The organism is Streptomyces sp. NPDC006512 (assembly GCF_040611935.1).
Taxonomy (GTDB): domain Bacteria; phylum Actinomycetota; class Actinomycetes; order Streptomycetales; family Streptomycetaceae; genus Streptomyces.
Map to the genome: position 1 here is coordinate 55,408 of NZ_JBEXPG010000018.1, position 55,167 is coordinate 110,574.

Consider the following 55,167-nt stretch of genomic DNA (forward strand, 5'->3'; position numbering starts at 1 on the left):
GCGAACCAGACCCTGAAGCTGTTCGACGAACTCAGCGGCCCCAAACGCATCGTCCTGTCCGCCGGCGACCACGCCGGCCCCGGCACCGGCGGCCTCCTCGGCCTCCCGGACCGGGTCTGGACGGACGCCCACCGCTGGTTCGACCACCACCTCCTGGGCCTCGAAAACGCCGAGGACGCGGGCCAGGTCGCCGCCGAGGTGATGTGGAGCGGAACCGTCGAGCACCGGCCGACCTGGGACGCCCTCACCCGGGAGGTGCTCCGGCTGCACCTCACCGGCGGCCGGGAACTGGCCGAACTCCCCGAAGCCGGCTGGAGCGCCCGCGTGCTGTGCGGGGTCGACACCCCGGCGGCCGTCGCCCACGAGGTCGTGCGCTCCGGGTACGCGGAGATGGCGGGCCGCCCCCGGCTCTACCCGGCCGGCGACATCGACCGCGAGGTGGCCGCCGTCTGGGCCTGCGCCCCCGCCGGGGAGACGCTCCGGCTGCGCGGCGTCCCGCGCCTGCGCGTCACCTACCGGGCCGCGAACCCGGGCTCCAGCTTCGTCGCCCACCTCCTGGACCTGGCGCCCGACGGCTCGGCGCGCCTGATCACGCACGCCCCGTACAGCGACCTGGGCTCCGCCCCGGACAGCCTGATCAGCGCGGACATCGACCTCCAGGCCACCGCGTACGACGTCCCGCGCGGCCACCGCGTCCTGCTGGTCGTGGCCGGCCGCGACGCCTTCTACGCCGACGCCAACCTCCCCCGCGCCACGCTCGCCCTCACCTCCCCGGAGGCCACCCCGTCCTACCTGGAGCTCCCCCTGGGCTGACCGGCGGCGGCGCCCGGGCGGTTCAGCAGACGTTCAGCAGACCTGGCCCGGGCCCGTCGCGGCCGTGGCCCGCAGCAGGTCGCGGAGCAGGTCGAAGTCGATGCGGTCCGGGCGGCGGAAGCGCAGGCAGGCCTTGCCCATGTCGTGGCCGGCCAGGCGCTCGGCGAAGGCGTCCCGCACGTCGGTGCGCAGCAGGTAGAAGGAGACGTACTGCTTCTGGTTCGCCCAGGCGATCTCCCCGACGGGCTCGCCGGCGCGCACGTACGCGGGCATCCCGTACGCGATGACCTCCTCGAAGCCGGTCAGTTCCGTGCGGCACAGCTCCCGCAGCCGGGTCAGGGCGGCGCGGCGCGCGTCGGGGACGGCGGCGAGGTAGGCGTCGACGGGGTCCATCAGGCGGCCTCCGCCCGGCCCGCCTTCGCGGCCCGCTCGGCCGTGCCCGCCGTCCCTGCGGCCCCTGCCGTGCCTGCCTTCTTGCCGATCTGGGAGCGGACGGCGCCCATGCTGGCCGCGATGACGAGGGCGATGGCGAGGGCGTCCAGCGCCGACATGGCCTGGTTCAGGACGAGGAAGCCGGCGGTCGCCGCGATGGCGGGCTCCAGGCTCATCAGGATCGCGAAGGTCGGGGCTGGCAGCCTGCGCAGGGCCAGCAGTTCCAGGGTGTACGGGAGGACGGAGGACAGTACGGCCACGCCGAGGCCCAGGGCGAGCGTGCCGGGCACCAGGAGGGCGGAGCCGGACTCGATCACGCCCAGGGGCAGGGAGAGGACCGCGGCCACCGCCATGGCCAGCGCCAGCCCGTCGGCCTGCGGGAAGCGGCGGCCGGTCCGCGCGCTGAAGACGATGTACGCGGCCCACATCGCGCCCGCCCCGATCGCGAACGCGGCGCCCGCCGGGTCGAGGGAGCCGAACCCGAGGCCGCCCCCGCCGTGCCCGGAGAGCAGGACGACGCCGCCGAGGGCGAGGCCCGCCCACAGCAGGTTCACCAGCCGCCGCGAGACGATCACCGACAGGGCCAGCGGGCCGAGGACCTCCAGGGTCACGGCGGGGCCGAGCGGGATGCGGTCGATGGCCTGGTAGAAGAGGCCGTTCATGCCGGCCATGGCCACGCCGAAGGCGACGACCGTGCCCCAGTCGGAGCGGGTGTAGCCGCGCACCTTGGGCCGGCACAGGAGCAGCAGCACCAGCGCGGCGGCGGCCAGCCGCAGCGTGACCACGCCCGCCGCACCCGCCCTGGGCATGATCATGACCGCGAGGGCGGCCCCGAACTGCACCAAGATCCCGGCCGAGACCACCAGTGCCACCGGCCCGAACCGGGCACGGGCCGACCCCGGGGCGACGCCACCGGCGGGCACGGGTGTGGCGGGGGCGGCCGGGGTGGCGGGGGTGGTCGTCGGGGACGAGGATGGTGCGGGCATGAATCCAGACTAAGGGGTACGTAAGGGCCGTGACGCGGTGTCCTTCCTTACACGCCTCGCACACGCCCGCACACGGCCCGGCTCCCCCGCACGCGCCCGCCCCGTGGCCCGGCTCCCCCGCACGGCCCGCGCCCTACAACGCCTCGGCGAGGAGTTCCGCCAGGTGGCGGGCCCGGCGGCCGGCCAGCTGGGCGATCTGGGTCCGGCAGGAGAACCCGTCGGCCAGGACGGCCGCGTCGGGCCCGGCCGCGCGCAGCGACGGCAGCAGCTGTTCCTCCGCGCACGCCACCGAGACGTCGTGGTGGCCGGGCTCGAAGCCGAAGTTGCCCGCCAGGCCGCAGCAGCCGCCGCTGAGCTCCCCGCCGAGCCCGGCCCGCTCCCGCAGCCGCCGGTCGGCGGCGTCGCCGAGGACGGCGTGCTGGTGGCAGTGGGTCTGCCCGGCAACCTTCCGGTCCAGGCGCGGCGGGGTCCAGTGCGGGGCGTACTCCTCCAGGGTCTCCGCGAAGGTGCGCACCGCCGCCGCGAGGCGCTCCGCGCGCGGGTCGCCGGGGAGCAGGGCGGGCAGGTCGGCGCGCAGGGCCGCCGCGCAGCTGGGTTCGAGGACCAGGACGGGGCCCCGTACCTCGCCGACGGCGTCGAGGGTGCGGCGCAGCACGGCGCGGGCCCGGTCCAGGCGGCCGGTGGAGGCGTGGGTGAGCCCGCAGCACACCCGGCCGCGCGGCACGGTGACGGTGAGCCCGGCCGCCTCCAGCACCCGCACGGCGGCCCGCCCGGCCTCGGGGGCGAGGTGCTCGGTGAAGGTGTCGGGCCACAGGGTCACGGTCACCGGCGGCCCCACCGCACTCCCCGCCTGAGCCGCGCCACCACGCGCCCCGCCACTGCCCCCGCCCCCGCCCCCGCGCCCCCGCCACCAGCGGGTGAACGGGACCCGCCCGATCGGGGGCAGGGGCCGCTCCCGGGTGAGTCCGGGCACGGGCAGGAGGCGGGCGGCCGCGTTGGCCAGGGGCGCCGCGCGCAGGGCCGCGATCAGCCGGAGCCAGCCCGGGAGCCCGCCCAGGAGGTAGTGGGAGAGGGGCCGGATCCGGCCCGCCCAGTGGCGGTGCAGGAACTCCGCCTTGTACGCGGCCATGTCCACGCCCACCGGGCAGTCGCTGCGGCAGCCCTTGCAGCCGAGGCACAGGTCCAGCGCCTCGGCGACCTCCGCCGAGCGCCAGCCGTCGGTGACGACCTCCCCGGCGAGCATCTCGTGCAGCAGCCGGGCCCGGCCGCGCGTGGAGTGCCGCTCCTCCCCGGTGACCCGGTAGGTCGGGCACATCACGCCCGGCCCGCCCGGCTCCGGCGTACGGCACTTCGCGACGCCGACGCACCGGGCGACCTCCCCCGCGAACGGGGTGTCCGGCAGTACGGCGAAGCGGAGGTTCTCGTCGAGGCGGGCGGGCCGCACCAGCGTCCCCGGGTTCATCCCGCCCGCCGGGTCCCACAGGTCCTTGTACGCGCCGAAGAGCCGGATCACCTCCGGGCCGTACATCCTCGGCAGCAGTTCGGCCCGGGCCTGCCCGTCCCCGTGCTCCCCCGACAGGGACCCGCCGTGGGCGGCGACCAGGTCGGCCAGTTCCTCCGAGAAGGCGCGGAAGCGGGCCACGCCGCCGGCGCTGACCAGGTCGAAGTCGATCCGGACGTGGACGCAGCCCTCCCCGAAGTGCCCGTACGGGGTGCCGCGCAGGCCGTGCTCCGCCAGCAGGGCGCGGAACGCCCGCAGGTACGCCCCGAGCCGGGCGGGCGGTACCGCGCAGTCCTCCCAGCCGGGCCAGGCCATCGTCCCGTCGGGCATCCGGGTGGCCGTGCCCGCCGCGTCCTCCCGGATCCGCCAGAGCGCCCGCTGCCCCGCCGGGTCGGTGACCAGCAGCGCGTCGAGGGCGTCGGCGCCGCGCAGCAGGGTGCGCGCGGCGCCCTCGTCGGGCATCTCCACGAACAGCCAGGCCCCGCCGCGGGGCAGCCCGGCGGCTCCGCGCACCAGGTCCTGGGCCATCCCCTCGACGGTGAGCGGCCGGTACGGGAGCAGTCCGGCGGCGGCGTCGGCGGCCGCGCCCTCGTCGGCGTACCCGAGGACGGCCAGGACGGGCGCGGGCGGGAGTTCCACGAGGCGCACCCGCGCCTGCGTCACCACGCCGAGGGTGCCCTCGCTCCCGCAGAAGGCTCGGGCGGCGCCGACGCCCCGCTCGGGCAGCAGTGCGTCGAGCGCGTAGCCGGAGATCCGCCGCGAGAAGGCCGTCTCGCCGAGGCCCGTACGGAGCACCGCGAGGTTCCCCGCGACCAGTTCGCGGAGCCCGTCGGGGGTGCCGGCCCAGCCGGTGCCGAGCCGGTGGGTGCCGCCGCCGTACGCGGCCACGGTCAGCGCGGTGACGTTGTCGGCGGTGGTGCCCCAGGCCACGGAGTGGGCGCCGCAGGCGTTGTTGCCGATCATCCCGCCGAGGGTGCAGCGGGAGTGCGTGGAGGGGTCGGGCCCGAAGGTCAGCCCGTACGGGCGGGCCGCGTCGCGGAGCCGGTCGAGGACGAGGCCCGGCTGGACGACGGCGGTCCTGGCCTCGGGGTCGAGGGAGACGAGGGCGTTCATGTGCCGGGTGAGGTCGAGGACGATCCCGGTGCCGGTCGCCTGCCCGGCGATGGAGGTGCCGCCGCCGCGCGGTACGACGGGTACCCCGGCGTCCGCGCAGATCCGCAGGGCGGCCGTCACGTCGTCGGCGTCGCGCGGGGTGACCACGCCCACCGGGACGCGCCGGTAGTTCGAGGCGTCCATGGTCACGAGCGCGCGGGCGGCGGCACCGAAGTCGACCTCCCCGCGCAGGTTCTCCCGCAATGTCCGTTCGAGTTCCCCGGATGTCGTCACGGCGCCCACCCTGCCACCGCGCCGGGGTGTCTCATCCGCTGGACGCGCTTCCGATCCCCGGTCCGGGACCCGATACGCTCCGCTCGTGGCTGAGATCCAGATTCCCGCTGACATCAAGCCCGCCGACGGACGCTTCGGCGCGGGCCCCTCCAAGGTGCGGACCGAGGCGCTGGACGCCCTCGCCGCCACCGGTACCTCCCTGCTCGGAACCTCCCACCGCCAGGCCCCGGTCAAGAACCTGGTCGGCTCGGTGCGCGAGGGCCTGCGGGACCTCTTCTCCCTTCCCGAGGGCTACGAGGTGATCCTGGGCAACGGCGGCTCCACCGCCTTCTGGGACATCGCGACCCACGGGCTGATCGAGCGGAAGTCCCAGCACCTGACCTTCGGCGAGTTCTCCTCCAAGTTCGCCAAGGCCGCGAAGCTCGCGCCGTGGCTGGACGAGCCGTCCGTGATCTCGTCCGAGCCGGGCACGCACCCCGAGCCGGTCGCCGAGGCGGGCGTGGACGTGTACGCGTACACGCACAACGAGACCTCGACGGGTGTCGCGGCGCCGGTCGCGCGGGTCGCGGGCGCCGACGCCGGTTCGCTCGTTCTGGTGGACGCGACCTCGGGCGCCGGCGGCCTGCCGGTGGACATCACCGAGACCGACGTCTACTACTTCGCCCCGCAGAAGTCCTTCGCCTCGGACGGCGGCCTGTGGCTGGCCGCGTTCTCCCCGGCGGCCCTGGAGCGCGCGGCCCGCGTGCACGCCTCCGGCCGACACGTCCCGGAGTTCTTCTCGCTGCCGACGGCGATCGACAACTCGCTGAAGAACCAGACGTACAACACCCCCGCGCTGTCGACGCTGTTCCTGCTGGACCAGCAGCTGCGGTGGATGAACTCCCAGGGCGGCCTGGAGTTCACGACCGGCCGTACGGCGGCCAGCGCGCGCAACCTGTACGGCTGGGCCGAGGCCTCGAAGTACGCGAGCCCGTTCGTCCAGGACGCCGGCAAGCGCTCCGCCGTCATCGGCACGATCGACTTCTCGGACGACATCGACGCGGCGGCCGTCGCCAAGGTGCTGCGCGCGAACGGCATCGTGGACACCGAGCCCTACCGCAAGCTCGGCCGCAACCAGCTGCGCGTCGCGATGTTCCCGGCGATCGACCCGGCGGACGTGCAGGCGCTGACCGCGTGCATCGACTACGTGATCGAGCAGCTCTGACCGGTCGGGCCGACGCCCCTCACCCGCAGCATCCGGAACCCCCGTCGCCGTCGCAGGCGCCGGGGGTTCCGGCGTTCCCGCACGCCGCAACACCCGCACGCACGCACGCCGGGACGCCGGGACCTTGGTCCCAAAAATCGGGGCAAAGAGCCCGTCAACGGATGATCCACACCCGCCTTCCGGCCTGCGCCTTTGCCTCCCGGGACCTTCGGCAGGGCCCGGTCCGGCCCGCGACGCCCCCTGCAACCAGGCGCACGGGATGTCCCTCATGTCTGGTGTGCCGGGAAAAAGCCCGGCCCGTTCAGGAGGAATCACATGCGCAAGGCACTCACCATCTCGGCGATCGCCCTCGCCTCGTCGATGGCCCTCGGCGGCGCCGCCACCGCTTTCGCCGCCGGCTCCCCGGCGTCCCCCGCTCCCTCGGCGAGCGCGAGCTCCACGCCCGAGCCCTCCCGCGCTTCCCTGTCGGTGCCCGCCTCCCCGGTCAAGCCGGGCGACTCCGTCACCCTGTCCATGGAGGTCCCGGACGGCTCGACGCACCTCTCCGTGTCCTCCGCGGCCCTCGTCGACGTCAAGATGACCGACGGCAGGGGTGTCAGCGCCAAGGTCGCCGACGTCAAGGACGGCAGCTACGGCGTCTCCCTCGTCGGCACCGGCCCCGACGGGAAGAAGATCCAGGCGAGCGCGCAGCTGCACGTAGAGGCGGGCTCCAAGCCCACCCCGGCGCCGTCCACCCTCCAGCTGTCCAAGGACTCCGGACACCCCGGCGACAAGATCACCGTCACGGTGAAGACCTCCGAAAAGGACGCCTCCGTCAAGTCCCTCGCCTTCGCGGGCGGCCAGGTGAACCTGAAGGGCGACGGCAAGGGCACCTTCACCGGCACCGCCACCGTCGCCCAGGACGTCAAGTCCGGCTACTACGCCGTCGACGCCTACGCGGGCGGCAAGAAGTTCGACACCGTGAAGTTCTCCACCGAGGCCAAGGGCACCCCGGACGTGAAGCCGGACGTCAAGCCCCTCCAGCCGCTGCGCCCGAGCGAGCACAAGATCCCCAAGGGCTCCGTGAACACCGGCCAGGCCCCCGCCGGCCCCGTCACCGGCTCCGTCACCGGCTCCGAGACCGACCGTGGCTGACCGGACCCCCCGCCGCCCCTCCCGCCAGGACGGCCGCCGCGCACGCCGCACGGCCGCCCTGGCGGGGGCCTCGGCCCTCGCCGCCGTCCTCGCCACCGGCTGCTCCGCCGGCGCCGCGACGGCGAAGGACGCACCCGCCCGCGCGACGGCGGCCTCCTCACTGGCCCCGTCCGTACCGGACCGGATCAAGATCCCCGGCATCAAGGTCGACGCCCCCCTCGACACGGTCGGCCTGGACCCCCAGGGCGTCATGCGGGAGCCGGACTTCGCCAAGCCCGACGACGCGGCCTGGTACCGGCAGGGCCCCACCCCCGGGGAGCCCGGCGCCGCCGCGATCGTCGGCCACATGGACACCCCGCAGGCCCCGAAGGCCGTCTTCTTCAACCTCAGGGAACTGAAGAAGGACCAGCAGATCGAGGTCCACCGGACCGACGGCACCACCGCCGTCTTCGCCGTCGACGAGGTCGACACCTTCAAGAAGGACGCCTTCCCCACCGACCGGGTCTACGGCGACACCCACGGCAAGGCCGAACTGCGCCTCGTCACCTGCGGCGGCGACCTCACCCCGGACCGCCACTGGGACGCCAACGTCGTCGTGTTCGCCCACCTCACGGGCAAGGCGTAGCCCCGCACGCGATACCTTCAGCAGTTCGGGGCAGGCGCGGAAGGTTCCGGGCCGGGCGAGTTCTTGGAGGCAGCGGCGTGAACGTGCGAGTGACAGCGGCACAGAGTGGCGTGGACCCCTTCGGGACCGCACGGCTGCGACGCGGGGTGCTCGACGCCTGGGGCGCGGGCCCGGCCCGCTTCCGGGAGGACGCCAACGCCGAGGAGGACCTCGCGCTCGGCGGCTACCGGGACCGGCTCGTCGTCGAGTTGGCGCAGAACGCCGCCGACGCGGCCGCCCGCGCCAAGGTCCCCGGCCGGCTGCGGCTCACCCTGCACCCCGGCGAGGGCGGTCACGCCGTCCTCGCCGCGGCCAACACCGGGGCCCCGCTCGACGCGACGGGCGTGGAGTCGCTGAGCACCCTGCGGGCCTCCGCCAAGCGCGAGACCGACGGCTCCGGCGAGACCGTCGGCCGCTTCGGCGTCGGCTTCGCCGCCGTCCTGGCCGTCTCCGACGAACCGGCGGTCCTCGGCCGCCACGGCGGAGTCCGCTGGTCCCTCGCCGAGTCCCGCGAGATGGCCCGGGACGCCGCCGTCGGCAGCCCCGGCCTCGGCGACGAACTCCGCCGCCGCGACGGCCACGTCCCGCTGCTGCGCCTGCCGTTGCCCGCCGAGGGCACCGCCCCCGAGGGCTACGACACCGTCGTGGTCCTCCCGCTGCGCGACGCCGCCGCCGAGGAACTCGTGGAGCGGCTGCTGGCCGGCATCGACGACGCCCTGCTGCTCACCCTGCCCGGGCTGCGCGAGGTCGTCGTCGAAACCCCGGCCGCCGGGCACCGCGTCCTCTACCGGCGCACCGACGGCCCCTACACCGTCATCGAGGACTCCGCCTCCGGCACCCACCGCTGGCGCACCGTCCGCCACAGCGGCCCCATCGAGCGGGAACTCCTCGCGGACCGGCCCGTCGAGGAGCGGCTGCGGCCGACGTGGACCGTCACCTGGGCCGCCCCCGTCGACGCCGACGGCGCGCCCGAACGCCCCCGCACCGCGCCCGTCGTCCACGCGCCGACCCCCACCGACGAGCCGCTCGGCATCCCCGCCCTGCTCATCGCCTCGCTGCCGCTCGACACCTCGCGCCGCCACCCCGCCCCCGGCCCGCTCACCGACTTCCTGGTGGAACGCGCCGCCGACGCGTACGCCGAACTCCTCGGCGCCTGGGACCCGGTGACCACCGCCCTCGTCGACCTCGTACCCGGCCCGCTCGGCAAGGGCGAACTCGACGGGGCCCTGCGCGGCGCCGTCCTCCGGCGCCTGCCCCGCACCGCGTTCCTCGCCCCGGCGGCCCCGGCGGCGCAGCCCGACGAGGAAGCGCCGGAGGAGGCCGGGGAGCGGCGGAGCGCCCTGCGCCCGTTCGAGGCCGAGGTCGTCGAAGGGGCGGGCGCCGACACCGTCCGCGTCCTCGCCGAGGTCCTGCCGACCCTGCTGCCCGCCGGTCTGGAACGCCGCCCCGAGCTGCGCACCCTCGGTGTGGGCCGGCTCCCCCTCGGCGACGCCATCGAGCGGATCGCCGGCATCGAGCGGACCCCGCAGTGGTGGCACCGGCTGTACGACAGCCTCGCCGGAGTGGACCCCGACCGGCTCTCCGGACTGCCCGTCCCCCTCGCCGACGGCCGTACCGCGATCGGCCCGCGCCACCTCCTGCTGCCCGGCACCGACACCCCCGCCGACCTGGCCCGCCTCGGCCTGAAGGTGGCCCATCCGGACGCCGCGCACCCGCTGCTGGAGAAGCTCGGTGCCCTCCCCGCCACCCCGCGGGCCGTCCTGACGACCCCGCAGATCCGTGCCGCCGTGGCCGCCTCCCTCGACGCCGGGGAGATCTGGGACGAGGACGCGCTGGACGCCGACGAACTCGCCGAGGTCGTCCTGACCCTGGTCCGCGACGCGGGCCTCGCCCCCGGCGACGAACCCTGGCTGGGCGCGCTGGCCCTGCCCGACGAGGACGGCGAACCCACCCCGGCCGGCGAACTCCTGCTCGCCGGCAGCCCGCTGGCCTCGGTGCTGCGCGAGGACGAGATCCCGTACCTGGACTCCGAACTCGCCGAGCGGTGGGACGCCGACACCCTCGCCGCCTGCGGCGTCCTGACCGCCTTCCAGCTGGTCCGCGCCACCGACGTGGTCCTCGACCCCGACGAGCTGGAACCCCGCGACGGGGACTACGCCGAGCCCGACGACGTCGGGCTGCTGGACGCCGTCGACGTGTGGTGCGAGGACCTCCTCGACCAGTTCCCCGACACCCCCGTACCGCCGGTGGCGACCGAGCTCGTCGCCGTCCGGGACCTCGACCTCGTCGACGACGACCGCTGGCCCCAGGCCCTGGCGATGCTCGCGCAGCCCCCGCTGCGCGACGCCCTGGTCCAGCCCGTACGGATCCTCCTCCCCGACGGCACCACCCAGTCGGTGCGCCCGTACACCGCCTGGTGGCTGCGCGACCACCCCGTCCTCGACGGCCGCCGCCCCGCCGGGCTGCGCGCCGCGGGCGGCGATCCGCTGCTGGAGGGCCTGTACACGCCGGCGGACGCCACCGGCTTCGAGGACGAGCAGGTCCTGCGCGCCCTCGGCGTACGCACCACCGTGGCCGCGCTCCTCGACGAGCCCGGCGGCGCGGCCGAGCTCCTGTCCCGGCTCGCCGACCCGGACCGCGAGGTGACGGGCGGCCGCCTGCACGGCCTGTACGGGGCCCTGGCCGACCTGGACCCCGAGCAGGTCACCCTCCCGGACGAACTCCGGGCCGTGGTGGACGGCGAGGTCGTCGTGGTCGACGCGGCCGACGCCCTCGTCGCCGACGCCCCCGACCTGCTGCCCCTCACCGCGGGCCTGCCCCTGCTGCCGGTGGCCCCGTCCCGCGCGGCCGACCTGGCCGACCTCCTCCAGGTGCGCCGCCTCTCGGACACCGTCCCGGCGGAGGTGACCACCCCGGGCGAGGAGCACGAGGTACCGGAGTCCGTACGGGTCCTGCTGGGGCCGGCGACCCCGCCGACGTACCTGGAGCACGAGGAACTGGTCGCGGGCGGCACCGAGCTCGACTGGCGCCGCACCCCGGACGGCACGCTCCACGCGGCCACCCTGGAGGGCGTCGCCGCCGGCCTGGCCTGGGCCGCGGGCCAGTGGCCCCGCCGCTTCGAGGTGGCCGCCCTCCTGGAAGACCCCTCCCGGACGGCGGAACTGGCCCGCGACCGCTGGTTCGACTGAGCTCCGGCCGATGCCCGCGCAGGGACCCGGGAACCCGGTCCCTACGCGGGGAACTTCCGGTCGACCCAGCGGAACGTGAACTCGATCAGGGTCGCGGCGGCGGCGGCGATCGCCACCGCGGTCCACGGCATCGTCGTGCCCACCAGCTTGAGTTCGAAGAAGTCCTGGAGCCAGGGCACGACGAGGACGATCAGGAAGGCCCCGCCCATCGCGCCGACCAGGCCGACGCGCCACCACGTGTACGGGCGGGCGATGATCGCCAGGACCCACATCGAGGTCAGGAACAGGGTCAGGGTCGCCGCGCTGGTCTCGGCCTCCAGCGCCTCGGGGCCGGTGTAGTGGGCGCGCGCCACGATGTACGTCACGAAGGTGGCCGTGGCCGCGATGACGCCGCCGGGGATGGCGTAGTGCATGACGCGTTTCACGAAGTGCGGTTTGGCGCGTTCCTTGTTCGGGGCGAGGGCGAGGAAGAACGCCGGGATGCCGATGGTCAGCGTCGACAGCAGGGTCAGGTGGCGCGGCAGGAAGGGGTACTCGACCTGCGAGCAGACCACGAGGACGGCCAGCAGCACCGAGTAGACCGTCTTCGTGAGGAAGAGGGTGGCGACCCGGGTGATGTTGCCGATGACGCGGCGGCCTTCGGCGACCACCGACGGCAGGGTGGAGAAGCTGTTGTTGAGGAGGACGATCTGGGCCACGGCCCGGGTCGCCTCGGAGCCGGAGCCCATGGAGACGCCGATGTCGGCGTCCTTGAGGGCGAGGACGTCGTTGACGCCGTCCCCGGTCATGGCGACGGTGTGGCCGTTGGACTGGAGGGCGCCGACCATGTCCCGCTTCTGCTGCGGGGTGACCCGGCCGAAGACGGAGTTCCGGTCGAGGACGGCGGCCATCTCGGCCCGCTCTGTGGGCAGCCCTCGGGCGTCTACGGTGTCCTGCGCCCCGGGCAGGCCGAGCTTGCCGGCCACGGCGCCCACGGAGACGGCGTTGTCACCGGAGATGACCTTGGCCTTGACGTCCTGGTCCTCGAAGTACCGCAGGGTGTCGGCGGCGTCGGGGCGCAGCCGCTGTTCGAGGACGACGAGGGCGGTCGGCCGGACGCCGCCGGCCACGGCGGCGTCGTCGAGCTCGCGGGCGGAGCGGGCCAGCAGGAGGACCCGCAGGCCCTGTTCGTTGAGGGTGTTGATCTCCTCCAGGGCCGGGTCGCCGACGGGCAGGAGGACGTCCGGGGCGCCGAGCAGCCAGGTGTTGTTCTCGCCGTCGCCCTCGCTGAAGCTGGCGCCGCTGTACTTGCGGGCGGAGGAGAAGGGCAGTGACTCGGTGCAGCGCCATTCGGCGCTGTCGGGGTAGGCGTCGATGATGGCCTGGAGGCTGGCGTTGGGGCGCGGGTCGGACTCGCCGAGGGCGCCGAGGACCTTCTTGACGTAGGCGGGGTCCGCGCCGCCGAGGGGGCGCAGTTCGGTGACGTCCATGCCGCCCTCGGTGAGGGTGCCGGTCTTGTCGAGGCAGACGACGTCGACGCGGGCGAGGCCCTCGATGGCGGGCAGTTCCTGCACGAGGCACTGCTTGCGGCCGAGCCGGATGACGCCGATGGCGAAGGCGACGGAGGTGAGGAGGACGAGCCCTTCGGGGATCATCGGGACGATGCCGCCGACGGTCCGGGCGATGGCGTCCTTGAGGTTGTTCTCCTTGACGACGAGCTGGCTGATGATCAGGCCGATCGAGGTCGGGATCATCATCCAGGTGACGTACTTGAGGATGGTGGAGATGCCGGAGCGCAGTTCGGAGTGGACGAGGGTGAAGCGGGAGGCTTCTTCGGCGAGCTGGGCGGCGTAGGCCTCGCGGCCGACCTTGGTGGCGGTGAAGGCGCCGCCGCCGGCGACGACGAAGGAGCCGGACATGACCTCGTCCCCGGGCTTCTTCAGGACGGGGTCGGCCTCGCCGGTGAGGAGGGACTCGTCGATCTCCAGGCCGTCGGCCTCGCCGACGACGCCGTCGACGACGACCTTGTCGCCGGGCCCGAGTTCGATGACGTCGTCGAGGACGATCGCGGAGGTGGAGATCTCCGCGGTGGTCCCGTCGCGGCGGACGCTGGGTTTGGCCTCGCCGATGACGGCGAGCCCGTCGAGGGTCTTCTTGGCGCGCAGTTCCTGGATGATGCCGATGCCGGTGTTCGCGACGATCACGAAGCCGAAGAGGCTGTCCTGGATGGGCGCGACGATCAGCATGATCACCCACAGGACGCCGATGATCGCGTTGAAGCGGGTGAAGACGTTGGCGCGGACGATCTCACTGGTGGAGCGCGAGGAGCGGACGGGGACGTCGTTGACGTCGCCGCGGGCGACGCGTTCGGCGACCTGCGCGGTGCTGAGGCCGCCCGGTTTGAAGAGGGGGGCGGGCGGCTTCACGGGGTGCACCGGATCGAGCTCGGCTCCCGCGTCGATGGCGGCGCCGGACCGCTCCGGCCCGTCCTGGTCGATCTTCGCCCGCTGCGTCATGCTTCCGACGGTAAAGGGGGTTCGAACGGTTCACCCGCCGAGCGGTCCGAAGATCCGACCTGAGGATGAGCGGAATCCTCCGCTGGTCGCCCCCGTCCCCCGGCCCGTCCCTGAGGCCTGCTACCGGTCGGCGTCGGCGTCGGCGTCGGGCTCCGCGCTGCCGGGCGGGGCGGCTTCGGCCGCGGCCAGTGCCTCCTGCTCGGCGGCGTGGCGCTTGAGGGCGGCGTCGCGGCCGCGGACGTACCAGATGCCGATCAGGCCGAGCCCGCCGCCGGCCGCGCAGGTCCAGACCCACCACAGCAGGTCGCGGTCGGCGAACCATCCGTAGAAGGGGAGCTGGACGACGAACAGGGCGAACCAGAGGATGGTGCCGCCCGTGATGGTGGCGACAACCGGGCCCTCCAGGGGCTCGGGCGCCTCGTGTGTCGCAGTCCACTTCGCCATGCGGCCCAGTCTAGGTGGCCTGATTTCAGGTCTACGCGCGGAGATGGACCACGCTCCGCTCATGTGTTCATACTGAAACGGTTTGCCTACGGCCTGATTCATTCGTATGAATCGCTAAATCAACCAGTTTGAGGACCGCATGAGCACCTCGGCACCCGCCGCGGCCCCCACCAACGGCCTGGACCGCTACTTCAAGATCTCGGAGCGCGGTTCGACCGTGGCCCGCGAGGTCCGGGGCGGTCTGGCCACCTTCTTCGCGATGGCCTACATCATCGTGCTCAACCCGATCATCCTGGGCAGCGCGAAGGACATGTACGGGCACCAGCTCGACGGCGGCCAGCTCGTCACCGCCACCGTCCTGACGGCCGCCTTCACCACGCTCCTCATGGGTGTCATCGGCAACGTCCCCATCGCGCTGGCGGCCGGTCTCGGCGTCAACACCGTCGTCGCCCTCCAGCTGGCCCCGCGCATGAGCTGGCCCGACGCGATGGGCATGGTGGTCCTCGCCGGTTTCGTGGTGATGCTGCTGGTCGCCACCGGCCTGCGCGAGCGGGTCATGAACGCGGTCCCGCTCGGCCTGCGCAAGGGCATCGCGATCGGCATCGGCCTGTTCATCATGCTGATCGGCCTCGTCGACTCCGGCTTCGTCTCCCGCATCCCGGACGCCGCGCACACCACCGTCCCGCTCCAGCTCGGCAGCGACGGCCACCTGCACGGCTGGCCGGTCCTGATCTTCGTGGTCGGCGTCCTGCTCACGCTCGCCCTGCTGATCCGCAAGACGCCCGGCGCGATCCTGATCTCCATCGTGGTCATGACCGCGATCGCGGTGGCCGTCCAGCTGATCACCGACCTGCCGGGCCTCGCCTGGGGCCTGACCGTGCCCGAGTGGCCGGGCAACCCGGTGGCCGCGCCCGACTTCGGGCTCGTCGGTCAGGTCAGCCTGTTCGGCGGGTTCGGGAAGGTCGGCCTGCTCACCGGCATCCTCTTCGTCTTCACCGTGCTGCTGTCCTGCTTCTTCGACGCGATGGGCACCATCCTCGGCGTCGGCGACGAGGCGAAGCTGATCGACGAGGACGGCCACTTCCCCGGCATCAACCGGGTGCTCCTGATCGACGGCCTGGCCGTCGCCTCGGGCGGCGCGACCTCTTCCTCGGCCACCACCTGCTTCGTCGAGTCCACGGCGGGCGTCGGCGAGGGCGCCCGTACGGGCCTGGCCAACGTCGTCACCGGCGGCCTCTTCGCCGTGTCGCTCTTCCTGACCCCGCTCGCCACGATGGTGCCGTCCCAGGCCGCGACCCCCGCGCTCGTGGCGGTCGGCTTCCTGATCCTGGCGGGCTCGGTCAGGGACATCGACTGGAGCGACTTCACCATCGCCGTCCCGGCCTTCCTGGCCATGGTGATGATGCCCTTCACCTACTCGATCACCAACGGCATCGGCATCGGCTTCATCAGCTTCTCCGTGCTGCGCCTGGCGACGGGCCGGGGCCGCGAGGTCCCAGCCGCGATGTACGCCGTGTCCGCCGTCTTCGTCTTCTACTACGCGATGCCGGCCCTCGGCCTCACGTGAGCCCGTAGAACTTCTCCGTCTCGTCGACGGCGGTCTTGAACCGTTCGTCGAAGTCATCGCGAATGAGCGTCCGGACGACATAGTCCTGGACGCTCATTCCGCGTTTGGCGGCATGGTGCCGGAGCCGCTCCAGCAGCTCCCCGTCTATGCGCATGCTCAGCACATGTGTCCCCATGCCGAAAGGGTCGGGCCACAGGGTGCGGACGCGTGTCACTTTCCGCGGCCGACTCACCCGTACGAGTGACTCGATCTATACGGTGTTCCTTAGGTAGGGTAATGAGTTACTCTAAAGACATGCATGACCTTTCCCATGGCGACGACGCTGCCGCCGTGAACGACCTCCGCTCCGCCGTCATGCGGCTGGGCCGGCGCCTCAAGCACCAGCGCGTCGACGAGTCGCTCAGCCCGACCGAGATGTCGGTGCTCGGCACCCTCGCGCGCTGCGGCCACGCCACCCCCGGTGAGCTGGCACGCCGCGAGCACGTCCAGCCGCCGTCGATGACACGCATCGTCGCGCTGCTGGAGGCCAAGGGACTGGTCACGCTGGAACCGCATCCCGACGACCGCCGCCAGAAGGTGGTCCGCCAGACCGAGGAAGCCGAAGCGATGCTCGAAGAGAGCCGTCGCAAGCGCAACGCCTTCCTGGCCGGGCTCGCGGCCGAGCTCACCGAGGACGAATGGGCCAAGCTCCGCGAGGCCGCTCCCGTCCTGGAGAAGCTCGCGCACCTGTAGGAACGACGCCAGGAGGCGAACGCTTTTGAGTACGGGAACCGGAGCAGACTCCGCACCCGGCCACACATCCACCCCCACTACAGCCGCACCCGCGGGCAAGAACTCCATGTTCAGCTCGCTGAAGATCCGGAACTACCGGCTCTTCGCGACGGGCCAGGTCGTCTCCAACACCGGCACCTGGATGCAGCGCATCGCCCAGGACTGGCTCGTCCTCTCCCTGACCGGCTCCGCCTCCGCCGTCGGCATCACCATCGCCCTGCAGTTCCTGCCGATGCTGATGTTCGGCCTCTACGGAGGCGTACTCGCCGACCGGCTGCCCAAGCGGCCGCTGCTGCTGGCCACCCAGAGCGCGATGGGCCTCACCGGCGTCGCGCTCGCCGTCCTCACCCTGGCCGGACACGTCCAGGTCTGGCACGTCTACCTGGCGGCCTTCCTGCTCGGCCTGGTCACCGTCCTCGACAACCCGGCCCGCCAGACGTTCGTCCCCGAGATGGTCGGCAAGGACCAGGTCGCCAACGCGGTCAGCCTGAACTCCGCCAACTTCCAGTCCGCGCGGCTGGTCGGCCCGGCGATCGCCGGCGTGCTCATCACCGCCGTCGGCTCCGGCTGGGCGTTCCTGCTGAACGGACTGTCCTTCGCCGCGCCCATCGCGGGCCTGCTCATGATGCGGACCGGGGAACTGCACCCGGTGGAACCGCAGCCCCGCGCGAAGGGGCAGCTGCGGGAGGGACTGCGGTACGTCGCGGGCCGCCCCGAGCTGATCTGGCCGATCGCCCTGGTCGGGTTCATCGGCACCTTCGGGTTCAACTTCCCGATCTGGCTGTCGGCGTTCGTCAGCGACGTCTTCCACGGGGACGCCGGGACGTACGGACTGTTCAACACCCTCATCGCGGCCGGTTCCCTCGCCGGGGCACTGCTGGCCGCCCGGCGCGGCCACTCCCGGCTGCGCCTGCTGGTGGCGGCCGCCGTCCTGTTCGGCGGACTCCTCACCGTGACGGCCTTCGCACCCGGCTTCTGGCTGTTCGCGGCCCTGCTGGTGCCCATCGGGGTCTTCGGCCTGACCGTCAACGTCACCGCCAACTCCAGCGTCCAGATGGCCACCGACCCGGAGATGCGGGGCCGGGTCATGGCGCTGTTCATGATGGTCTTCACCGGCGGCACCCCTCTCGGGGCCCCGCTGCTGGGCTGGGTCACCGACACCTACGGAGCCCGGATCGGCATGGCCGCCGGCGGCCTGATATCCCTCACCGCCGCCCTCGCCATCGCACTGGTCCTCTCCCGCGTCGGCAACCTCCGCCTCCACGTGGGCCGCCGCGGCCTCACCTTCGTCCCGGCACGCCCGACCCGCGAACTCACCACCGCGGCGTAGGCCGTCCGCGGCCCCGCCGCCCCGGGCCGGTGGCCGGGGGCGGGGCCAGGGGGTCCGGGGCGCGGCTATGGTCGGGGCATGAGGCTGTTCGCCGCCGTACTGCCGCCGCCCGACGCCACCGCCGAGCTGCGCGCCGCCGTCGCCGCGGCCCCCCGCCTCGAAGGGCTGCGGTGGACCGCCGAGCCCGGATGGCACTTCACCCTCGCCTTCATGGGGGAGGTCCGGGACGAGGTCCTGCCCGACCTGTACGAGCGGCTCCGCCGGGCCGCCTCCCGCACCGCACCCTTCCCGCTGCGCCTCCGCGGCGCCGGGCACTTCGGCGACCGCGCCCTGTGGGCCGGAGCCGCCGGCGGGCTCGACTCGCTGCGCCTGCTGGCCGAGCGCTGCGACGCCGCCGCCCGCCGGGCCGGGGTCCCGATGGACCAGCACCGCCGCTACACCCCGCACCTGACCCTCGCCCGCAGCCGTACCGGCGGCGACCTGGGGCCCTGCCTCGACGCCCTCGCCGGCTTCGAGGGCACTCCCTGGCAGGCCGACACCCTCAGCCTCGTCCGCAGCAACCTCCCCACGAGCGGGGTGCCGGGCGAACAGCCCCGCTACGAGGTCGTACGGGACTGGCCGCTGTCCCCCTGAGCCGCGCCGCCGCCGTGGCTGAGGGTCACGTACAGGTACTCGTCGAGCACCTTCGCCAGCGGCAGCCCGGGCCGGCCCAGGTCCGCCGTCAGCGCGGCCTCGTCCAGCCCGCTGCCCGCCAGCAGCTCCCGCGCCCAGGCCCGGCCCGTGCGCAGGTGGCGCTCGAACGCCGCGCTGTCGCGGCCCCCGTGCAGCCGGGTGGCGATCGCCGCGTCCCACGGCATCACCGTGCGCGGCCGCAGCGCGAACAGGGCCTTCGCGGCGGCGGTCGGGCCGAGGGTGCGGCGGCCGGCCGGCAGCGCGGCCAGCTCCCCGTACGCGGCCGCCAGCCGGGCCACGTCCGCGTCGGTCAGTTCCGCGAGCGGCGCCCCGGGAAGCGGGTGCCGGGTCCACCACGCGGCGAGACCGGCGCCGAGGAGGTCGGGCTCGCCGTCGCGCGGGTAGCGGATGCGGCAGCCCCAGGTGTTCAGCCAGCGGTGCAGCGCGCTGCGGTGCGCGGCGTCGGAGAGGTCGAGACCGGGCGCGGTGTCCGCGACCAGTGCCAGCCAGCTGCGGTCCACCCCGGGGAAGGCCCCGAAGACCCCGGCGGCCTCCCGCAGCCGTGCGAGACCCGGCGCGGGCGGCAGCTCCCCCGCCGGCCCGCCGGGCCCCTCGCCGGCGGAGCCCCGGGTGCGGTGTGGCGCGCCCGGGCCGTCCAGGTGTTCCCGGGCCACCCGGCCCGGTACGCACATGCGCCAGGCCTCGGTGACCAGTTCCGCCAGCTCGTCGGGGCCCAGGGCGGCCATCCGGGCGTGGACCCAGTTGTAGCGCATGTCCCCGGTGCCGGGCAGGGAGAACTTGTCCGGCTCGGACGCGACCAGCGCGGGCCGCTCCTCCTTCGGGAAGGCGAACCCGAGCTCGGTCTCGTCGCGGGAGAGGGCGAGGTAGACGATCCGGCCGATGCGGAACTTCACCCGGTCCCGGACGAGGTGTTCCTCGGTGCGCGGCAGCGCGAGCGCCAGCCGCCGTACGTCCTCCACGGTCACCATGACGGCAGTCTCCCGCACGGCCCCCGCCCGTGGGGGCCGGGGGCCGTACGAAGGACCGGCGGCGGTCGCGTTAGTCTCGACGGGTGGATCCGAAGACCAGAAACCGTGTCATGGCCGGTGTGCTCGTGCTGATGTTCGTCGTCGTCGCCGTGGCGTCCGCCCTGGGCCAGTAGCCGCCCGGTACGGCGCCCCCGGGCGGCGCTCCGGCGACGGCGGGCCCGGGATCCCCGGCCCGCCGGGCCCGGCCCCTACCAGGCGAACGCCTCCGGCGACGGGCCCGGACCCGGGAAGATCTCGTCGAGGCCCGTCAGGACCTCCTCGGGGAGCTCCAGCTCCACCGCCCGCAGCGCCGACGCGAGCTGTTCCTCCGTGCGCGGACCCACGATCGGGCCCGTGACCCCGGGCCGGGTCAGCAGCCAGGCCAGCGCCACCTCGCCGGGTTCCAGACCGTGCTTGGCCAGCAGGTCCTCGTACGCCTGGACCTGCGCGCGGACCGTGCTGTTGGCCAGCGCGTCCGCGGACCGGCCCGACGCCGTGCGCCCCGACTCCGCCGCCTTGCGGATCGCCCCGCCCAGCAGGCCGCCGTGCAGCGGGGACCAGGGGATGACCCCGAGCCCGTACTCCTCGGCGGCCGGGATGACCTCCATCTCCGCGCGCCGCTCGGCGAGGTTGTAGAGGCACTGCTCGCTGACCAGGCCGAGGCGTCCGCTGCGCGCCGCCGTCTCGTTGGCCTGGGCGATCTTCCAGCCGGGGAAGTTCGACGAGCCCGCGTAGAGGATCTTGCCCTGCTGGATCAGGACCTCGACGGCCTGCCAGATCTCCTCGAAGGGGGTGTTCCGGTCCACGTGGTGGAACTGGTAGACGTCGATGTGGTCGGTGCGGAGCCGCGTGAGGCTGGCCTCAACGGCCCGGCGGATGTTCAGCGCCGAGAGCCGGTCGTGGTTGGGCCAGGTGTCGGCCTCACGGGACATGGAGCCGTAGACCTTGGTGGCGAGGACCGTCTTCTCGCGGCGGTCGCCGCCCTGGGCGAACCAGGTGCCGATGATCTCCTCGGTGCGGCCCTTGTTCTCACCCCACCCGTACACGTTGGCGGTGTCAACGAAGTTGATGCCGGCGTCGAGGGCGGAGTCCAGGAGGGCGTGGCTCTCGGGCTCCCCGGTCTGGGGGCCGAAGTTCATGGTGCCGAGTACGAGGCGGCTGACCTTGAGGCCCGTGCGTCCGAGCTGCGTGTACTTCATGGGTCACTAGCCAACTGCTTGGAGTGCGCTCCAGGCAAGACCCTCCCGTGAAGGGCGTGTTACGGCCCGTCCGCCGGCCGGTAGGGGCCGCCGACGCCCCACGCCTGGTGCAGGACGGCCGCGAACTCGCCGGCCAGCCGGTGTTCCCCGGAGGCGTTGGGGTGCGTGCCGTCGTAGGTGTCGTGGCGGATGTCGTACGCCTGCGGCCGCGCGGCCAGCAGGAGCGGCGAGGCGTCCGTCGACAGGTCGGCGACCGCCTTCGCGAGGAGTTCGTTGAAGCGGGCCACCTCCTGCGCGAAGGGCGCCTCGTCCCGGGCCCGGACGTTCGGGATGACCGGCAGCAGCACCATGCGGACGCGAGGCCGGGCGGCGCGGGCCGCGTCGACGAACCGGCGTACGTTGTCGGCGGTTTGGTCGGCGCGGGTGTAGAAGCCGAGGTCGATCAGGCCGAGGGAGACGAGCAGCACGTCGGCCTCGCCGGCCGCGGCGGCGGGTCCGACGAGGGGGGCCATGTGCTGCCAGCCCTCGCCCCAGCCGGCCAGGTGACGGCGGGCGGGCCCGGGGAAGTCCGCGGCGGCGTAGGCGTGGCTGGTGGCCGCGTCGGCGGCGGCGTCGTAGAGCGCGGTGCGCGGGCCGACGATCTCGAAGGGGGTGTCCAGGGTGGCGCGCAGGTGCTGCCACATCCGGTAGCGCCAGGTGTAGTCGCCGGCGCGTCCGATGGTCATGGAGTCGCCGACGAACATGAAACGCATCCGGTCATCATCGCGGATCGCGCGACGGAAGCCCCTGTGACGCCGGACACGCGCAGCGGGCTGGCAGGCTGGGGGAATGCGCCTGTTGCCCCGGTCGTCCGCCGTCGTCGCCGTCCTCACCGCCCTCGCCGTTCCCGCCGCGCTGCCGGGGGCCGCCGCGGCCGCGGAATCCCCCGCGGCCGGGTTCACGATCACCGACCCGCGGATCCGGGAGTCGAGCGGGCTCACGGCCAGCCGCCTGCACCCGGGCGTGTACTGGACGCACAACGACAGCGACGACGGCCCGTACGTGTACGCGGTCGACGCGGCGACGGGCAAGACGGTCGCGCGGGTGACGCTGACGGGGATCGGCACGCCCCGCGACGTGGAGGCGATCTCCCTGGGCCCGGACGGTCAGCTGTACGTCGGGGACATCGGCGACAACCGGGACGGTACCTGGGACCACGTGTGGATCTACCGCTTCCCGGAGCCGAAGCAGCTGGCCGACGCCACCGTGAAGGCCGAGCAGTTCACCGTCACGTACGCGGACGGGCCCCGCAACGCCGAGGCGCTGATGGTGCATCCGGTGACGGGCCGCGTGTACGTCGCGAGCAAGCACGAGCGGACGGGCGGCCTGTACGAGGGACCCGAACGGCTGTCGGCGGGCGGGCCCAACGTGTTCCGGCGGGTCTCCGACGTGCCGTGGGTGACGGACGGGGCGTTCTCCCCGGACGGCGGCCGGCTGACGCTGCGCGGCTACTTCACGGCCCGTACCTACCCGTGGAAGGACGGCCGCCCCCAGGGTGAGGGCACGCGGGTGAGCGCCCCGTTCCAGGGCCAGGCCGAATCCGTGGCGTACTCGGCGGACGGGACCACGCTGATGTTCGGCTCGGAGGGCGCGAACAGCCGGGTCGTCGCGGTTCCGGCGGACCCGGACGGCGGGACCTCCCCCGCCTCCCCCGGCGCCCCGTCGCCGTCGGGCGCGGCACCGGCCCGGCCCGGGTCCCCGCCGCAGGCGGGCGGCCCCGCCGGGGAGGACGGGAGTTTCACCAAGGGCGCGCTGGTCCTCGTGGTGGGCACCGCCCTGGTCCTGGCCGGCAAGCGGCTGCTGCGCCGCCGCACCCGGCCCTGACCGCAACCGGAACCCGCCGGACGGCGTCCCCACCGGTGTGACGGAGCACGGCGGAAGGGGTTGCGGAGGATGAGGGCGGAACTGTCCTCGGCCGCGGTGCCGGCGCGGGACCGGTTCGACTGGTTCACCGAGCTGATCGCCCGCTCGCTGGCACCGACGTCGATCCGCTGCGAGGAGCCGGAGTCCTTCCGGGCCGAGGCCACCCTGCTGGACCTGGGCGCGGTCCAGGTGTCCGCCTTCAGCTACTCCGCGCTGCGTTCGCGGCGCACGCCGACGCTCATCCGGCAGAACGACCCGGAGCAGTACCAGCTGGCCCTGGTGACCGGCAGCCCGATGTGGATCGCCCAGCGCCGGGGCGAATCCGGCCCCGTGACCGGCGACCTCGTGCTGTGGGACACCTCCCACCCCTACGAGGCGGGCGCCCCCGAGGAGGGGGGCACCGTCCGCGCCGTGGTCATGCAACTGCCCCGGGCGGCGCTGCCGTTCCGGGCCGACCGGCTGGACCGGCTGCTCGCCCAGCGGATCCCCGCGGGCCGGGGCACGGGCGCGGTCCTGGCCCAGTTCCTCGGCACGGTCGGGGCGCATGCGGACGGCTGCGGGGAGCGGGAGCTGGGCCGTCTCGGCACGGCCGCGGTCGACCTGGCGACGGCCTGCCTCGCCGAGCGCCTGGACGTGTACGACGACCTGCCCGCCGAGGCCCGCGAACAGGTGCTGCTGCGGCAGATCGACGCGTTCATCGACCACAACCTCGGGGATCCACGGCTCACGCCCGGCATGGTGGCAGCCCGTCACCACATCTCGGTGCGCCGGCTCCACCTGCTGTTCCAGGGCCGGCCCGAGGGCGTCGCCGCCTCGATCCGGCGCCGCAGGCTGGAGGGGAGCCGCGCCGACCTGCTCCGGCCCGAGCTGCTCGGCCGGCCCGTCCACGCGATCGCCGCGCGGTGGGGGTTCGCCGGCCCGGCCGTCTTCAGCCGGGCGTTCCGCCGGGCGTACGGGACGACCCCGTCGGAGCTGCGCCACGGCGGGCCCTGGCCGCAGGACACCGGGCCGCCGCCCGCCGTCGCGGAGGGCCTGCGCGCAGGATCAACGTTCCTTGCGCGCGGTGCGCAGGCCGGGCCCCCGGGCCGGGCCTAGGCTCGGATTCCGGCCACCCGTTCGGGGACGGCCGGCCACGAACCGCTGCGGGCCGGTTCCTTGCCGTTCACGGGGGTGACGGCGAGGAACCGGACCGGAGTGCGGGGACGGCGCCGGGAAACGGCCCGTCCGTCGAGCGTTCCGCCCCGGGGCGGGGGTACGCGTTCACCCGTCCGCGGGGTCGCGCGCGCTCCGCCCCGCCGGGGCGGGCGTTACGAGTGACCCAGGTCCGACGCCGCCACGTCCGTCACCGGGACCGAGCCGGAGTCGGTGGGCGGGCGCAGGGGGAATTCGTCCGTGGCCATCGAGTCGAGCACCGGCGGCGCCGGCCGCAGCGGCTTCGGCATGACCGCGGCCTCGGAGTGCCCGCCGCAGCCGTACGAGAGGGACACGAGGCGGCCGTCGGCCGGACCGAACTCGTTCGCGCAGACCCCGAAGGCCTGCCCCAGCGAGCCGCCGATCTTGACGAGGAACCCGCAGGACACGCACGACGCGGGCGCCGCCTGCGCCATCGGGGTCTTCGCGCCGAAGGACTCGTCCCAGCGGTCGGCCGCGCTGTGCAGGCCGTACCGCGAGAGCACCCGCGCCCGCCGCATGCCCAGTTCCTCGGCGACCGCGGTGATGGAGCCGCGCGCCGGCACGACCACCCGATCGGTGACGTCGGCGTCCTCCGCCTCGACGAGTTCGGCCATCTGCTCCGAGACGACGGAGTTCGGCGGCGGGGCGTCCTCGTCGGACCAGCCCTGCTCCAGCCGCAGGTCGTCGGCGTCGGTGGGCAGCAGGTCACCCGGACCCATGTCGCCCGGACGCAGCCGCTCGCTCCACGGCACCCATTCGGGGGCCAGCAGCGCGTCGTCACCCGGCAGCAGCACCGTTTCGTCGAGCGTGACGTTCTTCGCGCGGGAGGCGCGGGTCACGGTGACGGCCCAGCGCCAGCCCCGGTAGCCGGGCTCCTTGCACTCGAAGAAGTGCGTGACGACCCGGTCGCCTTCCGCGACGGCGGAGACGTGCTCCCCCACCACTCCGGGGAAGGCGGCTTCCTCGGCCGCCGCACGGGCGAGTTCTACCGCCTCGGCGCACAGGCGGTCGGGGGTACGCGGGGTACGGCTTCGCGTCGTCGCAGCACTCACAGGTCTCGTTCTCTCCTACGCCGTCTCACGAGTGCGCCGTCCGTACTGTCGTCCACAACGACCCGTCGGTCTCGTCCGTACGTAGCGCGGGCGGAGCGGACCAGAGGGCCGCGTCGACGTCCGCGCCCGATCGGCCTCGGGCGCACCCCACTGCGATCCATTCTGCGGGATCGCGAAGAGGCGCGCGGCCAAGAGCAACCGCCGGTGGCGCGCTACGCACGCTACCTCCTCCGAAGCCTTCGTCCCACATGCGAGGTCCGATTCGCGGACAAGGACCGTACCCGGGACGTGCCGGGAGGGGTCCGGGAGGGCCGAGTGGGGCACTATGGCCACGTGGCACCCGCACGGTCGTCCGACGACGGCTCGGGACCGGCCAAGCGGGCCGGCCGGGCCGTCGGGCGTGCCCTGCACCTTCCCATCACCGGTACGGCGCGCGGGATCCGGCGGGCCACGCACGCGCACGGGGCGGGTGAATCGGGACTCGGCCGACTGATCGAACTGCACGCCATCAACGGCGCCGGCGACGTGATGATCACGGTGGCGCTGGCCTCGACGGTGTTCTTCTCGGTCCCCACGGACGAGGCACGCGGCCGGGTGGCCCTGTACCTGGCCATCACCATGGCCCCCTTCACCCTGCTGGCCCCGGTGATCGGCCCGCTGCTGGACCGGCTGCCGCACGGCAGGCGGGCGGCGATGGCGGCGGCGATGCTGGCACGGGCGCTGCTCGCCCTGATGATGTCGGGCGCGGTGGCGACGGGCGGGCTGGAGCTGTATCCGGCGGCCCTCGGGGTCCTGGTGGCGTCCAAGGCCTACGGCGTCGTGCGCAGCGCCGTCGTGCCGCGGCTCCTCCCGCCGAAGTTCTCACTCGTCAAGGCGAACTCCCGGGTCACCCTGGCGGGCCTGCTGGCCACGGGCGCGGCGGCGCCGGTGGGGGCCGCCCTGCACACGATCGGCCCGCCGTGGCCGCTGTACGGGGCCTGCGCGATCTTCGTCTGGGGGACGTTCGCGGCGTTCCAGCTGCCGCACAAGGTGGACGAGGCGAAGGGGGAGCGCCGGGCGCGGCTGTCCACGCACGAGGCGCACTCGCGGCGGCCGGGCCTGCGCACGGTCAGCCGGCCGGTGCTGTGCGGGCTGCTGGCGAACGCGGCCATGCGGGCCCTGTCGGGGTTCCTGATCTTCTTCCTGGCGTTCCTGCTGCGCGAGCACCCGCTCGCCGGGCAGAGCGCGGCGGTGTCGCTGGCGATCGTGGGCGTCGCGGCGGGGCTCGGCAACGCGTGCGGCACCGCGGTCGGGGCGTGGCTGCGGGCGCGGGCACCGGAGGCGATCATCGCCACGGTGCTGTGCCTGACGCTCGCGGTGGCGGTCGCCGCGGCGGCCCTGTTCAGCGGGGCGATGATGGCCGTGCTGGGCGCGACCGCCGGCTTCTGCCAGGCCCTCGCGAAGCTGTCGCTGGACGCGATGATCCAGCGGGACGTCCCGGAGGCCGTCCGGACCTCCGCCTTCGCCCGTTCGGAGACACTGCTCCAGGTGGCGTGGGTGCTGGGCGGGGCGATCGGCATCGTGCTGCCGCTGAACGGGGTACTGGGCATGGCCGTCGCCGCGACCATCGTCGCCTGCGGCACCACGATGGCCCTCCGCGGCCTGCTCTCCACCCCTCGCCACCACCCCGGCCGCTCCCGCCCCCGCGTCGCCTGACACCCCGCCGGACGGACCGCGGGCGGGGGTGAGCCACACCGCACCACCCCCGTGCGGCGGTCGGGGCGGGTGGCCCGATAGCCTTCGGCTCATGACCGCACCGCTTTTCCCGGGTAGGGCCCGCCGCAGCGTCGCGGCCCTCGGAGCCGTGTCCGCCGGCCTCCTCCTCCTCTCCGCCTGCGACAAGCCGACTCCGCTCGCGACCGTGACCGTCGGCTCCTCCACGGTGTCCGCCGAGTCCGACTGCCGCGCCGACGGCAAGGACCTCTCCATGGACCGCGTCCAGGAGTGCCTGACCAACCTGAAGGACGCCAAGACCATCGACTACGGCCGCGGCGACACGCTGCGCCTCGGTGTCGAGCCGGAGGTCGTCGAGGACGGCAAGCAGTGGCAGGCGGTCCTCGACGGACAGCCGATCACCGAGCCCTCCTCCAACACCTACCGCAGCTTCCAGGGCGCCGACGTCTTCGCGACCGGCGGCCAGGGCGAGGCGCCCGCCTCGAAGATGCTCGGCTTCGTCCAGGTGGGCGAGGACGGCAAGCCGCTCGCCGTCTGGTCGTTCAAGCTCAAGCTGAAGTAAGCGGGGGCTTCCCGTGCGCGCGCTCGTCGTGACCGCGGTGGCCGCGGAGGCCGAATCCGCGGCCTCCGGTCTCACCCCTCATCCGGACCCGGTCACCCCGGAGCCGCGCACCCTGCCCGGCGGGTACCTCATCACCCGCCGGGACCTGCCCGGTCTCGCCGTCGACGTGCTCGTCGGCGGTGTCGGCCCGGCCGCCGCGGCGGCCGCCACGGCCACCGCGCTCGCGCTGGCCGACTACTCCCTCGTCATCTCCGCCGGCATCGGCGGCGGGTTCGCGCCCGCCGCCCCGCCCGGTTCCCTGGTGGTCGCGGACGCGCTCGTCGCCGCCGATCTGGGCGCCGAGACGCCCGAGGGTTTCCTGCCCGTCGCCGAACTCGGCTTCGGCCGCAGCGTGCACCTGCCGCCCGCCGAACTGGCCGCCTCCGCCGCGGAGGCCACGGGGGCGCTGCTGGCGCCCGTACTGACCGTCTCGACCGTCACCGGCAGCGCCGCCCGCGCCGCCGAACTCGCCGCCCGGCACCCCCTCGCGGGCGCGGAGGCCATGGAGGGCTTCGGGGTGGCGGAGGCCGCCGCCGCGCACGGGCTGCCGGTCCTGGAGATCCGCGCCGTGTCCAATGCCGTCGGGCCGCGCGACCGGGCCGCCTGGCGGATCGGGGAGGCGCTGGCCGCCCTCGCAGACGGCTTCCGCGCCCTGGGACCCGTACTCGTCAACTGGGGAGAACGACATGAGCACCGGTGACCGCGCCCGCCTGGACATCGCCTACTCGCCCTGCCCGAACGACACGTTCGTGTTCGACGCGTGGGCGCACGGCCGGATCCCGGGGGCGCCCGCCCTCGACGTGACCTTCGCCGACATCGACGTCACCAACGGCATGGCCGAGCGCGGTGAGCTGGACGTGCTGAAGGTGTCGTACGCCGTCCTGCCGTGGGTGCTGGAGGAGTACGCGCTGCTGCCCTGCGGCGGGGCCCTGGGGCGCGGCTGCGGGCCGCTGGTCCTGACCCGGGAGCCGGGCACGGACCTGGCCGGGAAGACCGTGGCCGTGCCGAGCGAACGGTCCACCGCCTACCTGTTGTTCCGGCTGTGGGCGGCCGACGTGCTGCCCGAGGGCGTCGGGAAGGTGGTCGTCCTGCCCTTCCACGAGATCATGCCGGCGGTGCGCGACGGCCGGGTGGACGCCGGACTGGTCATCCACGAGGCCCGGTTCACCTACCGGGACTACGGGCTGCACTGCCTGGCCGACATGGGCGAGCACTGGGAGTCCACGACGGGCCTGCCGATCCCGCTCGGCGCGATCATCGCCAAGCGGTCGCTGGGCGAGGAGACGCTGCGCGCGCTGGCCGGGGCGGCCCGTGCCTCGGTGCGGATGGCGTGGGACGACCCCGAGGCGTCCCGGCCGTACGTGCGGGCGCACGCGCAGGAGCTGGATCCGGCGGTCGCCGACCAGCACATCGGGCTGTACGTCAACGAGTTCACCGCCGACCTCGGCGACGCCGGGTACGCGGCCGTCCGCGGGCTGCTGACCAGGGCCGCCGCAGAGGGTCTTGTTCCGGCCATCCCGCCGGACGCGCTCGCCTTCCCGTAGCGTCCGCGGCCGCACGCGGCGGTGCCCCGCGGCTCGTTCGAGCGGCGGGGCACCGTGGCCGTCCGGGCGGTCAGACGTCGAGCTGGTCGGCCACCGCGCGAAGCAGTCCGGCGATCTTCGTGCCGTGCACCTTGTCGGGGTAGCGGCCCCGCTCCAGCATCGGCGTGATGTTCTCCAGCAGGGTCGTCAGGTCCTGCACGATCGAGGCGAGCTCGTCGGGCTTGCGGCGCTGCGCGGCCGCGACCGAGGGCGCCGGATCCAGCACTGTCACGGAAAGTGCCTGGTCACCGCGTTGCCCCGCGACGACGCCGAACTCGACGCGCTGGCCGGGCTTGAGCGCGTCGACCCCGGCGGGGAGCACCGACGAGTGGACGAAGACGTCTCCGCCGTCGTCGCGGGAGAGAAAGCCGAAGCCCTTCTCGCTGTTGAACCACTTGACCTTGCCGGTAGGCACGTCCGTCCTCTGTCCTTGTACTCGTCGGGTCCGGTCGGCCGGGGTGAGCGGCTCCGGATAGCAGTGCAGCGGGTCCTTCGACCCGCCTCCTCCAGGCTAATGGTCCAGAAACGGGTGACAAGACGTTCCCCGGTCCTTCCCGGGGCCCTTCCGCCGTCCTTCCGGTTCACTGCTTCGGCCAGGGAACTACCCTGGTGGGGTGACTGTTACTCCTCATCCCGACGATGCGCGGCCCGGCGACGGACTCGTCAAGGCCGGCGGCATCGTGTTCATCGCGGGCGCGGTGGCGACCCTCGCGACGATGGCCCCGCTGTTCCTCGACGTCGATCCGTTCCCGTCGTACGCGTGGGCCGTGTGCATGCTGATGGGCGTCGGCTTCGCCATCTCGGCGGCGGGCGTGCTCCGCTCGGCCGCGGCGCAGCGCAAGGCGGCCCGGGCTTCCCAGGCCGCCTGAGGGGGGCGCGCCGCCGGACAGCCGACCGGAACGCCGCCCGGACCGCCGCCCCGCCCGGCTCAGGCCGCGCGGGCCGCCGCGTACTGCGCCAGCCACTGCGGGAGCGCGGTGAGGTCCGCGAGCACCACGTCGGCGCCCGCCGCGCGCAGTTCCGTCGCCGAGCACGGACCGGTCGCCACCGCCACGGACACCGCGCCGGCGGTCCGGGCACCCCGTACGTCGCCGACGTGGTCGCCGACGTAGACCTGCGCCCCGTACTCGCGCAGGGCTTCCGCCTTGGCCTCCGCCCACAGCCAGCCGACGACGGCGTCGGCCTCGATGCCGAGGTGCTCCAGGTGGTGGCGGGCGTTGGGCTCGTTCTTCGCGGTGACGACGATCGCCCGGCCGCCGAGGGCCTGGACGGCGGCGATGGCCTCGCGGGCCCCCGGCATGGCCGGGGTCGGCTCGATGGCGTGTGTGGGATAGATCTCCCGGTAGCGGTCCCGCATCGCCGGGATCTCCGCCTCGGAGAACCAGTACGCGAGTTCCTCCTCCAGGGGCGGCCCGAGGCGCGTGATCGCCTCGTCCGCGTTGATGAAGGCACCCGTCTCGGCCGACAGCGCCTGGTACGTGGCCTTGATGCCGGGGCGGGAGTCGATCAGGGTCATGTCGAGGTCGAAGCCGACCGTCAAAAGGGCGGCGCCGGTCACGGTGTGGGGGTGGGAGGTCATGGGCCCATTGTGCCGAGACCCCACCGGCTAAGCGGAACGAGGACTTAGCTTTGCCTTACCAGAACGTGAAATGTGGTGACATCCCGACCCCCGTTCTCGGGGCCCCCTCCAGGCTTTCTCCAAGGACGTGTCGCATTCGGCCGCCGGGCCCGCCACATCCGGCCGCCCCTCTCCGCCGCTCCGCCAGGTCCCTACGGCGCCGCACCGGACGGGCACCCCGCCCGCCCGCCGGAGGCTAACCGCGGCGGGAACGCCACAAGAGGTACACCGCCGTCGCCAGCGCCGCCCCCCGGGCCAGGCCGGGCCACATGTCGTGGAACGCCGCGCCCAGCCCGTCGTCGGCCAGGGCCTCGCCCCAGCGGCCCGCGCGCCGGCCCCACAGCCACAGCACCGCCCCGGTGAAGATCCCGCCCGGCAGCCCGAAGACGACCCACTTGCGTTCCGTCGGCCCGAGCACCCGGGACCCGTACGCCACCAGCCAGCCGACGGCGAACAGCATCCAGTACCCGGTCAGCGCCCCCGCGACGAGGAGGACGGCGGCCAGCAGCAGGAACGTGTGCGGGCGGCGCCGGCCGGCCGGGGCCCCGGCCGCGTCGGGTGCGGGGGCGGCGGCCACCTTGCGCTGCTCGCGGCGTTCCCGGCGCTCGCGCAGGACCCGTACGAGCTTGCGCGTCCCCGACTCCGAAGGCCCCGGCGGCGTCGCGGGGGCGGGCGCGGAACCCGGCCCGGACCCGGATCCGTCGGGGTCGTCCTCCCGTTCCCGGAAGAGGTCCGGGATCTCGATGCCGCCCGCGAAACCCTCGACCTGCGGCCCGGTCCCGAGCGCGGCCGCGCCCGGCCCGACGCGCCACCAGTCGGGCTCGGCCCCGTCGGGGGTGCCGAGTTCGTCCAGCCCGGCGAGGTGCGGCGGCACGTTCCGCGGCTCCTCCGCCGGGGGCGGCGCGGGCCTGCGCCGCAGCCGGCCCCGCTGCGTCGGCACCGCGGCGGCCGCCACCTCCGGGACGGTGACCGGCGCCGGCGCCGCGGCGCGCGTCAGCTCGCCCACGGTGTCCAGGACCTCCTCCGGCGTCCCGATCCGCTCCAGGATGCCGCGTACGGCCGCCGTGGTCTCCGGTTCGTACGTGGCGCGCCGACGGTCGATCTCGTCCCGCAGTCCCGACACCAGCCGCATCCGGTCACCCGACGACAGCTGCCGTCGCTGCGCCAAGTCCCCGACCCGGCTCAGATATTCGTAGACCAGATGGTCGCTCTCGATGCCCACGCCCCGGCTCCTCACGTCCCGCCTGCCCCGAAGGTAGCGCGTGCGCCCGTGGAGCGGCCGTCGGCGCAACGGATACCGTTGACCGGATGGGGACCGGCCGACTGACCGGCCGACGTGACCAGGAGGCGACAACGTGCCCGAGGCAAGCACCGCTGCGGCATCCCCGCGCTCCCTCGCCGAGGCGCTGCGCGCCCGCGACGACGTGGCCCTCGCCGCCCTGCTGCACGCGCGCCCCGACCTGCTGAACCCGGTGCCCGGCGACGTCACCCAGCTGGCGACCCGCGCCGGGACCCGCGCGTCGGTGGTGCGCGCCCTGGACCGCCTGGACCGGTTCGCCCTCCAGACGGCGGAGGCCCTCGCGGTGGCCCCGGACCCGTGCCCGTACGCGGTACTGGAGTCGCTGCTGACCGGGGAGAACGGCGCGGACGCCGCGGAGGGCGGCCCGGCCCGTGCGGAGCTGCCGCGGGCGCTCGGGACGCTGCGCGACCAGGCCCTGGTGTGGGGGGACGAGGACCGGCTGCGGCTGGTGCGGACCGCCCGGGAGCTGCTCGCGCCGTCCGCGCAGCGGTCCTCCCCGACGGGGCTCGGGCCGACGGTGTCCGAGGCGACGGCCGGGATGTCGCCGACCCGGATCCAGGAGATCGTGGCGGCCGTCGGGCTGCCTCCGACCCACGACGCGGTGTCCGCGGTGACCGCCCTGACCGGGCTGTTCACCGACCGGGAACGGATGTCCGCGCTGCTGGACGAGGCCCCGGCGGAGGCCCACCAGGTGCTGGGGCGGCTCGTGTGGGGGCCGCCGTACGGGGAGGTGACCCCGCAGCCCGCCCCGCCGGTGCGGTGGCTGCGGGACCGGGGTCTGCTGCTGCCCGCTTCGGCACGGACCGTCGTCCTGCCCCGCGAGGTGGCGCTGCACCTGCGGGGCGGGCTCGCGCACCGGCGGACGGCCCCGCTGGCGCCGCCGGTCGGCGCGCGCCGCGAGCACCGTCCACAGCTTGTGGACGCGAACGCCGCCGGGCAGGCGCTGGCCGCGCTGGCCACCGTCGAGGAGCTGGTGAAGTCCTGGGAACACGCCGGGCCGGCCGTCCTTAGGGCGGGCGGGCTCGCGGTGCGGGACCTGAAGCGGGCCGCGGCGACGCTGGACACCACCGAGCCGTCGGCGGCGTTCTGGATCGAACTGGCCTACGCGGCCGGGCTGCTGGCCAGCGACGGGGAGGCGGACGAACGGTACGCGCCGACCCCGGCCTTCGACCTCTGGTGCGAACTCCCGCCCGCCGAACGCTGGTCGGCACTGGCCTCGGCCTGGCTCCCGGCCACCCGTACGGCCGGTCTCGTCGGCGAGCAGGACGCCAAGGGCCGCACCCTGTCGACGCTGGGCCCCGACCTGGACCGGTCGGCGGCGCCCGAGGTGCGCCGCCGGGTCCTGGACCTGATCGCCGACCTGCCGGAGGGCGGTTCGCCCGACCCGGACGCCCTGCTGGACCGGCTCGCCTGGGAGCGTCCGGTGCGCGGTACGAGCGACCTGCGGGCCCGGCTCGCGCACTGGACGCTGACCGAGGCGGAGGTCCTCGGCGTCACCGGCCGCGGCGCGGTCAGCGCGTTCGGCCGGGCGCTGCTGGAACACCGGGACCCGGCGCCGCTGCTGGCCCCGCTGCTGCCCGAGCCGGTGGACCACGTCCTGCTCCAGGCCGACCTGACGGCGGTGGCGCCGGGACCGCTGCGCCGGCCGCTCGGCGACACCCTGGCCGTGCTCGCGGACGTGGAGTCCAAGGGCGGGGCGACGGTGTACCGCTTCACGCCGGGATCGGTACGCCGGGCCCTGGACGCCGGGCACACCGCCGTCGACCTGCACGCCTTCCTCGCCGAGCACAGCCGGACCCCCGTGCCGCAGCCGCTGTCGTACCTGATCGACGACGTGGCGAGACGGCACGGGCACCTGCGCGTCGGCGCGGCCTCCTCGTACGTGCGCTGCGACGACGACGGCATGCTCAACGAGATCCTGGCCGACAAGCGCTCCGCGGGGCTGGGCCTGCGCCGCCTCGCGCCGACCGTGCTGGCCGCGCAGGCCGAACCGGGGGCGCTGCTCGACGGGTTGCGGGCGATGGGGTACGCGCCGGCGGCGGAGTCCCGTACGGGCGACGTGCTGGTGGCGCGGGCCGACGCGCACCGCACCCCGGCGCGTTCGGCGCCGGTCCCCGTCCCGGACGGGCCGCCGGTACCGGACGCGACGCTGCTGGGCGCGGCGGTACGGGCGATCCGCGCGGGCGACCTGGCGGCGACGGCGGTCCGCAAGGAGCCGGCGCCGGGCTCCTCGGCCGACTCCGCGGCTCCGGCCCCCGGCGAGCTGCCGCGGACGAGCGCGGCGGAGACCCTGGCGACGGTCCAGGCGGCCGCGCTGACCGGCTCGGCGGTGTGGATCGGCTACGTGAACGCGGAAGGCTCGGCGAGCCAGCGCGTCATCGCCCCGGTCCGCGTGGAGGGCGGCTTCGTCACCGGCTACGACCACACGGCAGACGAGGTCCGCACCTACCCCCTCCACCGCATCACGGGCGTAGCCGAACTGGCAGAAGACCAGGTCTGACCCCACCCCACCCGCCCCCTTGCGCCCCCACTCCAGCCCCGCCGGCGTTTGAGGCGCGGGGGTCCGGGGGCAGAGCCCCCGGCAACGGCGCCGCACCCGCCCGTGGCCCGGGCGCAGCCCGCCCCACCCCAGCCCCGCCGGCGTTCGAGACGCGGGGGTCTGGGGGCGGAGCCCCCAGCAGCGGCGCCGCACCCGCACGGGTCCGGGCGGAGCCCGGGGAACGGAGGAAGGGCGGGGCGGGGAGCTGCACCGCGCAGCGGCACCCCCCGCACCCCCGAAAACCCGGTGGATCAGCGGCCAGCGCCCCGGCAGGGTGACCCCATGCCCCAAACCCCCACCCACCAGATCCGCGCCGCCCACACCGCCACCACCGTGACGGTGTACCAGGCCTACGCCCCGCACCTGGGCACCCCCGCGGCCCGCGACGGCCGTTTCCCACCCGCCTGGAAGCGGGAGCGGATGACGTGGATCAAGCCGTCGTTCCTGTGGATGATGTACCGCTGCGGCTGGGCCACCAAGGCCGATCAGGAGACGGTCCTGGCGATCGAGATCACCCGCGAGGGCTTCGACCGGGCGCTGGCCCAGGCGTGCCTGTCGCACTACGTGCCGGGCGTCCACGCGGACCGCGCCGCCTGGCAGGAGGCCCTCGCGGCGGCCCCGGCCCGGGTCCAGTGGGACCCCGAACGGGACCCGCACCTGAACCCGCTGCCGTACCGCTCCCTCCAGCTGGGCCTGTCGGGCCCCGCCTCGCGGGCCTACGCGGACGAGTGGACGGTGTCCATCCGCGACGTCACCCCGCTGGCCCGGGAGATCCACGGCCTGGTCCGGGCCGGCCGGGACGCGGACGCGACCGCCCTGCTCCCGGCCGAAACCCCCTATCCGGCGGGACCGCTCCCCCACCTGGGCGCGTAGCCGCCCTCAGCGGGGCGCGTAGTCGATCCGCCCGGCGTCGAAGGGCCACGCCTCGCGGAGCCAGCGCGACACCGCCGCGTGGACGGGGGCGTCGAGGTACGCCCGGTCGGCCCGTACCCACGAGGTCACGCGCACCCGCTCCGGCGCGTCCTTGGCGGGGTACACGTACAGGCACCCGATGACGTCGCCCTCGCCCGCCCCCTCCAGCACCGTGTACGTGAACCCGCGCCGTTCCTCGAAGTCGCGGGCGTGGCGCACCAGGTCGGCGAGGTTGGCCTCGGCACTCATGCCCTCCGCCGGCGGCCAGCCGCCGAGGAAGCCGGGGGTGGCGCGGACGTGCTCGATGCTGCCGCTCCAGGCGGCGAGGTCCCGCTCGTTGTGCTGCGGGCCGAGCGGCTCCAGCCGGAAGCCCTCCCCGTCGAGGGTGCGCGGCACCTCGAACCCGTCCGGTACGAAATCCTGCTGATGTTCGGTCATGTGCGGACGCTATGCGCCCGCCGGGCGGGTGTCAGCGCCTTTTCCACCGGCCACCGGTCGACGTGCCGCCCGTACCCGGCGGCGACGACCCGGCCGTCGAGCGCGGCCAGCAAGCCCGCCGCCAGTCCGACCGGCCCTGGGACCGAGCGACGCCGAGGACCTTCGCCCAACCGCCCCCACCGGCCCCGCGCACCGAGCGTGCTGCGCTGGGGCGAAGCCGTCCTCGGCGTCCTCGCCGAGGACGGCACCGGGCCCCGGGGCCGGGTCGGCGCCCTGTGCGCCCTGCGCGCCCACGTGAGCGGCGGCATCCGGCGGGAGCCCCTCGGCGTCCTCCCCGGCGCGGGCACCGCCGTCGCCGCGCTCCCCCCGGCGGAGTCCCCGTGCCTGACCGGGACGGCCCGCCCCGCCCCCTCCCCCGCCCCGGACGCCGGGGTGCCACGGCGGCCCGGCGCTCCTCCGGCGCGGCCTCGCCCCGGGCCCGCGCTGACGCCCCGCCCGTGAACCCCCGTACGTGAGGCACACTGGAGGTTTGGCCGAGCGGAAAGGTGCTCCCGTGAACTCAGGCCCACTCATCGTCCAGAGCGACAAAACCCTCCTCCTGGAGGTCGACCACGAGCTCGCCGGGGCAGCGCGCCGCGCCATCGCCCCGTTCGCCGAGCTGGAGCGGGCTCCCGAGCACATCCACACCTACCGGATCACCCCGCTCGGCCTGTGGAACGCCCGGGCCGCCGGGCACGACGCCGAGCAGGTCGTCGACGCGCTCGTCGAGTTCTCCCGCTACCCCGTCCCGCACGCGCTGCTCGTCGACGTCGCCGAGACGATGGCCCGGTACGGCCGCCTCACCCTGTCCAAGCACCCCGTCCACGGGCTGGTCCTGACCAGCACCGACCGGCCGGTGCTGGAGGAGATCCTGCGGTCCAAGAAGGTCGCACCGCTGGTCGGCGCCCGGCTCGACCCCGACACCGTCGCCGTGCACCCCTCCGAGCGCGGGCAGATCAAGCAGACCCTCCTCAAGCTGGGCTGGCCGGCCGAGGACCTCGCCGGGTACGTCGACGGCGAGGCGCACCCGATCGACCTCGTCGAGGACGGCTGGGCGCTGCGCCCCTACCAGCAGCAGGCCGTCGAGGGCTTCTGGCACGGCGGCTCCGGGGTGGTCGTGCTGCCCTGTGGCGCGGGCAAGACGCTGGTCGGCGCCGGCGCCATGGCCAAGGCGCGGGCGACCACGCTGATCCTGGTCACCAACACCGTCTCCGCCCGCCAGTGGAAGCACGAGCTGGTCAAGCGGACCTCGCTGACGGAGGAGGAGATCGGCGAGTACTCCGGCACCCGCAAGGAGATCCGGCCCGTCACGATCGCCACCTACCAGGTCCTGACGACCAAGCGGAAGGGCGTCTACCCGCACCTGGAGCTGTTCGACTCCCGTGACTGGGGCCTGATCCTCTACGACGAGGTCCACCTGCTGCCCGCGCCGGTCTTCAAGTTCACCGCCGACCTCCAGGCCCGACGCCGCCTCGGCCTGACCGCCACCCTCGTGCGCGAGGACGGCCGCGAGTCGGACGTCTTCTCCCTCATCGGGCCCAAGCGGTTCGACGCCCCGTGGAAGGAGATCGAGGCGCAGGGCTACATCGCGCCCGCCGACTGCGTCGAGGTCCGGGTCAACCTCACCGAGTCGGAGCGGCTCGCGTACGCGACCGCCGAGACGGAGGAGAAGTACCGCTTCTGCGCGACGACCGCGACGAAGCGGAAGGTCACGGAGGCACTGGTGCGCAAGCACCAGGGCGAGCAGACGCTGGTCATCGGGCAGTACATCGACCAGCTCGACGAGCTCGGCGAACACCTGGACGCGCCCGTCATCAAGGGCGAGACCTCCAACGCGCAGCGCGAGAAGCTCTTCAACGCCTTCCGCGAGGGCGAGATCAGCGTGCTGGTCGTCTCGAAGGTCGCGAACTTCTCCATCGACCTGCCCGAGGCGACCGTCGCCATCCAGGTGTCCGGCACGTTCGGCTCCCGCCAGGAAGAGGCGCAGCGCCTCGGCCGGGTGCTGCGCCCGAAGGCGGACGGGCACGAGGCGCGGTTCTACTCGGTCGTCGCGCGCGACACCATCGACCAGGACTTCGCCGCCCACCGCCAGCGCTTCCTGGCGGAGCAGGGCTACGCCTACCGGATCATGGACGCCGACGAACTGCTGGCCGACGGCTGACCGCACACCCCGCCGCCCCTCCCCGACCGCGCGTCGCCCCGCCCCGGGACAGCGACCTCCCCACGCCCGGCCGCCCCGCGCCCGACCGCCCCTCCCGGGGCGGGGCACGCCGGGGCGGCGGCCGGGCGCGTGGGGCCCTGGTCCCCGCACCGCAGCGCGGCCCGGGCGCGGCGGCGGCCCAGGGCGGCGGTGAGGACGGCCAGCAGCGGAACGGCCCACACCCACAGGTGGGGCCAGTGGAGCAGCAGGTCCCGCCCGGTCCGGGGGAGGTGCCGGGCCCAGAAGTCGGCGGAGGCCTGCGGGAGCACCAGCAGGCCCAGCAGGCCGGTCCCGGCGAACCCGGCCAGGGCGGTCAGCCCGGCCCGGACCCGGCCGGTCAGCAGCAGGTACGGGATGAAGACCGCCGGAGTGAGGGTGATCCCGGCGGCGGTGCCCAGCGCGAAGCCCCTGCCGAGGGCGGTGCGCGCCCGGCCCAGGTCCCAGACGGCCAGGCAGGCGAGCGCCAGGTTGATCTGGCCGGGCAGCGGGGTCTGGAACAGCGGCTCCAGCCACAGCCCGGCGATGGTGGCGGCCAGGACGGGGCCCGGCCGGCCCCTCATTCCCGCGAGGCGGCAGGACAGCAGGATCAGCAGGGCGAGCAGGCCTGCGTTGCCGAGGACGAGCACGGCCTTCAGTACGCCGGGCGGCAGCCAGGCGGCCGGCGTGAACAGGATCGCGGCGAACGGCGGATAGGCGGCGGGCGGATGCCACTCGGCGGCGGAGAAACCGTGGACGAGGGCCTCGGCCATCGGCACGCGCAGGGCGATGCACAGCACGCCCAGGGCCAGCAGCGAGCCCGTGACCAGCAGACCGGCGAGGGGCGACGGCGAGCGGTCGGGATCGGAGCTCCGGGTCACGCGCGTGACCCTAGTGGATCAGCGCGCCGGTGCCGCCGGGATCAGGCCACGGCCCGCGCAAGGTCACGCCCCCGGACGGCAGGAACCCCGGCGCCGGGCCGCCTACGGCCCCTGCGGTCCCCGGCCGGTGGAGGGGACCGGTCAGCGGCGTATGACGCCCGCGTCCTCGGCGTATTCACCGAGGACGACGACGCTCACCGCGGTGGCGGCGAAGACCTTCGCGGCGCGCAGGACGCTGCCGAGGCCGTGACGGGAACGGTGGTCGGAGGTGGCGGTGGCGCCGCTCGGGCGGCCGCCCCGGATCGGGGTGAAGGTTGCGGTGCTCATGTATCCATGGTCCGTCCCGCCCCCTCCCCGCGCATCGCCCTGCGGAGGGAATCCCCGGGCCTCCCGTGTCCTCCTCACGACCCACGCCACCCCCTAGGGAATGGCTCCAAGGTCTGACCCTCTCCCGTATGACACCCGTACGGGGGTCCTGTCACCCCAGGACTTCCGGCCCGGATAACCGTTCGCGCGCCGCGCCCCCGGTGACTAGAATCTCCGCTCTTGCCGCCTCCCGCCGCCCCATCGGGGAGAGCCGCCCGCCGCACGGAAACCGGCGGGCATCTGTTCCGTACCAGCAGCTGGAGGCAGTCCCGTGCCCGCGCACGCCCCCGAATCCGACCCGCTCGCCCGCGAACGGTCCCACCTGACCGCCTCCCGCTCCGCCCTCCGCGCGATGCGCGAGGACGTCGAGGCCCTCGACATCCGCGACGTCACCGCGAACTGGGTCAACGCCATCGTCCTCCAGGCGCAGATCGACGACCGCATCAAGGCCCTGGCCGACCTCGCCCACACCCCGCTGTTCTTCGGCCGCCTCGACTACCTGCACGCGCCCGGCGCGGAGCTGGCCGAGGGCGCCGAGGGCGAGCAGTTCTACATCGGCCGCCGCCACGTCCACGACGCCGACGGCGACCCGATGGTCATCGACTGGCGCGCGCCCGTCTCCCAGCCGTTCTACCGCGCCTCCAAGGCGGACCCGCAGGACGTCGCCCTGCGCCGCCGCTTCGGGTACACGGGCGGCGAACTGACCGCGTACGAGGACGAGCACCTCTCCGACCCCGCCGAGGCCGCCGCCGTCAGCAAGCTCCTCCAGCAGGAGATCGAGCGCCCCCGCGTCGGCCCCATGCGCGACATCGTCGCGACGATCCAACCGGAGCAGGACGAGATCGTCCGCTCCGGCCTGTCCGGATCCGTCTGTGTACAGGGCGGCCCCGGCACCGGGAAGACCGCCGTCGGCCTGCACCGCGTCGCGTACCTCCTCTACGCGCACCGCGACCGCCTCGCCCGCACCGGCACCCTCGTCATCGGGCCGAACCGTTCCTTCCTCCACTACATCGAGCAGGTCCTGCCGGCGCTGGGCGAGCTGGAGGTCAAGCAGGCCACCGTCGACGACCTCGTCACCCGCCCCGGTCTGGAGGTGCGCGGCGCCGACGAGGCCGCGACGGCCGTGGTCAAGGGCGACGCCCGGATGGCCCGCGTCCTGCGCGACGCCGTCCGCTCGCACGTCACCCCGCCCACCGAGCCCCTGATGGTGGTGCGCGGCTCGCGCCGCTGGCGCGTCCCGGCGTACGAGCTCGCGGAGATCGTCGAGGAGCTCCAGAAGCGCGACATCCGCTACGGCGCGGCCCGCGAGGCGCTGCCGCAGCGCATCGCGCACCAGATCCTCGTCCGCATGGAGCAGGCGGGCGAGGCCCCCGACGACCGCGTGCAGGACGCGGTGGCCCGCAACGCGGCCGTCAAGGCGGCCGTGAAGGAGATCTGGCCGCCGGTGGACCCGGCCAAGCTGGTGCTGCGGCTGCTGTCCGACCCGGAGTTCCTCGCGGTCCACGCCGAGGGCGTCCTCACCGCCGACGAGCAGAAGCTCCTGCTGTGGCCCAAGCCGTACCGCAGCGCGAAGTCGGCGAAGTGGTCGGCGGCGGACCTGGTCCTCATCGACGAGGCCGCCGACCTGGTGGAACGCACCCACTCCCTGGGGCACGTCGTCCTCGACGAGGCCCAGGACCTGTCCCCCATGCAGTACCGGGCCGTGGGCCGGCGCTGCACGACGGGCTCGGCGACGATCCTCGGCGACCTCGCGCAGGGCACGACCGCGTGGGCGACGCGGAGCTGGGACGAGGCCCTGACGCACCTGGGCAAGCCGGAGGCGGTCGTCGAGGAACTCACGGCGGGCTTCCGCGTGCCGCGCGAGGTCATCGCGTACGCGTCCCGGCTGCTGCCGGCGATCTCCCCGGGGCTGGCCCCCGTCTCCTCGGTCCGCGAGACCCCCGGGTCCCTGACGGTCACGCACACCACCGACCTCACGCCGGCCGTGGTCGACGCCTGCCGGGCCTCGCTCGCGCACGAGGGCTCGATCGGCCTGATCGCGGCGGACGCCCGGATCCCGGCGCTGGCGGAAGCCCTCCTGGAGGCGGGCCTGCCGTACCTGGCGCCCGGCGAGGAGACCACGGCGCAGTCACGGCTGACGCTGGTGCCGGCGTCGCTGGCGAAGGGCCTGGAGTACGACTACGTCGTCCTCGACGAGCCGGCGGCCATCGTCGACGCCGAGCCGGACGAACGCACGGGGCTCCGCCGCCTGTACGTCTGCCTCACCCGAGCCGTCTCCGGCCTGACGACCCTCCACTCAACCCCCCTCCCCACACCCCTGACCTGACCCCCACGCCTCAACCACCGGCGGGCCGGGGCCCCAACCAACACCGGAGGTTCCCGGGGCTCCGCCCCAGCCCCCGCGCCTCAAGCGCCGGCGAGGCTGAAGCGGGCCGGCAACGCAGCGGACCCTACGCAAGCCGGCCCGGCGGAGCCGGGGAACCCTGGGGCTCCGCCCCAGACCCCGCGCCTCAAACGCCGGCGAGGCTGAAGTGGGCCGACGAGGCCGGAATGGGCCAGCAAGGCCGACAAGACAGCAGGCCCCGGCGCCAGCCGGACATGCCAGCGGGACTGAAGCAGCCGACGGGCCTCACGGGAGCCGCGATCGCCACGAAGCGGCCCCCCGGCCTCACGGGCGCCGCGATCGCAGCGAAGCGACCCACCGGACCCACGGGAGCCACCGGACCCACGGGACCCACGGGAGCCGCGATGGCCGCGATGGCCGCGAAGCGGCCCAACCCGGAACCGACCCGTCCCAACCCGGAACCGACCCCGCACCCGCACCCGCACCCACCCCCGCCCCGGAACCGTCCCGGAACGGTCCCGGGCCGGGGGTGGGGACGGGGTGGGGGGTCGGCCGGGGCTAAAACGTGATTTGTTGGCGCCCTGCCCCGTCCGACAAGGCACTCCCGACAAGGCGCCATAAATCATGCCCGCCCCGGACGACCCCCCACCCCGGCCCCGCCCCCGGCCCCACCCGCAGCCCCCCCACCGGGGAACGGCACCACCCCCCGCCCGGCCAGGGCAGAGGCAGGGTGGGCCCTACCCCACCGCCCTACCCCACCGCCCCCCGCCACTGCGCCACCGCCGCCGCCGAGACCGGTTGGTCCCAGCCCGACGGCCGGGCCGCGCCCCCGATGTGGAACGCGTCGATCCCGGCCTCCCGCAGCCTCGGCAGGTGCGCGAGGGACAGCCCCCCGCCGACCAGGATCCGCGCCCCGTACCCCGGCTCGCCGGCCCCCGACCGCGCCGCCTCGGCCAGCAGCACCGGCTTCCCCTCCGACACCCCCGCCGCCGACCCGGCCGTCAGGTACGTGTCCAGCCCGGGCAGGTCCGCGAGCGCCTTCCGCAGCTGGTCCCGGTCCGCGGAGCGGTCGATCGCCCGGTGGAAGGTCCACCGGCAGCCGTCGAGCTCCGCCACCACCGCCTCCACCGCCTCCACGTCCGCACTGCCGTCCGGGTTCAGGAACCCGAGTACGAACTCCTCCGCGCCCTCCGCCCGCAGCCCCCGCGCCGCCTCCACCAGCCCGGCCAGGGCACCCGCGGCGAACCCGTCCGTCCTGCGGAGCATCACGCGCAGCGGGATGTCGACCGCCGCCCTGATCGCCGCGAAGGTCTCGCGCGGCGGGGTGAGCCCGTCGGCGGCCATGTCGGTGACCAGTTCGAGTCGGTCCGCTCCACCGGCCTGGGCGGCGACCGCGTCCTCCACGTCGAGGGCGATCACCTCCAGGAGCGCACGGTTGCTCATGTGATCCCATCCTTAGGAAAGAAATCTGCTCGTATGACCCGAGTGACCCGAGTGACCCGAGCCGGGCCGGTACGGGCCGGTACAGGCCGGTACAGGCCGTACGGGCCGGTACGGAAAATAGGTCTAGTCCAATATCCAGGGTACGGCCCCCCGCCCCCACCCCACCAGCACAATCACGCCACCCCCACAATGTGCGCATGAACACGGCCCCCGAGCACACCGACACCCCACAGGACGAGGACCTCCGCGCGCGCTGGCGGGCGACCGTCACCGCCGCCGGCGCGGACCCCGCCGTCGACCCCGCCCCCTACGCCGACCGGCTCCTCACCGCCTGGGCCGAGCCGCAGCGCGAGTACCACACCACCACCCACCTCGCCGACGTCCTCGCGCGGATCGACGTACTGGCGGGCCACGCCGCCGACCCGGCCGCCGTCGAGCTCGCGGCCTGGTTCCACGACGCCGTGTACCGGCCCGACCGCTCCGAGAACGAGGAGCGCAGCGCGGTCCTCGCCGAACGCGCCCTCCCCGAGCTCGGCGTCGACCCCGCCCGCACCGCCGAGACGGCCCGCCTGGTCCGGCTGACCGTCACCCACGACCCCGCCCCCGGCGACACCAACGGCGAGGCCCTCTGCGACGCCGACCTCGCCGTCCTCGCCGGAACCCCGGACGCGTACGCCGCCTACGCCGCCGCCGTCCGCGCGGAGTACGGATTCGTCCCGGACGACGCCTTCCGCGCCGGCCGCGCCGCCGTGCTGCGCCAGCTCATCGCCCTCCCCCGCCTCTTCCGCACCCCGTACGGCACCGCCCACTGGGAGGCCCCGGCCCGCCGCAACCTGGCCGCCGAGCTCGACGCCCTCACCGACGTGACCTGACATACGGACCGTCACACGGGAATGCGCCCCGCTAAGACCTGGTTTGTGTATGTCATGCCCGCAGCCTCATCAGCACGCACCCGCATGCCCGTCGCCGTGTACGTCCTCGGCCTGTCCGTCTTCGCACTCGGTACCAGCGAGTTCATGCTCTCGGGGCTCCTCCCACCGATCGCCGAGGACATGGGCGTCACGATCCCCCAGGCGGGCCTGCTCATATCCGCCTTCGCGATCGGCATGGTCATCGGCGCCCCGCTGCTGGCCGTCGCCACGCTGCGGCTGCCGCGCCGCACCACCCTCGTCGCCCTGATCAGCCTCTTCGGCCTCGGGCAGGTGGCCGGCGCGCTGGCCCCCACGTATGGGCTGCTCTTCGCCTCCCGCGTGGTGTCCGCGCTGGCCTGCGCCGGGTTCTGGGCCGTCGGCGCGGCCGTCGCCATCGCCATGGTCGACAAGGACCAGCGCGCCCGCGCCATGGCCGTCATGATCGGCGGCCTGTCCATCGCGAACGTCCTCGGCGTCCCCGCTGGCGCCTTCCTCGGCGAGCACCTCGGCTGGCGTTCCGCGTTCTGGTCGGTCGGCGCGGCCTCCGCGATCGCCCTCGTCGGCATCCTGGCGCTGATCCCGAAGATCCCGCTGCCCGCCGAGAAGCCCCGCCTCGGCCGTGAGCTGCGCATCTACCGCGACCGCCAGGTGTGGCTGTCGATCGGCGTGACCGCGCTGGCCGCGGGCGGCATCTTCTGCGCGTTCAGCTACCTGTCGCCGCTGCTCACGGACGTGGCCGGGCTGGACTCGCGGTGGGTCCCCTGGATCCTGGGCCTCTTCGGCGTGGGCGCGCTGATCGGCACCACCATCGGCGGGCGGGTCGCCGACGCGCACCTCTTCGGGGTGATGATCTGGGGCATCACCGCCTCGACGGTCTTCCTGACGGCGCTGGCCCTGCTGGCGTCCGTGCAGGTCGCGGCCGTGGGCCTGTCGTTCCTGATGGGCGTCTCGGCGTTCTTCACCGCGCCCGCGCTGAACGCCCGCATGTTCAACGTCGCCGGGGCCGCCCCCACGCTCGCCGGGGCCACCACCACGGCCGCGTTCAACCTGGGCAACACGGGCGGGCCGTGGCTCGGCGGCACCGTCATCGACGCCGGGTACGGCTTCGCCTCGACCGCCTGGGCCGGAGCCGCCATGACGGTCGTCGCGATCGGCCTGGCCGTCGCCGCCCTCCGCCTGGACCGCCGCACCCCGCACCGCGCCACCCGCGTGGTCGGCGGCTCGCAGCCCGCCCCGGCCCGTGCCGCGGCGGCCGGAGTGACCGGAGCCGCGGAAGCCGCCGAAGCCGCCCGCGGCTGAGCCCCCGCCCGGCCGGCTCAGGCCGGGCGGCCCTTGGGGCGGCGGAGGCCCGCGTCCGTCAGCCGGCGGACCAGTTCCTTGCTGCCGATCTCCACCGCCCCCGCCCCGACCGCGTCGGCGTAGCGGTGCGAGGGCACGTCGTAGTGGTCCCGTTCGAAGGCGCGCGCCGGGCAGCCGATGGACTCCGCGAAGGCGTGCAGTTCCTCGTACGAGACGTCGCTGACCAGGTGCGACCACATGCGGCCGTGCCCGGGCCAGACCGGCGGGTCGATGTACACGGTCACGGGCGGCTCACCGGCCCGGATGGAAGACGGGGCCGAGGCCGCCCACCGCCGCCACCCGTACGCCCGCCTCCGAGCACACCCACTGCGGGTCGGGTCCCAGTTCCGGCTCCACGTCCAGCGCGTGCGGGTCCCCGTGCCCGCACACGGGGCACAGCGGCCAGCGGCCGTACTTGTCCAGCAGTGCGTCCTGCACGTCCTGGGCGACGAGCCCGGGAAGGTAGTCGACCCCCTCCGGCCACTGCTCCACCCACCAGCGGCGGTGCGTGACCGAGTCCTCGACGAGGGAGACGACGTCGGCATCGGCGACCTCACCGGCGGCGAGGTCGGCGAGAACGAGGGCGCGGGCGACGTGCAGCGCCTGCTCCAGGGGGGTCGCGGTGTCCATGGGCTCATTGTGGACCCGCCCGCCCCGGGTGGCGAAGACCCCCTGACCGGGCCCCGGGCCCGCGCAGGCCCTAAGTCCCGCCGGACGCGGGCCTCATGGCGTCTTGACCCTCCCCGCCGCTGAAAATAGATTTCAGACGTGAGCAAGAACGCGAAAGAAACTTTCAGCGGCGTGGGCGGCGAGCCCCCGGCCGGCGCCCCGCACCCCGCCCCGGCCCATGCCCCGGCACAGACCCAGGCCCCGGCGGAGGCCCCGGCCCCCGCCGCCCTCCGCGCCCGCGTGCGCAGCCTCGGCCCCTCCATGACCCGCTCCGTGCAGGCCGTCGCCGAAGCCGTCGCCTCCGACCCGGCCGGCTGCGCCCAGCTCACCGTCTCCGCCCTCGCCGAGCACACCGGCACCAGCGAGGCCACCGTCGTCCGCACCGCCCGCCTCCTCGGCTACCCCGGCTACCGCGGCCTGCGGCTCGCCCTCGCCGCGCTCGCCGCCCAGCAGGAATCCGGCGCCGCCCCGGCCGTCACCGTCGGCATAGCCGTCGACGACCCCCTCGCCGACGTCGTCGCGAAACTGGCCCACGAGGAGGCGCAGACCCTCGCCGACACCGCCGCCGGGCTCGACCTGGCCCAGCTGTCCGGCGCCGTCGGCGCCCTCGCCACGGCCCGCCGCATCGACATCTACGGCGTCGGCGCCTCCGCCCTCGTCGGCCAGGACCTGGCACAGAAGCTGCTGCGCATCGGCCTCGTCGCCCACGCCCACAACGACCCCCACCTCGCCGTCACCAACGCCGTCCTGCTCCGCCCCGGCGACGTGGCCGTCGCCGTCACCCACTCCGGCAGCACCGGCGACGTCATCGAACCGCTGCGGCACGCCTTCGAGCACGGCGCGACGACCATCGCCGTCACCGGCCGCCCGGGCAGCCCCGTCGCCCATTACGCCGACTTCGTCCTGGCCACGTCCGCCGCCCGCGAGACGCAGCTGCGCCCGGCCGCCATGTCCAGCCGGACCAGCCAGCTCCTCGTCGTCGACTGCCTGTTCGTCGGGGTCGCGCAGCGGACGTACGAGACCGCCGCGCCGGCCCTCGCCGCCTCCTACGAGGCCCTCGCCCCCCGGCACCGCGCCACCGCCCCCACCAGCAAGCGCGCCACCCGCTAGGAGCCCCCGCCCATGACCGCGTACGCCGCCCTCCGCGCCCAGCTCGACACGCTCACCACCGAGGCCTTCCGCCCCGAGCTCGCCGACATCGACCGGCTGTCCACCCTGGAGATCACCCGGATCATGAACGCCGAGGACGCCACCGTCCCGGCCGCCGTGGCCGGGCAGCTGGAGGCGATCGCCGCCGCCGTCGACGGGATCGCCGTACGCATGGCCCGCGGCGGCCGGCTCGTCTACGCGGGCGCCGGCACCGCCGGCCGGCTGGGCGTCCTGGACGCGAGCGAGTGCCCGCCCACGTTCAACACCGACCCGGCCCGCGTCGTCGGCCTCATCGCGGGCGGCCCCTCCGCCATGGTCAAGGCCGTCGAGGGCGCCGAGGACTCCAAGGAGCTGGCCGCCGAGGACCTCGCCGCGCTCGGCATCGGCCCCGACGACACCGTCATCGGCGTCTCCGCCTCCGGCCGCACCCCGTACGCGATCGGCGCCGTCGAGTCCGCCCGTACGCGCGGCGCGCTCACCGTCGGCCTGTCCTGCAACGCCGGCTCCGCGCTCGCCGCGGCCGCCGACCACGGCATCGAGGTCGTCGTCGGACCCGAACTCCTCACCGGATCCACCCGGTTGAAGGCCGGCACCGCGCAGAAGCTCGTACTCAACCTCATCTCGACGGTCACGATGATCCGGCTCGGCAAGACCTACGGGAACCTCATGGTCGACGTCCGCGCCTCCAACGAGAAGCTGCGCGCCCGCTCCCGCCGCATCGTCGCCCTGGCCACCGGCGCCCCCGACGAGGAGATCGAGGCCGCGCTCACCGCCACCGGCGGCGAGGTCAAGGACGCCATCCTCGTCATCCTCGGCGGCGTCGACGGCCCGGCCGCGGCCCGGCTGCTCACCGACTCCGACGGCCACCTCCGCGCCGCCCTCGCCCACGCCCACGACGCCGACCGCACCCGCTGACCACCCCCGTACCGCCCGCACCCCCGACGCAAGGCGAGACCACATGTCCACTGACAAGAACCGCGCCACAGCCGCCGCGATCCTTCCTCTGGTCGGCGGCCCGGACAACATCACCTCCATCGCGCACTGCATGACCCGCCTGCGCATCGGCCTGCGCGACCGCGCCCTCGTCCGGGAAGAGGCCCTCAAGGCGGTCCCCGCGGTCCTGGGCGTCGTCGACGACGACACGTACCAGATCGTGCTCGGCCCGGGCACCGTCGCCCGCGTCACGCCCGAGTTCGAGGCCCTCGTCGAGGAGGGCCGCTCCGCCGCGCCGCGGACCGGGACACAGGCGCGGCAGCAGCCCGTCACCGCCGAGGAGCTCGCCGCGCAGGGCGCGGCCCTCAAGGACGCCCGGAAGGCGAAGAACTCCACCCCCTTCAAGCTGTTCCTGCGGCGCATCGCGAACATCTTCGTCCCGCTGATCCCCGCGCTCATCGGCTGCGGCATCATCGCGGGCCTGAACGGCATGCTCACCAACCTGGGCTGGCTGCCCGCCCTCGTCCCCGCGCTGGCCGCGATGGCGTCCGGGTTCATGTCGCTGATCGCCGTCTTCGTCGGCTACAACACCGCCAAGGAGTTCGGCGGCACGCCGGTCCTCGGCGGCGCGGTCGCCGCGATCATCGTCTTCCCCGGCGTCGCCAAGATCGACGCGTTCGGCCAGCAGCTCTCCCCCGGCCAGGGCGGCGTCCTCGGCGCGCTCGCCGCGGCCCTGCTCGCCGTCCAGGTCGAGAAGTGGTGCCGCAAGTGGGTCCCCGAGGCCCTCGACGTGCTCGTCACCCCCACCCTCACGGTGCTGGTCTCCGGCCTCGTCACCCTCTTCGGCCTGATGTTCCTCGCGGGCGAGGTCTCCTCCGCCATCGGCACCTTCGCCCACTGGCTCCTCGCCACCGGCGGCGCCTTCGCCGGGCTCGTCCTCGGCGGACTGTTCCTCCCGCTGGTGATGCTGGGCCTGCACCAGGCCCTGATCCCCATCCACACCACCCTCATCGAGCAGTCCGGGTACACGGTCCTGCTCCCCATCCTCGCCATGGCCGGCGCGGGCCAGGTCGGCGCGGCCGCCGCCGTCTACCTCCGGCTCCCGCGCAACGGATCGTTGCGCACCACCATCAAGTCGGCGCTGCCCGCCGGACTGCTGGGCGTCGGCGAACCGCTCATCTACGGCGTCTCCCTGCCGCTGGGCCGGCCCTTCGTCACCGCCTGCGCGGGCGGCGCGGCCGGCGGGGCCTTCGTCGGCCTCTTCAGCCAGCTGGGCGTCGGCGTCGGCTCCACCGCCATCGGCCCCTCGGGCTGGGCCCTGTTCCCGCTCCTCGACGGCAAGGCGGGCATGGGCGCCACCATCGCCGTCTACGCGGGCGGCCTCGCCGTCGGCTACCTCGCCGGGTTCCTCGCCACCTACTTCTTCGGCTTCACGAAGCAGATGCTCGCCGACCTCAACACCGGCCCGGACCCGGCCTCCCCGGCCTCCGCCACCGACCCGGAGAAGGAACCGGCGATGGCCTGAACCCCGTACGGGTCGGCGGCTCCCTCAGGCGTTCTCCACCAGCCGGGCCACCAGCACGAAGCTCGCGCCGAGCAGCAGGAGGAGGGTGTACACCGCGACCAGCCTGCGCCGCCCGCGCCGCAGGCTGCCGACCGCCGACACCATCCCGAAGCCCGCGGCGATCAGCCCGAGGGCCCCGAGCACGGCGGCCGCCCCGTACGCCCATCCGTTGTCCCCGAGGAAGCGCAGCAGCAGCAACGCGGGGAACAGCAGCACCATCGCCGGCATGCTGTCCGCCGACGACACCTCGCGCGCCCCCGGCACCTGCGCCTCCCCCGCGTCCGGGCCCGCGTCCGGCCCCGCCGCGTCCCGCTCGACCGCATCCCGCTCCGGCATCCCCCGCCGCCTCCCCGTACCCGCCCGTGACGTCCACCCGCGAAGACGCCCGCGCCGCCCTCGGGGTTGCCCGGCCCGGCGGGCCCGGCCTGACGGACGGACGGCCCGGCGGCCGTCACGCGCCGCGTCAGAAGGCGGGGCAGAGGTGCGCGTGCGCCACGTCGAGGATCTTCGCCGCCTTCGCGAGGCCGTGGCCCTCGGGGTGGGTGGGGCTGGTCCAGCGTTTGTTGACCTGGTCCGTCTGCCTGGTCCGGTCCCCCGGGGAGTTCTTGACGGTGCCGCAGGTGTCGATGCCGCGGCTGACGGCCTTGTCCCCCTTGCCGTGGACGATGTCCCGGTCGATCGCGTCGAGCCCGTCGAGGAAGGCCTGCCGCGCGGGCCCCTTGGGTGCGGCGGGAAGGCCGGCGGCCGCGCGGAGGGCATCGGGATCGTGAGCGGGCGACGGCTTCGCGGCCGCCGCGGACGCCCCGGGCTTCGGCTCGGCGGGGGCGACCTCGGTGCATCCGGTGAGTACGAGGAGACCCGCGGCGGCGGCCAGGGTGAGGAGGGTGTGGTGTGGGCGCATCGGGCCATCGTCGCGGCGAGCGGGTGCCCGCGTACCGCCTGTGACGGGTCCGTTACGCGCGAAGGCCCCGCGCGGGGCGGGGCTTTCGTGTCCGGGCCCGCCCGGATCGGCTGGTCAGACTCCGGCGGCCTCCTCAAGGAAACGGGCCAGGTCGTCCACGCCGTACCCGAGCTTCGGCCCCCGTTCGGCCGCCATCAGCAGCAGCTGCCCGACGATCTCCGCGCCCCAGCCGTCCGTACCGTCCTCGGACCACTCCCAGAGCTTGTCGATGCCGAGCCCGGTCATCAGCAGCCCGTGCCCGGTACGGATCTCCGCGCACAGCTCCGCGACCGCGTCCAGCAGCCTCCCGCCCGGCCGCTCGCACCGCAGCCCCAGGCATCCCCCGAGGTCCTCGGCCACGCACCCCTGCGGCGGGCTCGTCCGGAGCCCCTCGTAGCGCGGATCGTCGAAGCCCGGGTACCCCTCCACCGGGCAGTGCACCAGCGTGAACCGCTGCCATCCCGGCGGCGGGGGCGGCTTCGGGCTGCCCGCCGTCGGCCCGTGCGCCCCGCGCGGCGCGAGGGCCGTCTCCAGCCCGCGCAGCCTCCAGCCGAGCTCGAACGCGAACTCCGCCGCGTCCACCGACTCGCTCACGCGCCCGCCCGCTCGTGCAGGACGGCGGCCAGCCGCAGCGCGGTGTCCAGGTTGCAGCGGCCCAGGTCCACCAGCGGCAGCCCGTACGTCCCGGCGGCGGAGACCCGCTCGACGTCGAGCGAGGGGAACAGCACCCCTACTCCGGCCAGGGACTCCTTCAGCTGCCGGACGGCCTCTTCGGCCGCCTCCATGCGCTCCTGTGGGGTGAGCACCATGACATGTCACCTTTCTACTCTGAGTATTCAGCTTCCTCACACAGAGTGGCGACGCGCTCGCTAGCCTTACAAGTGCGGACCCCGCAACAACCCCGCATGTTGGTCAGGGAGTTGCCATGCCACCGAAAGACCTCGACCCCTCCGCCTCACCCCGCGCCCTCCTGGGCGCGGAACTCCGCGTCGCGCGCGAACGCGCGGGCCTCAGCCAGGCCGAGCTCGCTGAAGCGCTTTTCGTGAGCGGCTCGTTCATCGGGCAGCTCGAAGCCGGGACGCGAAGGATGCACTCCGACTTCGCCATGCAGTTGGACGAGATCCTGCACACCGACGGCTTCTTCACCCGCAACTGCATGGCCTTGGCCAAGTCGAAGTACCCGAACCACTTCGCGGAAGCCGCCGAAGCAGAGGCGGAGGCAAGGTCGATCCGGGAGTACGCGCCCCTGGCGCTGCCCGGGATGCTGCAGACGGAGGCGTACGCCCGGGCGGTCTTCCTCGCTTACCAGCCCACGGCCACAGAAGACGTCATCGCCGAGCTGGTCCAGAATCGACTCGACCGAGCCGCCGTCCTGAGGGACCCAACAACCCCGTTGTTTTGGTGCATTCTTGACGAGGCGGTCCTGCGGCGAATCGTCGGCAGCCGAGCAGTGATGGCCGAGGCCCTACGCCACATCGCCGCACTGATCCGAGCACGCCGCATCTTCGTGCAGGTACTGCCATTCAGCGCCGGAGCGCATTCGTCGATGGGTGGCACCTTGAAGCTGATGACCTTCGAGGATGCTCCCCCACTCGCGTACGTGCAGGGCAATGCCATAGGCGTACTGCTGGACGATCCGGCCACCGTGTCCCGTCATTCCCTGACCTACGATCTCCTCACGGCCAGCGCACTGTCTCCCAGTCAATCCCTGGCCTTGATCGAGTCCGTGGCGGAGGATTACGAACATGACCAGCACGCCTGAGTACGACCTGTCAGTGGCCATCTGGCACAAATCCAGCTACAGCGACGGCACTGGCGGCGACTGCCTGGAAATGGCCACCTGGCGGAAGTCCACCTACAGCGATGGCAGCGGCGGCAACTGCCTCGAAGTTGCCGACGGCCAGCACGACCTCGTACCCGTGAGGGACTCCAAGCAGCCCGAAGGCCCGCACGTGGTGTTCCACGCGCGGGCCTGGGCGACCTTCGTCGCGGCGCTCTGAGTTCGTGCTCAGAGGCCGTCGGTGAACAGCAGCTTGTTCGGGCTGTCGTCGCTGAGGTTCTGGACGATGTCCTTCGTGGACACCTCGTCCAGGAAGTCCGTCACCTCGGCCGGCAGCGCGTTGGGGTGCTCCGACTTGTAGAGGGCGGCGACACCGGTGACGTGCGGCGCGGCCATGGACGTGCCGTTCAGGGACACGCTGCCGCCGCCCAGCCGGGCGGAGATGATGTCCTTGCCCGGGGCGTAGATGTCGAGGCAGGTGCCCCAGTTCGAGAAGTCGGTCTCCTGGTCGAAGCGGTCCGTCGCGCCGACCGTCACCACGCGGGCGGCGGAGGCGGGCGAGACCCGGCAGGCGTCGCGGTTGTCGTTGCCCGCCGCGATGATCGGCAGGACGCCCCGGTCGGCCACGGCCGTCGCGGCCGTGTTCACCGCGGTGAGCCGGTCGCCGCCCAGCGAGGCGTTCAGGACGGCCGGCTGCTGCGCGTTGCGGGCCACCCACTCGAAGCCCGCGATGATCCCCGACCAGGAACCCCGGTTGTCGCACCCGAGGACACGGACGCTGACCAGGTTCACCTTGCGCGCCACACCGAAGGTCGTACCGCCGACCGTGCCCGCGACGTGCGTGCCGTGACCGTTGCAGTCCGCGCCGTTGCGGCCGTCGCCGATCGCGTCGAAGCCCGCCCGCACACGGCCGGCGAACTCGGGGTGCTGGAAGTCGATGCCGCTGTCCAGGATGTACGCGGTCACGCCCTGGCCGCTGCGGTTGGCGCTGAAGTTGTTGTCGAGCGGCAGGAACCGCTGGTCGATGCGGTCCAGGCCCCACGAGTTCGAGGGCGCCTTCGTCTGCGCCCCCTTGGCCGGGGCCGGCGGGCCGGTCACGCTCGCGTCCTCCGCCACGGACTCCACGCCGTACGCGCCCCGGACGGCCTTCAGTTGCTTCGCGTCGAGGGACGCGGCGAAGCCGTTGATCGTCTGGGTGTAGGAGAACTTCGTCTTCAGACCGAGGGACTTCGCGAACGCCGCCGGGTCGAACGTCTTGTCGAGGGTCACGATGTAGCTGCCGGGGATGGCGTTCGCGGAGCTGATCAGCGGCGCCGGGATCGGCTCCGGCGTGTCGGCGGAAGCCGAACCGGCCGCCACGGAGGTCAGGACGAGGGCGGCGGCGGTGGTCAGGCGCGCGGCAAGCAGACGCATGGAGGGAGCTCCCTGAAGTGCGTGTGGATCGGCGTGGGTGGAGCCGCACCCGTCACCGGCGAACGGCTCCCGGGGGCGGCCCTCCCGTACATCGGGTTCCGCCCGGAGAAGACTTGAGCCACCCGCATCCGCATGGCCGAGCGTCCCCACCCCGTGGAAGGCCCCGTCGGACCGGCCGCGGAAAGGATCATTCCTGCGGGTTCTCCGGGGCCGCGCACCGGCGGCACGGCCCCGGAGAATTCATTCGTACGGGCGACGTGACCCGACCGGGGTCAGAGGCCGCCGGTGTACAGCAGCAGGTTCGGGCTGGACTTGCTGACGCTCTTGAGGACGTCCTTGGTCGCCTCCTCGTCAAGGAATTCGTTGATATCGCCCGGCTTCGCCTCGGGGTGCGCCGCCTTGTAGAGGGCGGCGACGCCCGCGACGTGCGGTGCGGCCATCGACGTACCGTCTTGGGCCACGCTGCCACCGCCCAGCTTCGCGGAGACGATGGCCTGGCCGGGAGCGTAGAGGCTGACGCACGAGCCGTAGTTGGAGAAGTCGGTCTCCTCGTCCCACTGGTTGCTCGCGGCTACGGTGAGCACTCGGGCGGCGGAGGCGGGCGAGACGTAGCACGCGTCCTTCGAGGAGTTGCCCGCCGCGATGACGGGGAGCACACCCGCGTCGGAGAGCGCGGTGGCGGCATTGTTCACGGCATCCGACTTGTCCCCGCCCAGCGAGCCGTTCAGTACGGCCGGCTGCTTGGCGTTCTTGGCCACCCAGTCCAGGCCCGCGATGATCCCCGACCAGGTGCCCTTGCCGTCGCAGCCGAGGACGCGGACGCTGACCAGGTTCGCCTTCCTCGCGATTCCGTACGTCTTGCCCGCGACCGTGCCCGCGACGTGCGTGCCGTGGCCCTGGCAGTCCTGGCCGTTGCGCCCGTCGTTGACGGCGTCGAAGCCGAACGTGGCACGCGTGGCGTCGGGCCCGCCGAACTCGGTGTGGTTGTAGTCGATGCCGGTGTCGAGGATGTACACGTTCACCCCGGCGCCGTTGCCCTCGACGGTGAAGTTGTTGTCCAGCGGCAGCTCCTTCTGGTCGATCCGGTCCTGCCCCCACGAGTTCGACGGGGCCCGCAGCGCCGCCCCCGAGCTCAGCACGGACTGGACCTTCGCGTCCTCCTCGACCGACTTCACGCCCAGGCTGTTGCGGACGATCGTCAGCTGGAGCGGGGTCAGCGGCACCGCGAAGCCGTTGAGCGCCGAGCTGTAGAGGAACGACGGCTTCAGGCCCAGCTTCTGCGCAACCTTCGCCGCGTCCACGCCCTTCTCCAGGGTGACGATGTACTGGCCGGGCACCGCGTTGGCGGCCGTGAACAGCGGCGCCGGGGTCGGCTCCGGGGCCGCGGCGGACGAGGTCGCCGTACCGGCGACGACCGGGGCGAGGGCGATGAGGGCGGCTGTGGCCACACGTGCGACGAGGCGCATGGGGGAACTCCCTGACGGGGTGGGGGTCGGCATGGGGAAGCCGCCCTCGCGGCATCACGTCCTCCGCGAGTGCGGCCCCCACTTCCATCGGTGCACGCGTGCAGCGGCTG

53 protein-coding genes (1 of these 53 only partly in view) are annotated in these 55,167 nt (G+C 74.1%); 28 read left to right on the plus strand and 25 right to left on the minus strand.

The genetic code is table 11. From position 1 onward, the window contains the following. Positions 1-813, plus strand: partial view of an alpha/beta fold hydrolase gene (locus ABZZ17_RS14890; protein WP_356875849.1) — the end only. The gene continues 816 nt to the left of window position 1, outside the view; only the last 813 of its 1,629 coding nucleotides appear in the window; its start codon lies beyond the left edge, outside the window; its stop codon occupies positions 811-813. A gap of 33 nt (positions 814-846) precedes the next feature. On the opposite strand, the gene ABZZ17_RS14895 is transcribed toward ABZZ17_RS14890, so the two are convergent. From ABZZ17_RS14895 to ABZZ17_RS14905, 3 genes are all read right to left on the minus strand, one after another. Then, complete coding sequence (locus ABZZ17_RS14895; RefSeq protein WP_356875851.1) at positions 847-1,206, minus strand: DUF1801 domain-containing protein; 360 nt, start codon at positions 1,204-1,206, stop codon at positions 847-849. After that, positions 1,206-2,231, minus strand: a complete 1,026-nt coding sequence (locus ABZZ17_RS14900; protein ID WP_356875853.1) for an EamA family transporter — start codon at positions 2,229-2,231, stop codon at positions 1,206-1,208. Before ABZZ17_RS14900 ends, ABZZ17_RS14895 begins: the two co-directional genes overlap by 1 nt. A 133-nt stretch (positions 2,232-2,364) precedes the next feature. Continuing rightward, positions 2,365-5,118: an FAD-binding and (Fe-S)-binding domain-containing protein gene (locus ABZZ17_RS14905; RefSeq protein WP_356875855.1), complete on the minus strand. Its 2,754-nt coding sequence runs from the start codon at positions 5,116-5,118 to the stop codon at positions 2,365-2,367. Positions 5,119-5,203: 85 nt separating this feature from the next. Between ABZZ17_RS14905 and serC the strand changes: the two genes are divergently transcribed. From serC to ABZZ17_RS14925, 4 genes are all read left to right on the plus strand, one after another. After that, the gene (gene serC, locus ABZZ17_RS14910; protein ID WP_356875857.1) at positions 5,204-6,322 is read left to right on the plus strand and encodes a phosphoserine transaminase; all 1,119 of its coding nucleotides are present in this window, start codon (positions 5,204-5,206) and stop codon (positions 6,320-6,322) included. 315 nt (positions 6,323-6,637) lie between these two features. Beyond that, positions 6,638-7,456 (plus strand): hypothetical protein, encoded by an 819-nt coding sequence (locus ABZZ17_RS14915; RefSeq protein WP_356875859.1) that lies wholly within the window; start codon positions 6,638-6,640, stop codon positions 7,454-7,456. Then, the gene (locus ABZZ17_RS14920) at positions 7,449-8,081 is read left to right on the plus strand and encodes a class F sortase (protein ID WP_356875861.1); all 633 of its coding nucleotides are present in this window, start codon (positions 7,449-7,451) and stop codon (positions 8,079-8,081) included. The genes ABZZ17_RS14915 and ABZZ17_RS14920 overlap by 8 nt, the downstream gene beginning before the upstream one ends. Positions 8,082-8,158: 77 nt before the next feature. Further along, positions 8,159-11,308, plus strand: coding sequence for a molecular chaperone Hsp90 (locus ABZZ17_RS14925; RefSeq protein ID WP_356875863.1), 3,150 nt, complete (start codon positions 8,159-8,161; stop codon positions 11,306-11,308). Positions 11,309-11,349: 41 nt separating this feature from the next. Here ABZZ17_RS14925 and ABZZ17_RS14930 read toward each other — a convergent pair whose 3' ends face one another. Further along, positions 11,350-13,803, minus strand: coding sequence for an HAD-IC family P-type ATPase (locus tag ABZZ17_RS14930; RefSeq protein WP_356875865.1), 2,454 nt, complete (start codon positions 13,801-13,803; stop codon positions 11,350-11,352). Positions 13,804-13,923: 120 nt separating this feature from the next. Then, the gene (locus ABZZ17_RS14935; RefSeq protein WP_356875867.1) at positions 13,924-14,247 is read right to left on the minus strand and encodes a DUF2530 domain-containing protein; all 324 of its coding nucleotides are present in this window, start codon (positions 14,245-14,247) and stop codon (positions 13,924-13,926) included. Between the two features lie 139 nt (positions 14,248-14,386). On the opposite strand from ABZZ17_RS14935, the gene ABZZ17_RS14940 reads away from it, so the two are divergent. After that, entirely contained in the window at positions 14,387-15,814 is a 1,428-nt protein-coding gene (locus ABZZ17_RS14940; RefSeq protein WP_356875869.1) for an NCS2 family permease, read from the plus strand. Here ABZZ17_RS14940 and ABZZ17_RS14945 read toward each other — a convergent pair. Continuing rightward, positions 15,807-15,989: a ribbon-helix-helix protein, CopG family gene (locus ABZZ17_RS14945; protein WP_266574969.1), complete on the minus strand. Its 183-nt coding sequence runs from the start codon at positions 15,987-15,989 to the stop codon at positions 15,807-15,809. The two genes, ABZZ17_RS14940 and ABZZ17_RS14945, sit on opposite strands and share 8 nt — an antisense overlap. 119 nt (positions 15,990-16,108) lie before the next feature. Between ABZZ17_RS14945 and ABZZ17_RS14950 the strand changes: the two genes are divergently transcribed. The 3 genes from ABZZ17_RS14950 (at position 16,109) to thpR (ending at position 18,548) form a co-directional block, all read left to right on the plus strand. Continuing rightward, the gene (locus ABZZ17_RS14950; protein WP_073919573.1) at positions 16,109-16,546 is read left to right on the plus strand and encodes a MarR family transcriptional regulator; all 438 of its coding nucleotides are present in this window, start codon (positions 16,109-16,111) and stop codon (positions 16,544-16,546) included. A 106-nt stretch (positions 16,547-16,652) separates the two neighbouring features. Continuing rightward, positions 16,653-17,915 carry an MFS transporter gene (locus ABZZ17_RS14955; RefSeq protein WP_356875872.1) on the plus strand — a complete coding sequence of 421 codons (1,263 nt, stop codon included), beginning with the start codon at positions 16,653-16,655 and terminating at the stop codon, positions 17,913-17,915. A gap of 78 nt (positions 17,916-17,993) precedes the next feature. Next, positions 17,994-18,548, plus strand: coding sequence for an RNA 2',3'-cyclic phosphodiesterase (gene thpR, locus ABZZ17_RS14960; RefSeq protein ID WP_356875874.1), 555 nt, complete (start codon positions 17,994-17,996; stop codon positions 18,546-18,548). Here thpR and ABZZ17_RS14965 read toward each other — a convergent pair. From ABZZ17_RS14965 to ABZZ17_RS14975, 3 genes are all read right to left on the minus strand, one after another. After that, positions 18,512-19,576, minus strand: a complete 1,065-nt coding sequence (locus ABZZ17_RS14965) for an MmcQ/YjbR family DNA-binding protein (RefSeq protein WP_356875876.1) — start codon at positions 19,574-19,576, stop codon at positions 18,512-18,514. The two genes, thpR and ABZZ17_RS14965, sit on opposite strands and share 37 nt — an antisense overlap. Before the next feature lie 248 nt (positions 19,577-19,824). Then, the gene (locus tag ABZZ17_RS14970) at positions 19,825-20,814 is read right to left on the minus strand and encodes an aldo/keto reductase (protein ID WP_356875878.1); all 990 of its coding nucleotides are present in this window, start codon (positions 20,812-20,814) and stop codon (positions 19,825-19,827) included. Positions 20,815-20,873: 59 nt separating this feature from the next. After that, positions 20,874-21,566, minus strand: coding sequence for a GDSL-type esterase/lipase family protein (locus ABZZ17_RS14975; RefSeq protein WP_356875880.1), 693 nt, complete (start codon positions 21,564-21,566; stop codon positions 20,874-20,876). 76 nt (positions 21,567-21,642) lie between these two features. Between ABZZ17_RS14975 and ABZZ17_RS14980 the strand changes: the two genes are divergently transcribed. Both ABZZ17_RS14980 and ABZZ17_RS14985 read left to right on the plus strand, forming a co-directional pair. Next, positions 21,643-22,677 (plus strand): WD40 repeat domain-containing protein, encoded by a 1,035-nt coding sequence (locus ABZZ17_RS14980; RefSeq protein WP_356875882.1) that lies wholly within the window; start codon positions 21,643-21,645, stop codon positions 22,675-22,677. A gap of 69 nt (positions 22,678-22,746) precedes the next feature. Further along, the gene (locus tag ABZZ17_RS14985) at positions 22,747-23,811 is read left to right on the plus strand and encodes a helix-turn-helix domain-containing protein (RefSeq protein WP_356875884.1); all 1,065 of its coding nucleotides are present in this window, start codon (positions 22,747-22,749) and stop codon (positions 23,809-23,811) included. A gap of 212 nt (positions 23,812-24,023) precedes the next feature. On the opposite strand, the gene ABZZ17_RS14990 is transcribed toward ABZZ17_RS14985, so the two are convergent. Beyond that, positions 24,024-24,941 (minus strand): DUF3027 domain-containing protein, encoded by a 918-nt coding sequence (locus tag ABZZ17_RS14990; RefSeq protein WP_356875886.1) that lies wholly within the window; start codon positions 24,939-24,941, stop codon positions 24,024-24,026. 315 nt (positions 24,942-25,256) lie between these two features. Here ABZZ17_RS14990 and ABZZ17_RS14995 point away from each other — a divergent pair, with 315 nt between their 5' ends. From ABZZ17_RS14995 to ABZZ17_RS15010, 4 genes are all read left to right on the plus strand, one after another. Then, complete coding sequence (locus ABZZ17_RS14995) at positions 25,257-26,636, plus strand: MFS transporter (protein ID WP_356875888.1); 1,380 nt, start codon at positions 25,257-25,259, stop codon at positions 26,634-26,636. A gap of 91 nt (positions 26,637-26,727) precedes the next feature. Then, complete coding sequence (locus ABZZ17_RS15000; protein WP_356875890.1) at positions 26,728-27,216, plus strand: DUF2771 domain-containing protein; 489 nt, start codon at positions 26,728-26,730, stop codon at positions 27,214-27,216. Positions 27,217-27,229: 13 nt separating this feature from the next. Next, positions 27,230-27,955 carry a futalosine hydrolase gene (locus ABZZ17_RS15005; protein ID WP_356875892.1) on the plus strand — a complete coding sequence of 242 codons (726 nt, stop codon included), beginning with the start codon at positions 27,230-27,232 and terminating at the stop codon, positions 27,953-27,955. Further along, positions 27,942-28,799, plus strand: a complete 858-nt coding sequence (locus ABZZ17_RS15010) for a 1,4-dihydroxy-6-naphthoate synthase (RefSeq protein ID WP_356875894.1) — start codon at positions 27,942-27,944, stop codon at positions 28,797-28,799. The genes ABZZ17_RS15005 and ABZZ17_RS15010 overlap by 14 nt, the downstream gene beginning before the upstream one ends. Positions 28,800-28,869: 70 nt before the next feature. On the opposite strand, the gene ABZZ17_RS15015 is transcribed toward ABZZ17_RS15010, so the two are convergent. Next, positions 28,870-29,253 carry a cold-shock protein gene (locus tag ABZZ17_RS15015; protein WP_030012939.1) on the minus strand — a complete coding sequence of 128 codons (384 nt, stop codon included), beginning with the start codon at positions 29,251-29,253 and terminating at the stop codon, positions 28,870-28,872. A gap of 199 nt (positions 29,254-29,452) precedes the next feature. Here ABZZ17_RS15015 and ABZZ17_RS15020 point away from each other — a divergent pair, with 199 nt between their 5' ends. Beyond that, a complete protein-coding gene (locus ABZZ17_RS15020) occupies positions 29,453-29,707 on the plus strand; it encodes a hypothetical protein (RefSeq protein WP_356875896.1) in 255 nt (84 codons plus the stop codon). A gap of 59 nt (positions 29,708-29,766) precedes the next feature. Here ABZZ17_RS15020 and ABZZ17_RS15025 read toward each other — a convergent pair whose 3' ends face one another. Together ABZZ17_RS15025 and ABZZ17_RS15030 are read right to left on the minus strand one after the other, a co-directional pair. Then, positions 29,767-30,417, minus strand: a complete 651-nt coding sequence (locus ABZZ17_RS15025) for an HAD family hydrolase (protein WP_356875898.1) — start codon at positions 30,415-30,417, stop codon at positions 29,767-29,769. A 235-nt stretch (positions 30,418-30,652) separates the two neighbouring features. Further along, positions 30,653-31,678 (minus strand): hypothetical protein, encoded by a 1,026-nt coding sequence (locus tag ABZZ17_RS15030; RefSeq protein WP_356875900.1) that lies wholly within the window; start codon positions 31,676-31,678, stop codon positions 30,653-30,655. Positions 31,679-31,811: 133 nt separating this feature from the next. Between ABZZ17_RS15030 and ABZZ17_RS15035 the strand changes: the two genes are divergently transcribed. Then, positions 31,812-34,256: a helicase C-terminal domain-containing protein gene (locus ABZZ17_RS15035; protein ID WP_356875902.1), complete on the plus strand. Its 2,445-nt coding sequence runs from the start codon at positions 31,812-31,814 to the stop codon at positions 34,254-34,256. Positions 34,257-34,577: 321 nt separating this feature from the next. Further along, the gene (locus ABZZ17_RS15040) at positions 34,578-35,168 is read left to right on the plus strand and encodes a DUF4291 domain-containing protein (RefSeq protein ID WP_356875904.1); all 591 of its coding nucleotides are present in this window, start codon (positions 34,578-34,580) and stop codon (positions 35,166-35,168) included. A gap of 6 nt (positions 35,169-35,174) precedes the next feature. Here the strand turns inward: ABZZ17_RS15040 and ABZZ17_RS15045 are convergent, their stop codons facing one another. Continuing rightward, complete coding sequence (locus ABZZ17_RS15045) at positions 35,175-35,645, minus strand: N-acetyltransferase (RefSeq protein ID WP_356875906.1); 471 nt, start codon at positions 35,643-35,645, stop codon at positions 35,175-35,177. Between the two features lie 198 nt (positions 35,646-35,843). On the opposite strand from ABZZ17_RS15045, the gene ABZZ17_RS15050 reads away from it, so the two are divergent. Together ABZZ17_RS15050 and ABZZ17_RS15055 are read left to right on the plus strand one after the other, a co-directional pair. Then, complete coding sequence (locus ABZZ17_RS15050; RefSeq protein ID WP_356875908.1) at positions 35,844-36,146, plus strand: hypothetical protein; 303 nt, start codon at positions 35,844-35,846, stop codon at positions 36,144-36,146. A gap of 52 nt (positions 36,147-36,198) precedes the next feature. Next, positions 36,199-37,845 (plus strand): DNA repair helicase XPB, encoded by a 1,647-nt coding sequence (locus ABZZ17_RS15055; protein ID WP_356875910.1) that lies wholly within the window; start codon positions 36,199-36,201, stop codon positions 37,843-37,845. Here the strand turns inward: ABZZ17_RS15055 and ABZZ17_RS15060 are convergent. Both ABZZ17_RS15060 and ABZZ17_RS15065 read right to left on the minus strand, forming a co-directional pair. Next, positions 37,803-38,741 (minus strand): glycosyltransferase family 87 protein, encoded by a 939-nt coding sequence (locus tag ABZZ17_RS15060; RefSeq protein WP_356875912.1) that lies wholly within the window; start codon positions 38,739-38,741, stop codon positions 37,803-37,805. The two genes, ABZZ17_RS15055 and ABZZ17_RS15060, sit on opposite strands and share 43 nt — an antisense overlap. A 141-nt stretch (positions 38,742-38,882) precedes the next feature. Further along, on the minus strand, positions 38,883-39,068 hold the full coding sequence (locus tag ABZZ17_RS15065; RefSeq protein WP_356875914.1) for a hypothetical protein: 186 nt from the start codon (positions 39,066-39,068) through the stop codon (positions 38,883-38,885). Positions 39,069-39,378: 310 nt separating this feature from the next. Between ABZZ17_RS15065 and ABZZ17_RS15070 the strand changes: the two genes are divergently transcribed. Further along, entirely contained in the window at positions 39,379-41,433 is a 2,055-nt protein-coding gene (locus tag ABZZ17_RS15070; RefSeq protein ID WP_356875916.1) for an AAA family ATPase, read from the plus strand. A 768-nt stretch (positions 41,434-42,201) separates the two neighbouring features. Here the strand turns inward: ABZZ17_RS15070 and ABZZ17_RS15075 are convergent. Then, on the minus strand, positions 42,202-42,894 hold the full coding sequence (locus ABZZ17_RS15075; RefSeq protein ID WP_356875918.1) for a copper homeostasis protein CutC: 693 nt from the start codon (positions 42,892-42,894) through the stop codon (positions 42,202-42,204). Positions 42,895-43,091: 197 nt separating this feature from the next. On the opposite strand from ABZZ17_RS15075, the gene ABZZ17_RS15080 reads away from it, so the two are divergent. Both ABZZ17_RS15080 and ABZZ17_RS15085 read left to right on the plus strand, forming a co-directional pair. Further along, positions 43,092-43,766, plus strand: a complete 675-nt coding sequence (locus ABZZ17_RS15080) for a hypothetical protein (RefSeq protein ID WP_356875920.1) — start codon at positions 43,092-43,094, stop codon at positions 43,764-43,766. An 84-nt stretch (positions 43,767-43,850) separates the two neighbouring features. After that, complete coding sequence (locus ABZZ17_RS15085; protein WP_356875922.1) at positions 43,851-45,104, plus strand: Cmx/CmrA family chloramphenicol efflux MFS transporter; 1,254 nt, start codon at positions 43,851-43,853, stop codon at positions 45,102-45,104. Positions 45,105-45,121: 17 nt separating this feature from the next. On the opposite strand, the gene ABZZ17_RS15090 is transcribed toward ABZZ17_RS15085, so the two are convergent. Together ABZZ17_RS15090 and ABZZ17_RS15095 are read right to left on the minus strand one after the other, a co-directional pair. After that, positions 45,122-45,388: a DUF4031 domain-containing protein gene (locus ABZZ17_RS15090; protein WP_356875924.1), complete on the minus strand. Its 267-nt coding sequence runs from the start codon at positions 45,386-45,388 to the stop codon at positions 45,122-45,124. 7 nt (positions 45,389-45,395) lie between these two features. After that, a complete protein-coding gene (locus tag ABZZ17_RS15095; protein ID WP_356875926.1) occupies positions 45,396-45,773 on the minus strand; it encodes a hypothetical protein in 378 nt (125 codons plus the stop codon). 279 nt (positions 45,774-46,052) lie between these two features. On the opposite strand from ABZZ17_RS15095, the gene ABZZ17_RS15100 reads away from it, so the two are divergent. From ABZZ17_RS15100 to ABZZ17_RS15110, 3 genes are read left to right on the plus strand one after another with little or no spacing between them, the layout of a single operon-like run. Beyond that, entirely contained in the window at positions 46,053-46,922 is an 870-nt protein-coding gene (locus ABZZ17_RS15100) for a MurR/RpiR family transcriptional regulator (protein ID WP_356875999.1), read from the plus strand. A gap of 12 nt (positions 46,923-46,934) precedes the next feature. After that, positions 46,935-47,876: an N-acetylmuramic acid 6-phosphate etherase gene (gene murQ / locus ABZZ17_RS15105; RefSeq protein WP_356875928.1), complete on the plus strand. Its 942-nt coding sequence runs from the start codon at positions 46,935-46,937 to the stop codon at positions 47,874-47,876. Positions 47,877-47,919: 43 nt separating this feature from the next. Further along, positions 47,920-49,419 carry a PTS transporter subunit EIIC gene (locus ABZZ17_RS15110; RefSeq protein WP_356875930.1) on the plus strand — a complete coding sequence of 500 codons (1,500 nt, stop codon included), beginning with the start codon at positions 47,920-47,922 and terminating at the stop codon, positions 49,417-49,419. Positions 49,420-49,443: 24 nt separating this feature from the next. Here the strand turns inward: ABZZ17_RS15110 and ABZZ17_RS15115 are convergent, their stop codons facing one another. The 4 genes from ABZZ17_RS15115 to ABZZ17_RS15130 form a co-directional block, all read right to left on the minus strand. After that, positions 49,444-49,794, minus strand: a complete 351-nt coding sequence (locus ABZZ17_RS15115; RefSeq protein WP_356875932.1) for a hypothetical protein — start codon at positions 49,792-49,794, stop codon at positions 49,444-49,446. 127 nt (positions 49,795-49,921) lie between these two features. Continuing rightward, a complete protein-coding gene (locus tag ABZZ17_RS15120) occupies positions 49,922-50,359 on the minus strand; it encodes a hypothetical protein (RefSeq protein ID WP_356875934.1) in 438 nt (145 codons plus the stop codon). 114 nt (positions 50,360-50,473) lie between these two features. After that, a complete protein-coding gene (locus ABZZ17_RS15125; protein ID WP_356875936.1) occupies positions 50,474-50,992 on the minus strand; it encodes an amidase in 519 nt (172 codons plus the stop codon). Beyond that, positions 50,989-51,207, minus strand: coding sequence for a hypothetical protein (locus ABZZ17_RS15130; protein WP_356875938.1), 219 nt, complete (start codon positions 51,205-51,207; stop codon positions 50,989-50,991). Before ABZZ17_RS15130 ends, ABZZ17_RS15125 begins: the two co-directional genes overlap by 4 nt. Positions 51,208-51,323: 116 nt before the next feature. Here ABZZ17_RS15130 and ABZZ17_RS15135 point away from each other — a divergent pair, with 116 nt between their 5' ends. After that, positions 51,324-52,160: a helix-turn-helix transcriptional regulator gene (locus ABZZ17_RS15135; protein ID WP_356875940.1), complete on the plus strand. Its 837-nt coding sequence runs from the start codon at positions 51,324-51,326 to the stop codon at positions 52,158-52,160. Then, a complete protein-coding gene (locus tag ABZZ17_RS15140; RefSeq protein ID WP_356875942.1) occupies positions 52,144-52,398 on the plus strand; it encodes a DUF397 domain-containing protein in 255 nt (84 codons plus the stop codon). The genes ABZZ17_RS15135 and ABZZ17_RS15140 overlap by 17 nt, the downstream gene beginning before the upstream one ends. Before the next feature lie 8 nt (positions 52,399-52,406). Here ABZZ17_RS15140 and ABZZ17_RS15145 read toward each other — a convergent pair whose 3' ends face one another. Beyond that, entirely contained in the window at positions 52,407-53,591 is a 1,185-nt protein-coding gene (locus ABZZ17_RS15145; RefSeq protein ID WP_356875944.1) for a S8 family peptidase, read from the minus strand. A 272-nt stretch (positions 53,592-53,863) separates the two neighbouring features. Next, complete coding sequence (locus ABZZ17_RS15150; protein WP_356875946.1) at positions 53,864-55,057, minus strand: S8 family peptidase; 1,194 nt, start codon at positions 55,055-55,057, stop codon at positions 53,864-53,866. Positions 55,058-55,167: the final 110 nt, after the last annotated feature.

Excerpts from the sequence above, each read along its gene's own strand:
- ABZZ17_RS14895 (WP_356875851.1), bottom strand. The coding sequence starts at position 1,206 with ATGGACCCCGTCGACGCCTACCTCGCCGCCGTCCCCGACGCGCGCCGC.
- ABZZ17_RS14900 (WP_356875853.1), bottom strand. The coding sequence starts at position 2,231 with ATGCCCGCACCATCCTCGTCCCCGACGACCACCCCCGCCACCCCGGCC.
- ABZZ17_RS14915 (WP_356875859.1), top strand. The coding sequence starts at position 6,638 with ATGCGCAAGGCACTCACCATCTCGGCGATCGCCCTCGCCTCGTCGATG.
- ABZZ17_RS14930 (WP_356875865.1), bottom strand. The coding sequence starts at position 13,803 with ATGACGCAGCGGGCGAAGATCGACCAGGACGGGCCGGAGCGGTCCGGC.
- ABZZ17_RS14935 (WP_356875867.1), bottom strand. The coding sequence starts at position 14,247 with ATGGCGAAGTGGACTGCGACACACGAGGCGCCCGAGCCCCTGGAGGGC.
- ABZZ17_RS14940 (WP_356875869.1), top strand. The coding sequence starts at position 14,387 with ATGAGCACCTCGGCACCCGCCGCGGCCCCCACCAACGGCCTGGACCGC.
- ABZZ17_RS14945 (WP_266574969.1), bottom strand. The coding sequence starts at position 15,989 with ATGGGGACACATGTGCTGAGCATGCGCATAGACGGGGAGCTGCTGGAG.
- ABZZ17_RS14950 (WP_073919573.1), top strand. The coding sequence starts at position 16,109 with ATGCATGACCTTTCCCATGGCGACGACGCTGCCGCCGTGAACGACCTC.
- ABZZ17_RS14955 (WP_356875872.1), top strand. The coding sequence starts at position 16,653 with ATGTTCAGCTCGCTGAAGATCCGGAACTACCGGCTCTTCGCGACGGGC.
- thpR (WP_356875874.1), top strand. The coding sequence starts at position 17,994 with ATGAGGCTGTTCGCCGCCGTACTGCCGCCGCCCGACGCCACCGCCGAG.
- ABZZ17_RS14965 (WP_356875876.1), bottom strand. The coding sequence starts at position 19,576 with ATGGTGACCGTGGAGGACGTACGGCGGCTGGCGCTCGCGCTGCCGCGC.
- ABZZ17_RS14970 (WP_356875878.1), bottom strand. The coding sequence starts at position 20,814 with ATGAAGTACACGCAGCTCGGACGCACGGGCCTCAAGGTCAGCCGCCTC.
- ABZZ17_RS14975 (WP_356875880.1), bottom strand. The coding sequence starts at position 21,566 with ATGCGTTTCATGTTCGTCGGCGACTCCATGACCATCGGACGCGCCGGC.
- ABZZ17_RS14980 (WP_356875882.1), top strand. The coding sequence starts at position 21,643 with ATGCGCCTGTTGCCCCGGTCGTCCGCCGTCGTCGCCGTCCTCACCGCC.
- ABZZ17_RS14985 (WP_356875884.1), top strand. The coding sequence starts at position 22,747 with ATGAGGGCGGAACTGTCCTCGGCCGCGGTGCCGGCGCGGGACCGGTTC.
- ABZZ17_RS15000 (WP_356875890.1), top strand. The coding sequence starts at position 26,728 with ATGACCGCACCGCTTTTCCCGGGTAGGGCCCGCCGCAGCGTCGCGGCC.
- ABZZ17_RS15010 (WP_356875894.1), top strand. The coding sequence starts at position 27,942 with ATGAGCACCGGTGACCGCGCCCGCCTGGACATCGCCTACTCGCCCTGC.
- ABZZ17_RS15025 (WP_356875898.1), bottom strand. The coding sequence starts at position 30,417 with ATGACCTCCCACCCCCACACCGTGACCGGCGCCGCCCTTTTGACGGTC.
- ABZZ17_RS15040 (WP_356875904.1), top strand. The coding sequence starts at position 34,578 with ATGCCCCAAACCCCCACCCACCAGATCCGCGCCGCCCACACCGCCACC.
- ABZZ17_RS15045 (WP_356875906.1), bottom strand. The coding sequence starts at position 35,645 with ATGACCGAACATCAGCAGGATTTCGTACCGGACGGGTTCGAGGTGCCG.
- ABZZ17_RS15065 (WP_356875914.1), bottom strand. The coding sequence starts at position 39,068 with ATGAGCACCGCAACCTTCACCCCGATCCGGGGCGGCCGCCCGAGCGGC.
- ABZZ17_RS15075 (WP_356875918.1), bottom strand. The coding sequence starts at position 42,894 with ATGAGCAACCGTGCGCTCCTGGAGGTGATCGCCCTCGACGTGGAGGAC.
- ABZZ17_RS15080 (WP_356875920.1), top strand. The coding sequence starts at position 43,092 with ATGAACACGGCCCCCGAGCACACCGACACCCCACAGGACGAGGACCTC.
- ABZZ17_RS15085 (WP_356875922.1), top strand. The coding sequence starts at position 43,851 with ATGCCCGTCGCCGTGTACGTCCTCGGCCTGTCCGTCTTCGCACTCGGT.
- ABZZ17_RS15095 (WP_356875926.1), bottom strand. The coding sequence starts at position 45,773 with ATGGACACCGCGACCCCCCTGGAGCAGGCGCTGCACGTCGCCCGCGCC.
- murQ (WP_356875928.1), top strand. The coding sequence starts at position 46,935 with ATGACCGCGTACGCCGCCCTCCGCGCCCAGCTCGACACGCTCACCACC.
- ABZZ17_RS15110 (WP_356875930.1), top strand. The coding sequence starts at position 47,920 with ATGTCCACTGACAAGAACCGCGCCACAGCCGCCGCGATCCTTCCTCTG.
- ABZZ17_RS15115 (WP_356875932.1), bottom strand. The coding sequence starts at position 49,794 with ATGCCGGAGCGGGATGCGGTCGAGCGGGACGCGGCGGGGCCGGACGCG.
- ABZZ17_RS15120 (WP_356875934.1), bottom strand. The coding sequence starts at position 50,359 with ATGCGCCCACACCACACCCTCCTCACCCTGGCCGCCGCCGCGGGTCTC.
- ABZZ17_RS15130 (WP_356875938.1), bottom strand. The coding sequence starts at position 51,207 with ATGGTGCTCACCCCACAGGAGCGCATGGAGGCGGCCGAAGAGGCCGTC.
- ABZZ17_RS15135 (WP_356875940.1), top strand. The coding sequence starts at position 51,324 with ATGCCACCGAAAGACCTCGACCCCTCCGCCTCACCCCGCGCCCTCCTG.
- ABZZ17_RS15140 (WP_356875942.1), top strand. The coding sequence starts at position 52,144 with ATGACCAGCACGCCTGAGTACGACCTGTCAGTGGCCATCTGGCACAAA.
- ABZZ17_RS15145 (WP_356875944.1), bottom strand. The coding sequence starts at position 53,591 with ATGCGTCTGCTTGCCGCGCGCCTGACCACCGCCGCCGCCCTCGTCCTG.
- ABZZ17_RS15150 (WP_356875946.1), bottom strand. The coding sequence starts at position 55,057 with ATGCGCCTCGTCGCACGTGTGGCCACAGCCGCCCTCATCGCCCTCGCC.